The sequence below is a fragment of the Microtetraspora glauca genome, assembly GCF_040656155.1.
Taxonomy (GTDB): Bacteria; Actinomycetota; Actinomycetes; order Streptosporangiales; family Streptosporangiaceae; genus Microtetraspora; species Microtetraspora glauca.
The window spans coordinates 1-56,254 of sequence record NZ_JBFALK010000015.1; the positions used below are offsets into that span (position 1 = coordinate 1).

Annotated in this window: 54 protein-coding genes and 4 pseudogenes (1 of these 58 cut by a window edge); 30 read left to right on the plus strand and 28 right to left on the minus strand. The window is 68.9% G+C overall.

The features are described from left to right. Positions 1-225: 225 nt before the first annotated feature. The 10 genes from AB0I59_RS25665 to AB0I59_RS25710 form a co-directional block, all read right to left on the minus strand. On the minus strand, positions 226-1,179 hold the full coding sequence (locus tag AB0I59_RS25665; RefSeq protein WP_358136738.1) for a 3-carboxyethylcatechol 2,3-dioxygenase: 954 nt from the start codon (positions 1,177-1,179) through the stop codon (positions 226-228). Positions 1,180-1,250: 71 nt separating this feature from the next. Next, positions 1,251-2,120: an alpha/beta fold hydrolase gene (locus AB0I59_RS25670; RefSeq protein ID WP_358136741.1), complete on the minus strand. Its 870-nt coding sequence runs from the start codon at positions 2,118-2,120 to the stop codon at positions 1,251-1,253. A 32-nt stretch (positions 2,121-2,152) separates the two neighbouring features. Then, positions 2,153-2,956, minus strand: coding sequence for an SDR family NAD(P)-dependent oxidoreductase (locus tag AB0I59_RS25675; protein WP_358136743.1), 804 nt, complete (start codon positions 2,954-2,956; stop codon positions 2,153-2,155). Next, positions 2,953-3,747 carry an SDR family NAD(P)-dependent oxidoreductase gene (locus AB0I59_RS25680; protein ID WP_358136745.1) on the minus strand — a complete coding sequence of 265 codons (795 nt, stop codon included), beginning with the start codon at positions 3,745-3,747 and terminating at the stop codon, positions 2,953-2,955. Before AB0I59_RS25680 ends, AB0I59_RS25675 begins: the two co-directional genes overlap by 4 nt. Next, positions 3,744-4,601 carry a sugar phosphate isomerase/epimerase family protein gene (locus AB0I59_RS25685; protein ID WP_061254287.1) on the minus strand — a complete coding sequence of 286 codons (858 nt, stop codon included), beginning with the start codon at positions 4,599-4,601 and terminating at the stop codon, positions 3,744-3,746. The genes AB0I59_RS25680 and AB0I59_RS25685 overlap by 4 nt, the downstream gene beginning before the upstream one ends. After that, positions 4,598-5,584 carry a zinc-dependent alcohol dehydrogenase gene (locus AB0I59_RS25690; protein WP_061254289.1) on the minus strand — a complete coding sequence of 329 codons (987 nt, stop codon included), beginning with the start codon at positions 5,582-5,584 and terminating at the stop codon, positions 4,598-4,600. The genes AB0I59_RS25685 and AB0I59_RS25690 overlap by 4 nt, the downstream gene beginning before the upstream one ends. Before the next feature lie 52 nt (positions 5,585-5,636). Continuing rightward, entirely contained in the window at positions 5,637-6,404 is a 768-nt protein-coding gene (locus tag AB0I59_RS25695) for an SDR family NAD(P)-dependent oxidoreductase (protein WP_061254292.1), read from the minus strand. A gap of 10 nt (positions 6,405-6,414) precedes the next feature. Further along, a complete protein-coding gene (locus tag AB0I59_RS25700) occupies positions 6,415-7,422 on the minus strand; it encodes a tripartite tricarboxylate transporter substrate binding protein (RefSeq protein WP_358136749.1) in 1,008 nt (335 codons plus the stop codon). Between the two features lie 86 nt (positions 7,423-7,508). After that, positions 7,509-9,059, minus strand: a complete 1,551-nt coding sequence (locus AB0I59_RS25705; protein ID WP_063818690.1) for a tripartite tricarboxylate transporter permease — start codon at positions 9,057-9,059, stop codon at positions 7,509-7,511. Between the two features lie 10 nt (positions 9,060-9,069). Next, the gene (locus AB0I59_RS25710) at positions 9,070-9,519 is read right to left on the minus strand and encodes a tripartite tricarboxylate transporter TctB family protein (RefSeq protein WP_358136752.1); all 450 of its coding nucleotides are present in this window, start codon (positions 9,517-9,519) and stop codon (positions 9,070-9,072) included. A gap of 126 nt (positions 9,520-9,645) precedes the next feature. Between AB0I59_RS25710 and AB0I59_RS25715 the strand changes: the two genes are divergently transcribed. Both AB0I59_RS25715 and AB0I59_RS25720 read left to right on the plus strand, forming a co-directional pair. Next, positions 9,646-10,332 carry a GntR family transcriptional regulator gene (locus AB0I59_RS25715; RefSeq protein ID WP_061254298.1) on the plus strand — a complete coding sequence of 229 codons (687 nt, stop codon included), beginning with the start codon at positions 9,646-9,648 and terminating at the stop codon, positions 10,330-10,332. Then, entirely contained in the window at positions 10,329-10,496 is a 168-nt protein-coding gene (locus AB0I59_RS25720; RefSeq protein WP_358136756.1) for a hypothetical protein, read from the plus strand. Before AB0I59_RS25715 ends, AB0I59_RS25720 begins: the two co-directional genes overlap by 4 nt. Positions 10,497-10,940: 444 nt before the next feature. Here AB0I59_RS25720 and AB0I59_RS25725 read toward each other — a convergent pair whose 3' ends face one another. Together AB0I59_RS25725 and AB0I59_RS25730 are read right to left on the minus strand one after the other, a co-directional pair. After that, positions 10,941-11,153 carry a hypothetical protein gene (locus AB0I59_RS25725; RefSeq protein ID WP_358136759.1) on the minus strand — a complete coding sequence of 71 codons (213 nt, stop codon included), beginning with the start codon at positions 11,151-11,153 and terminating at the stop codon, positions 10,941-10,943. 89 nt (positions 11,154-11,242) lie between these two features. Beyond that, entirely contained in the window at positions 11,243-14,044 is a 2,802-nt protein-coding gene (locus tag AB0I59_RS25730; RefSeq protein WP_494410553.1) for a SpoIIE family protein phosphatase, read from the minus strand. A 460-nt stretch (positions 14,045-14,504) separates the two neighbouring features. Here AB0I59_RS25730 and AB0I59_RS25735 point away from each other — a divergent pair, with 460 nt between their 5' ends. Both AB0I59_RS25735 and AB0I59_RS25740 read left to right on the plus strand, forming a co-directional pair. After that, a complete protein-coding gene (locus AB0I59_RS25735) occupies positions 14,505-15,056 on the plus strand; it encodes a hypothetical protein (RefSeq protein WP_061254302.1) in 552 nt (183 codons plus the stop codon). Between the two features lie 31 nt (positions 15,057-15,087). Next, positions 15,088-15,696 (plus strand): hypothetical protein, encoded by a 609-nt coding sequence (locus AB0I59_RS25740; protein ID WP_358136766.1) that lies wholly within the window; start codon positions 15,088-15,090, stop codon positions 15,694-15,696. Positions 15,697-15,833: 137 nt separating this feature from the next. Here AB0I59_RS25740 and AB0I59_RS25745 read toward each other — a convergent pair whose 3' ends face one another. Next, positions 15,834-18,197: an ATP-binding protein gene (locus AB0I59_RS25745; RefSeq protein ID WP_358136769.1), complete on the minus strand. Its 2,364-nt coding sequence runs from the start codon at positions 18,195-18,197 to the stop codon at positions 15,834-15,836. A gap of 874 nt (positions 18,198-19,071) precedes the next feature. Between AB0I59_RS25745 and fabG the strand changes: the two genes are divergently transcribed. From fabG to AB0I59_RS25770, 5 genes are all read left to right on the plus strand, one after another. Then, positions 19,072-19,833, plus strand: a complete 762-nt coding sequence (fabG, locus tag AB0I59_RS25750) for a 3-oxoacyl-ACP reductase FabG (RefSeq protein ID WP_061254311.1) — start codon at positions 19,072-19,074, stop codon at positions 19,831-19,833. 28 nt (positions 19,834-19,861) lie between these two features. After that, positions 19,862-20,314, plus strand: a complete 453-nt coding sequence (locus tag AB0I59_RS25755) for a MaoC family dehydratase (protein WP_061254784.1) — start codon at positions 19,862-19,864, stop codon at positions 20,312-20,314. 391 nt (positions 20,315-20,705) lie between these two features. Continuing rightward, positions 20,706-21,467 (plus strand): enoyl-CoA hydratase/isomerase family protein, encoded by a 762-nt coding sequence (locus AB0I59_RS25760; protein WP_358136773.1) that lies wholly within the window; start codon positions 20,706-20,708, stop codon positions 21,465-21,467. Continuing rightward, entirely contained in the window at positions 21,467-23,119 is a 1,653-nt protein-coding gene (locus tag AB0I59_RS25765) for an AMP-binding protein (RefSeq protein ID WP_061254315.1), read from the plus strand. Before AB0I59_RS25760 ends, AB0I59_RS25765 begins: the two co-directional genes overlap by 1 nt. Continuing rightward, positions 23,112-23,765: a DUF6308 family protein gene (locus AB0I59_RS25770; protein ID WP_358136777.1), complete on the plus strand. Its 654-nt coding sequence runs from the start codon at positions 23,112-23,114 to the stop codon at positions 23,763-23,765. Before AB0I59_RS25765 ends, AB0I59_RS25770 begins: the two co-directional genes overlap by 8 nt. Before the next feature lie 70 nt (positions 23,766-23,835). Here AB0I59_RS25770 and AB0I59_RS25775 read toward each other — a convergent pair whose 3' ends face one another. Beyond that, positions 23,836-25,353, minus strand: coding sequence for a helix-turn-helix domain-containing protein (locus AB0I59_RS25775; protein WP_358136780.1), 1,518 nt, complete (start codon positions 25,351-25,353; stop codon positions 23,836-23,838). A gap of 548 nt (positions 25,354-25,901) precedes the next feature. Here AB0I59_RS25775 and AB0I59_RS25780 point away from each other — a divergent pair. The 10 genes from AB0I59_RS25780 (at position 25,902) to AB0I59_RS25825 (ending at position 38,132) form a co-directional block, all read left to right on the plus strand. After that, positions 25,902-26,930, plus strand: a complete 1,029-nt coding sequence (locus AB0I59_RS25780; protein ID WP_061254321.1) for an ABC transporter substrate-binding protein — start codon at positions 25,902-25,904, stop codon at positions 26,928-26,930. A gap of 25 nt (positions 26,931-26,955) precedes the next feature. Then, positions 26,956-28,023, plus strand: coding sequence for an ABC transporter ATP-binding protein (locus AB0I59_RS25785; protein ID WP_061254324.1), 1,068 nt, complete (start codon positions 26,956-26,958; stop codon positions 28,021-28,023). Beyond that, the gene (locus AB0I59_RS25790; protein WP_358136784.1) at positions 28,001-28,876 is read left to right on the plus strand and encodes an ABC transporter permease; all 876 of its coding nucleotides are present in this window, start codon (positions 28,001-28,003) and stop codon (positions 28,874-28,876) included. The genes AB0I59_RS25785 and AB0I59_RS25790 overlap by 23 nt, the downstream gene beginning before the upstream one ends. Before the next feature lie 5 nt (positions 28,877-28,881). Continuing rightward, positions 28,882-29,688 carry an ABC transporter permease gene (locus AB0I59_RS25795; protein ID WP_061254328.1) on the plus strand — a complete coding sequence of 269 codons (807 nt, stop codon included), beginning with the start codon at positions 28,882-28,884 and terminating at the stop codon, positions 29,686-29,688. Positions 29,689-29,705: 17 nt separating this feature from the next. Continuing rightward, entirely contained in the window at positions 29,706-30,689 is a 984-nt protein-coding gene (locus tag AB0I59_RS25800) for a phosphotriesterase family protein (protein ID WP_061254330.1), read from the plus strand. Beyond that, on the plus strand, positions 30,686-31,591 hold the full coding sequence (locus AB0I59_RS25805; protein WP_358136787.1) for a hotdog family protein: 906 nt from the start codon (positions 30,686-30,688) through the stop codon (positions 31,589-31,591). The genes AB0I59_RS25800 and AB0I59_RS25805 overlap by 4 nt, the downstream gene beginning before the upstream one ends. Before the next feature lie 97 nt (positions 31,592-31,688). Continuing rightward, complete coding sequence (locus AB0I59_RS25810; protein WP_358136790.1) at positions 31,689-33,734, plus strand: hydantoinase/oxoprolinase family protein; 2,046 nt, start codon at positions 31,689-31,691, stop codon at positions 33,732-33,734. A gap of 43 nt (positions 33,735-33,777) precedes the next feature. Continuing rightward, positions 33,778-35,592, plus strand: a complete 1,815-nt coding sequence (locus tag AB0I59_RS25815) for a hydantoinase B/oxoprolinase family protein (RefSeq protein ID WP_061254336.1) — start codon at positions 33,778-33,780, stop codon at positions 35,590-35,592. Then, positions 35,589-36,911, plus strand: a complete 1,323-nt coding sequence (locus AB0I59_RS25820; RefSeq protein ID WP_061254338.1) for an NAD(P)/FAD-dependent oxidoreductase — start codon at positions 35,589-35,591, stop codon at positions 36,909-36,911. Before AB0I59_RS25815 ends, AB0I59_RS25820 begins: the two co-directional genes overlap by 4 nt. Further along, on the plus strand, positions 36,912-38,132 hold the full coding sequence (locus tag AB0I59_RS25825; RefSeq protein ID WP_061254340.1) for an acetyl-CoA C-acetyltransferase: 1,221 nt from the start codon (positions 36,912-36,914) through the stop codon (positions 38,130-38,132). Positions 38,133-38,221: 89 nt separating this feature from the next. Here the strand turns inward: AB0I59_RS25825 and AB0I59_RS25830 are convergent, their stop codons facing one another. Further along, a complete protein-coding gene (locus AB0I59_RS25830) occupies positions 38,222-38,545 on the minus strand; it encodes an NAD(P)-dependent oxidoreductase (protein ID WP_358137223.1) in 324 nt (107 codons plus the stop codon). Between the two features lie 45 nt (positions 38,546-38,590). Here AB0I59_RS25830 and AB0I59_RS25835 point away from each other — a divergent pair. Then, positions 38,591-38,743, plus strand: a pseudogene (locus AB0I59_RS25835) (transposase); the annotation flags it as partial. A 64-nt stretch (positions 38,744-38,807) separates the two neighbouring features. On the opposite strand, the gene AB0I59_RS25840 reads toward AB0I59_RS25835, so the two are convergent. After that, positions 38,808-39,518, minus strand: a complete 711-nt coding sequence (locus tag AB0I59_RS25840; protein ID WP_358136794.1) for an ABC transporter permease — start codon at positions 39,516-39,518, stop codon at positions 38,808-38,810. 15 nt (positions 39,519-39,533) lie between these two features. Then, positions 39,534-39,896 (minus strand): tyrosine-type recombinase/integrase, encoded by a 363-nt coding sequence (locus AB0I59_RS25845; protein ID WP_358136796.1) that lies wholly within the window; start codon positions 39,894-39,896, stop codon positions 39,534-39,536. Between the two features lie 180 nt (positions 39,897-40,076). On the opposite strand from AB0I59_RS25845, the gene AB0I59_RS25850 reads away from it, so the two are divergent. Beyond that, positions 40,077-40,544, plus strand: a complete 468-nt coding sequence (locus AB0I59_RS25850) for a hypothetical protein (protein ID WP_358136798.1) — start codon at positions 40,077-40,079, stop codon at positions 40,542-40,544. A gap of 146 nt (positions 40,545-40,690) precedes the next feature. Here the strand turns inward: AB0I59_RS25850 and AB0I59_RS25855 are convergent, their stop codons facing one another. Next, positions 40,691-40,861, minus strand: a complete 171-nt coding sequence (locus tag AB0I59_RS25855) for a hypothetical protein (RefSeq protein WP_358136800.1) — start codon at positions 40,859-40,861, stop codon at positions 40,691-40,693. Between the two features lie 237 nt (positions 40,862-41,098). Further along, entirely contained in the window at positions 41,099-41,770 is a 672-nt protein-coding gene (locus tag AB0I59_RS25860) for an NBR1-Ig-like domain-containing protein (RefSeq protein ID WP_358136803.1), read from the minus strand. Between the two features lie 370 nt (positions 41,771-42,140). Between AB0I59_RS25860 and AB0I59_RS25865 the strand changes: the two genes are divergently transcribed. Both AB0I59_RS25865 and AB0I59_RS25870 read left to right on the plus strand, forming a co-directional pair. After that, positions 42,141-42,647, plus strand: a complete 507-nt coding sequence (locus AB0I59_RS25865) for a hypothetical protein (RefSeq protein WP_061254348.1) — start codon at positions 42,141-42,143, stop codon at positions 42,645-42,647. A 387-nt stretch (positions 42,648-43,034) separates the two neighbouring features. Further along, positions 43,035-43,610 (plus strand): peptidoglycan recognition protein family protein, encoded by a 576-nt coding sequence (locus AB0I59_RS25870; RefSeq protein WP_061254349.1) that lies wholly within the window; start codon positions 43,035-43,037, stop codon positions 43,608-43,610. Between the two features lie 170 nt (positions 43,611-43,780). Here the strand turns inward: AB0I59_RS25870 and AB0I59_RS25875 are convergent, their stop codons facing one another. Further along, positions 43,781-43,969 (minus strand): hypothetical protein, encoded by a 189-nt coding sequence (locus AB0I59_RS25875; protein ID WP_358136808.1) that lies wholly within the window; start codon positions 43,967-43,969, stop codon positions 43,781-43,783. A gap of 130 nt (positions 43,970-44,099) precedes the next feature. Then, positions 44,100-44,315: a hypothetical protein gene (locus AB0I59_RS25880; protein WP_358136811.1), complete on the minus strand. Its 216-nt coding sequence runs from the start codon at positions 44,313-44,315 to the stop codon at positions 44,100-44,102. Between the two features lie 109 nt (positions 44,316-44,424). Here AB0I59_RS25880 and AB0I59_RS25885 point away from each other — a divergent pair, with 109 nt between their 5' ends. Further along, positions 44,425-44,547, plus strand: a complete 123-nt coding sequence (locus AB0I59_RS25885) for a hypothetical protein (protein ID WP_358136814.1) — start codon at positions 44,425-44,427, stop codon at positions 44,545-44,547. 199 nt (positions 44,548-44,746) lie between these two features. Here AB0I59_RS25885 and AB0I59_RS25890 read toward each other — a convergent pair. Beyond that, a pseudogene (locus AB0I59_RS25890) lies at positions 44,747-45,211 on the minus strand (DDE-type integrase/transposase/recombinase); the annotation flags it as partial. A gap of 42 nt (positions 45,212-45,253) precedes the next feature. After that, positions 45,254-46,246, minus strand: coding sequence for a recombinase family protein (locus AB0I59_RS25895; protein WP_358136817.1), 993 nt, complete (start codon positions 46,244-46,246; stop codon positions 45,254-45,256). Positions 46,247-46,494: 248 nt separating this feature from the next. Here AB0I59_RS25895 and AB0I59_RS25900 point away from each other — a divergent pair, with 248 nt between their 5' ends. Genes AB0I59_RS25900 through AB0I59_RS25910 form a run of 3 tightly spaced genes read left to right on the plus strand, consistent with a single transcriptional unit; the run spans position 46,495 to position 48,775 of the window. Then, positions 46,495-46,848 carry an ArsR/SmtB family transcription factor gene (locus AB0I59_RS25900; RefSeq protein ID WP_358136820.1) on the plus strand — a complete coding sequence of 118 codons (354 nt, stop codon included), beginning with the start codon at positions 46,495-46,497 and terminating at the stop codon, positions 46,846-46,848. Further along, positions 46,845-47,306 (plus strand): SRPBCC family protein, encoded by a 462-nt coding sequence (locus AB0I59_RS25905; RefSeq protein ID WP_358136823.1) that lies wholly within the window; start codon positions 46,845-46,847, stop codon positions 47,304-47,306. The genes AB0I59_RS25900 and AB0I59_RS25905 overlap by 4 nt, the downstream gene beginning before the upstream one ends. Beyond that, complete coding sequence (locus AB0I59_RS25910; RefSeq protein ID WP_358136825.1) at positions 47,306-48,775, plus strand: MFS transporter; 1,470 nt, start codon at positions 47,306-47,308, stop codon at positions 48,773-48,775. The genes AB0I59_RS25905 and AB0I59_RS25910 overlap by 1 nt, the downstream gene beginning before the upstream one ends. 153 nt (positions 48,776-48,928) lie before the next feature. Here AB0I59_RS25910 and AB0I59_RS25915 read toward each other — a convergent pair. Beyond that, positions 48,929-49,756: pseudogene (locus AB0I59_RS25915) on the minus strand (Tn3 family transposase); the annotation flags it as partial. 30 nt (positions 49,757-49,786) lie between these two features. Beyond that, positions 49,787-51,001, minus strand: a pseudogene (locus AB0I59_RS25920) (IS3 family transposase). A gap of 103 nt (positions 51,002-51,104) precedes the next feature. Between AB0I59_RS25920 and AB0I59_RS25925 the strand changes: the two are divergent. Continuing rightward, positions 51,105-51,335: a hypothetical protein gene (locus AB0I59_RS25925; RefSeq protein WP_358136827.1), complete on the plus strand. Its 231-nt coding sequence runs from the start codon at positions 51,105-51,107 to the stop codon at positions 51,333-51,335. A gap of 308 nt (positions 51,336-51,643) precedes the next feature. After that, positions 51,644-52,837: a coiled-coil domain-containing protein gene (locus AB0I59_RS25930; RefSeq protein WP_358136828.1), complete on the plus strand. Its 1,194-nt coding sequence runs from the start codon at positions 51,644-51,646 to the stop codon at positions 52,835-52,837. 88 nt (positions 52,838-52,925) lie between these two features. On the opposite strand, the gene AB0I59_RS25935 is transcribed toward AB0I59_RS25930, so the two are convergent. Next, positions 52,926-53,594 (minus strand): TetR/AcrR family transcriptional regulator, encoded by a 669-nt coding sequence (locus tag AB0I59_RS25935; RefSeq protein WP_358136831.1) that lies wholly within the window; start codon positions 53,592-53,594, stop codon positions 52,926-52,928. An 82-nt stretch (positions 53,595-53,676) separates the two neighbouring features. On the opposite strand from AB0I59_RS25935, the gene AB0I59_RS25940 reads away from it, so the two are divergent. Next, positions 53,677-54,426, plus strand: a complete 750-nt coding sequence (locus tag AB0I59_RS25940) for a DUF4097 family beta strand repeat-containing protein (RefSeq protein WP_358136833.1) — start codon at positions 53,677-53,679, stop codon at positions 54,424-54,426. Positions 54,427-54,559: 133 nt separating this feature from the next. Here AB0I59_RS25940 and AB0I59_RS25945 read toward each other — a convergent pair whose 3' ends face one another. Further along, a complete protein-coding gene (locus tag AB0I59_RS25945) occupies positions 54,560-55,252 on the minus strand; it encodes a response regulator (RefSeq protein ID WP_358136836.1) in 693 nt (230 codons plus the stop codon). Further along, positions 55,249-56,254, minus strand: the 3' portion of a protein-coding gene (locus tag AB0I59_RS25950) for a sensor histidine kinase (protein ID WP_358136838.1). The gene runs 278 nt beyond the window's last position; the window shows 1,006 of its 1,284 coding nt (coding positions 279-1,284); the start codon falls outside the window, past its right edge — the gene reads right to left on this strand; the stop codon is at positions 55,249-55,251. The genes AB0I59_RS25945 and AB0I59_RS25950 overlap by 4 nt, the downstream gene beginning before the upstream one ends.

Consider the following 56,254-nt stretch of genomic DNA (forward strand, 5'->3'; position numbering starts at 1 on the left):
ACCGGGACGATCACCGCGCCGAGCTTGGCGATCGCCAGCCAGGCGACCGGGAAGCCGACGCCGTTGCCCAGCATCACCGCGACCCGGTCGCCGCGTCACGATCTCGCCCGCTTCTGGGTGGTCCAACGTCGTACGGGTACGGCCACAGCCCCTTCATTGGTCGGGAGCGTGGCCGTGCCCAAGAATCCGCGCCGCGGGGGAGTGACCTCCAGGTATGTTCGTGGGTCAGGCCCCGGCGTCGACGGGCAGGACCGTGGTAACGCCGAAGCCGGCGATCAGTTCCGGGATCGGGCGGTAGTAGGAGAACGTCGAGCGGTACTCGCCGACCGCCGCCTTCATCGCGTTGTGCGAGGCCACCCAGGTACGGACCTCGTGGCAGGACTTTCCGGCCTCGGCGGCCATCTCCTCTGCCGTCCAGTCGTCGAGCCGGTCGAGCTGCCCGGAGGACAGGATGGACATGAACTCGCGGTCCCACTTCGGGTTGAGGTCCCGGATGTTCGCCTCGCCCCTGGCGAACGCCTTGGCCGCGTCGATGACACGCTGCTGGCGTGCGGCACGTGCGGCGGCGGTCGGGTGGCGGCCATTGAGGAGCAGCTTGCGCTGCTCCTCGGTGGCGGTAACGATCTGCGGGACCGGTGGGTCGTGGGACAGCCCGCCGGAGCCGATAAGCAGCACGCGGGCGTCCAGATCCCTGAGGAAGTTCCCCACGGCCCTTCCGAACGCGCCGACCCTCCGCATCGGAGCGAACGGCGGCGCCACGCAGTTGACGAAGATGGGGATCACCGGCTTCGCGGTGATGCCGCCGAAGAGGATCTCCAGCGGCTGGACGGCGCCGTGGTCTACCTCCATCTTCAGCGAGATCGCGCAGTCCACGCCGTCGACGAGCACCGACGCCGCGAGCCGCTGGGCGATCTCGGTGGGCACGTCGAGCGGGCCCGCCTCGCTGTCGTAGTCCCCGACACCCGTGGCCTCGTAGCCGATGCAGAACTGCGGCATGAGTTCGTAGAAGAACCCGTTGTAGTGGTCCGGCGCGAACAGGACGATCAGATCGGGGTCGAAGTCCGCCGCGAACCGCCGTGCGGCTCCGAACGCCCCGTCGAGATCGTCGAGCACTTCACGCGACGCCTCGGAGAACTGCAGCAGCGGACTGTGCGACATGTTCACCAGCGCGAGCGTCATCGTTCCTCTCCTTCTCCTTGAGCTCTTCGAGTTTTCCAGCGGTCTCCACGCGCAGGTCACCGCGTGGCTGCTCAGCGACCGAGCAGGAAGTCCAGGTGGATCCGGTTGAAGGTCTCGGCGTCCTCGTACTGCGGCCAGTGACCGCAGTTGTCCATGATGGCGAGGGCCGAGCCGGGGATAAGAGAAGCGATGCGCTCGGCCTCTGCGACCGGGCCGGAGGGGTCCTTGGTGGTCCACAGCACCAGCGCGGGAGCCTTGATCGACGCCAGTTCCTCGTCGGTGACCATGTTGCGCCTGCGGATCTCCAGGTCCTGCAGGGCCATGTTCGCCGTGCAGGCGGCCAGCCAGTCGGGCTGCTCGAAGATGGCCTGGCGGGTACGGATGAGGTCGTCGGTGACCATCGCCGGGTCCGCCATCAGCCACTCCAGTCGGGCCTTGACCCGCTCCCAGCTCGGGTCCTTCGCGGCCGCCATGGACAGCGTGTACAGGCGCTCCATGACCTGCGGGTTGGCCATCGTGCCGCCCATGGTGTTCAGCGCGATGCGCTCCACCCGGTCGGGGTGGTGCGCGGCCATCTTCGCGGTGACCCACCCGCCGAGCGACTCGCCGGTGAGATATGCCCTCTCCACGCCCAGGGTGTCAAGCACGTGCTGGAGTTGGTCGATGTAGTGCTCGATCTCCAGCGGGTGCCGCGGCTTGGCGCTGTAGCCGTGCCCGACGAAGTCGATGGCGTAGGTGTTGAAGTGCTCGCCGTGCGCGGCCAGGTTGCGCACGTACGCCTCGGCGTGGCCGGTGATGCCGTGCAGCATGAGCAGTGTCGGCTTGGACTCGTCGCCGGCGCGCAGATACCGAGTGCGGTACGGGCCGGCCTGGAGGAAGCCCTGGCTGAACTCCACCTCCCGCAGGTCGGACCAGACGCTCGTGTATGAACGGTTGCTCATGCGGTTTCCTTCTCTCGTGGCGGTTGACGTGGTCACTGCAGGACGATCCCGCCGTCGACCATGATCAGCTGGCCGGTGATGTAGTCGGAGTCGTCGCTGGCCAGGAAGATCGCGGTGGGCGCGACGTCGCCGGGGGTGCCGACCCGGCCGAGCAGGATGGTCGGGGTGTAGTCGTCCAGAGCGGCCAGGGAGTCGGCGGCCCTGGCCGAGCCGGTCTCGTCCCGGTGCATCTGCGACCACAGGTCGGTCTGGATGATCCCCGGCCCGATCCCGTTGACCGTGATGCCGTACGGGGCGAGCGCGCGGGCGCTGGAGTGGGTGAGCGAGAGGACGGCGGCCTTGCTCGCGGCGTACGCGGCGAAGTGCGCGCTGGGGCTGCGCGAGGACGTCGAGCAGGTGTTGATCACCTTGCCCCGGCCCCTGGCGATGAAGTGCCTGGCGACCTCCTGCGTGCACAGCAGCACGCCGAGGCCGTTGACGTCCAGGACCTTCTGCCACTGCCGCTCGGTCGTGCTCAGGTACGGCTCCTTGAGCAGGATGCCGGCATTGTTGAAGAGAACGTCGATATCGCCGAACTCGGCGAGCACCGCCGACACCATTGCCCGGACCGACGCGCGATCGGTGACGTCCACCGGTACAGCGAGGCCGCGGCCACCCCGCTCCCGGATGGCGGAGACGACCTGCTCGGCCGCGCCGCCGTCGATGTCGACCACCGCGACCGAGGCCCCCTCGGCCGCGAGGGCGGTGGCGAATCCGGCGCCGATGCCGTTGCCCGCCCCGGTGACGATCACCACCTTGCCGTCCAGCCGTCCGCCCCGGACATCGTCGCCGGTCATCGGTTTGCTCCCTTTCGTGACGTCCTGCTCATGAGCCTGGCGAAGCCGGTCCGGACCCAGCGGCGGGGCAGCAGACGGCTGATCGCGTACGCGGTGCGCCAGGCCGGGCCGGGGATGACCAGGGGAGTGCCCCGCTCGAAGCCGCGTACGGCCGCCTCGGCCACCACCGGGGGCGTCAGCCACAGCCAGTCCGGCAGGTGCGCGGTGGATACCCCGGAGCGCTGGTGGAACTCGCTGCGCACGAAGCCCGGTGCGACCGTCGTGCTGGTCACGCCGGAGCCACGCAACAGGTGGTGCAGCCCCTCGCCGAAGGTGGTCGCCCACGCCTTGGACGCTGAGTAAGTGATCGCCGGGGTGCCAGGGGCGAAGCCTGCGATGGAGGAGACCGTGATGAGGCCGCCGCGTCGGCGTGCCGTCATCCCAGGCAAGGCCGCGTGGGTCAGGCGCAGCACGCTGTCCACGTTGATCCGGTTCAGCGTCATCGACGCCTGCACCGGGTTGCCGAGGTAACCGCCCGGCGGCAGCCCGATGCCGGCGTTGTTGACGAGCACGTCCACCGGGTCGCGCTCGGTGGTCAGCCGCGCCTCCACGGCGGCCAGGCCGTCCTCAGCGGTGAGGTCCGCCGGGAGCACCTCGCAGGTCACGCGGCGGGCGGCGCGGATCTCCTCCGCCGTGGTCGCCAGCCGGTCCGCGTCCCGAGCGACGAGGATCAGGTCGTATCCGCGGGTGGCCAGGCGATCGGCCAGGGCCCGGCCGATGCCCGAGGTGGCCCCGGTCACCAGTGCTCTCATGGGTGTGCCTCCTCAAGCAGCAGGGTCATCCGCCGGGCGGCCTCGGCGAGGAAGCCCTCGGCGCCGCGCTCCCGCAGGGCATGGAAGTTGGGCGCCTCAAGCGCGAGCAGCGTCTGATCCGGCAGGGCGCGTACCACGTCCGCGAGTGGCAGCGCGCCCTCGCCGGGCAGGAGCCGGCCGACCCGGGCCTCCCACTGCAGCGGTGGCACGTCGGCGGACTGGCCGCGCGCGGCGATCGCGTCCCCCCGCACTGTGGTGACCTGGGCGGTCGCGTCGCAGAGCTGAGCCACGGGTAGCAGCGCCGGATCCGTCGCGGCCACGTCGGCGGGAGTCCCGCCCGATCGCAGCAGGTGGAGCGAGTCCACCAGAACGCCCCCGCCACCCGAGCGGGAGACCACCGCGACCGCGGTCGCGAGATCGCGCACGGGCCGGTAGGCCATCGGCTCGATGACCGGCCTGATCCGGTATGTCAGTGCGAGCCGGGTGAGCTCGGCGAAGCGGTCGGCGAGCCGGTCCAGGTCGGGGTCCTGGCCGACCACATACAGCAGGTGGGCGCCCAGCTCGGCGCCGGCGTGCAGGTACGGTTCGACGGCGGCGATGTCGGCGTGCTCGTCGAGCAGGAGGACCTCGATGACAGGGACGCGGATCCCGGTGTCGTCACGGCGGGCGACGGTCTCCGCGAGCATGGGGGAGCCCGGCGCCATCGGCCAGGACCGTTCGGTGGGGTCCATCGGGTGGATCCGCAGCCCGACGTGGGCGAATCCGGCCGCGGCGGCCAGGCCGACCAGCTCCGGCGGCGAGGTGTCGAGCATGGTGAGGTGGTCGACCCCGAAGGGGCGGCCGGTGCCGGTCATGCGGCGCCTCCTTCGGCGAGAGTGATGACGGTCTTGCCCGGCACGGAGGACGCGGCGGTGAACGCTTCCTGCGCCTGCTCCAGCGGGTAGGACGCGGCGACGACGATTCCCGGCGTGATCGAGTCTCTCGCGACCGCGTCGATCGTGGCCCGGTAGTCGCGAGGGTGGTCGTAGATCATCGATCCGAGCACGGTGAGGCCGCGGCGGACCGCGATCCTGGTGTCCAGCGGGATGGGGTCGGAGCCCACGCCGACGAGGACGAGACGGCCCTGCGGCGCCAGCCGGGCCAGGGCGGCTTCGCCGCCGGCGGCGGTTCCGGAGGTCTCGAAGGCGACTGGGAACTCCGTGCCGTCCGGCGCGTGGGCGGCGCCCAGGGCCACGGCCCTGGCCCGCCGCTCGGGATGCGGTTCGAGCACGGCGACGGGGTGCCCGGCGGAGCGGAGGGCGTGCACAAGCAGCAGCCCTAGCGCGCCCGCGCCCACCACCAGGCACGACGCCGTGCCGGTCAGGGCGGCACGGCGTACCGCGGCCAGGGCGACGGCGAGGGGTTCGACGCACACCGCGTCCTGGTCGGCCAGGCCGGCGGGCAGCGTCCAGGCGTGCCGGGCCGGTACCTCGACCCGCTCGGCGAGCATGCCGGGAAGGTTCAGCGCGGGGCTGCCCCGCCGCAGGCACAGCGCGGGAGCGCCGTTCTGGCAGGGGGCACACGCCTGGCACGGGTAGTTGGGCTCGATCGCGACGCGCTCGCCGATCCGGGAGGGGGGTATGCCCGCCCCGACCTCGACGATCCTGCCGTGCGCCTCGTGGCCGATGACCCACGGCAGGTGGGGCACCGTCCGGCTGCCGTCGAACAGCCCGAGGTCGGTGCCGCAGATCCCCACGTCGCGTATCGCGACGATGACGTGGTCTGGGCGGCATACCGGATCGGGCCAGTCGTCCACGACGGCGAGGCGGCCCGGCGTGGTGAGCACCGCTGCCCGCATCACTGTTCCTTCCTTCGTTACCGCTGGGGGTGGCCGGTCATGGTCGTCGGGGTCAGACCAGCACCATGCCGCCGTCGACCATGACGACCTGGCCGGTCATGTAGTCAGAGCCCGGCCCGGCGAGGAACACGGCGGTGGGGCCGAGGTCCTCGGGGACGGAGACCCGGCCGAGCAGGATCCGCTCGCCGTAGCCGGCCTCCCGCGCCGCGCGGGCCTCCGCGTCGGCTTCCACGCCCTCCCACATCTCGGTCCGCACGATCCCGGGCGCGAAGCCCATGACCGTGATGCCGTACGGGGCCAGCGCGCGTGCGCCGGACTGGATGAGCGAGGAGACGACCGCCTTGCTCGCCGCGTAGTGGGCGAATGTGGCGTTCGCCTGCCTGGCCGCGATCGAGGTGGTGTTCACGATCTTCCCGCCGCGGCTCTGGGCGATCATGATGCGCGCCGCCTCCTGGGTGCACATCAGGGTGCCCAGGCCGTTGACGGTCATCAGCTGCCGCCAGTCGTCCTCGGTCACCTCGAGGAAGGGGTTCTCCCGCAGGATCCCCGCGTTGTTGAACAGCACGTCCAGGTGCCCGTACCGGTCGACCGCGGCGGACAGACCCGCGACGACGGACGACCGGTCCGAGACGTCCATCGTCACCGCGATCGCGTCGCCGCCGGCGGCGAGGATCCGGTCGCGTACCGCCTCGGCGCTCGCGCCGTCCAGGTCGGTGGCGATCACCGAGGCGCCCGCGCGGGCGAGCGCCTCAGTGATCGCGGAGCCGATCCCGCGGCCGGCGCCGGTGATGACGACCACCTTGCCGGTGAGCTGGGTCATGAGGTCACGCTCACTTCAGCTCGATGCCGAACTTGGCCAGGGCGGCCTTGGTGGTCTCGCCGGTGGTCTTCAGCCCGGCGTACCAGTTCAGCTCGTTGTCGCCTTCGAGACGCGGCATGTAGTTCTTCTCGGTGAAGGTGACGAACTCGGCGTCCTGGGCGGCCGCGAGGGTGGCCTCGCGCAGCTTCTTGACCACCTCGTCCGGCGTCCCGGCCGGTACGGCGACGCCCCACACCGACGACGTCATGCTGGAGACGTCCACACCGGCCTCCTGGAGCGTGGGGGCGTTGACATAGTCGAGCTTCTTGCCGTCCGGGGTGAAGACGGCGAGCGGGACAAGGTCGCCGCTGGTCACGAAGGGCATGGTGACCGACGCGTCGAGCATCCCGACGTCGGTCTGGTTGCCGACCAGCGCCTGCACGGCGGGGCCGGCGCCGTCGTACGGCACGGCCGTCGCCTTGACGCCGAGCCCGTCGAAGAGCATCGCGGTGTTGAGGTGGGTGGGGGTGCCGACGCCGGAGACCGCGTAGGTGAGGTCCTTGCCCTTGGCCAGGTCGGCGAACGACGTGAGACCGGACTTGGCGGACGCCACCAGCAGGTACGGCTGGGAGATGACGCCGGCCACCGGAGTGAAGCTGTCGAAGTTGTACGGCGCGGTGCGGATGGTGGACTGCACGAACGCGTCACCCGTGTTGTAGAGGATCGTGTAGCCGTCCTTCTTCGAGCCGGTCGCCACTTCGGAGGTGCCAGTGATGCCGGAGGCGCCGGGCCGGTTGACCACGATCGCGTTGACGCCGAGTGACTTCTTCAGGCCCTTGGCCAGGGCGCGGGCGGAGATGTCGGTGGGGCCGCCGGCCGCGTACGGGACGACCATCTCGACGGCCTTGGACGGGTAGGAGGAGGCGTCACCGCCGCCGTCCGAGCCGCGGGCGGACGAGCACGCGGTCAGCGACAGGGCAGCGACCAGCGCCGCGGCCACGCCTGCGGACTTCCTGGACCGGGTCAGTGAGAAACCCATTTCTGGCCTTACTTTCATCGGGGGTGGTTGGTGGTGAAGCGATCAGGGGTCTGCGGTCCGTACGGGGACCGCCGGTTCGGGCCGGTTCAGCCGGTCGGGGCCGGCTCGTCCACCTGCTCGGCGGCCCTGGCGTGCCGGGTCTCTTCGATGAACTTCCGCCTGGTGGCGCTGCGCAGCCGGGCGATCACCTGGAAGACCACCAGCACGCCGAGCGCGATCACGATGATCAGTGACACCGGACGCTGGACGAAGATCCCGAGGGATCCGCCGGACATGAGCAGGGACTGCCGGAACGAGGTCTCCAGCAGCGGCCCGAGGATCACGGCGAGCGCGAGCGGTCCCGGGTCGTACCCGGTCTTGCGCATGGCGTACCCGACGACACCGAAGGCGAGCATGATCCACATGTCGAAGGTGCTGTTGGAGATGGAGTAGACGCCGACCATGGTGACCACGACGATCACCGTGGACAGGATCCCGATCGGGACCCTGATCAGGTTCACGAAGACCTTGACCAGGGGCATGCTCAGCACCAGCAGCATGAGGTTGCCCACCAGCATCGAGGCGAGCACGCCCCAGAAGATCTCCGGGTGGGTGGTGACGAGCTGAGGGCCCGGGGTGATCCCCTGGATCAGCAGCGCGCCGAAGATCAGGGCGAGCACGACGTTGGACGGGATGCCGAGTGAGAGCAGCGGCAGGAACGAGGACGTGGAGCCCGCGTTGTTGGCGGTCTCGGGCCCGGCGACGCCGGCGATGGCCCCGCGCCCGAACTCCTCGGGGTGCTTGGAGACCTTCTTCTCGGTGGCGTACGAGGCGAGCGAGGCGACGACCCCGCCACCGCCGGGCAGCAGGCCGAGCAGGAAACCGATGACCGAGCCGCGGCCGATGGCCCCGGCGGAGTCCTTCATGTCCTGCCTGGTGGGCAGGACTCGGCCCAGCTTGCCCTCGATCCGGGCGTTGCGGGCCTTCTGCTCCAGGTCGTACAGCACGTCGCCGAGCCCGTACAGGCCCATGGCGACGGCGACGAAGTCGATGCCGCGCAGCAACTCGGTCGAGCCGGCGGTGAACCGGGCGACGCCGGTGATGGCGTCGATGCCGACAGCGGCGATGAGCAGGCCGAGGCAGGCGACGATGATGTTCTTCAGCATCCGGGCCTGGCCCAGGGTGGAGACCATGAGCAGGCCGCCCACCGCCAGCATGCCGTACTCGGGTGGGCCGAGGGTGAGCGCGAAGCCCGCGATCACCGGGGAGAGGAAGAGCAGGCCGACCACCGAGACCGTGCCGCCGATGAAGGAGCCGATCGCCGAGATGCCGAGCGCGGGCCCGGCGCGGCCTTTCAGCGCCATCTGGTGCCCGTCGTATACGGTGACGACGCTGGCGGCCTCGCCCGGCAGGCGGAGCAGCACCGACGTGATCGTGCCGCCGTAGTACGCCCCGTAGTAGATGCCGGCGAGCATCAGCACCGCGCCGGCGGGCGGTAGGACGTAGGTCAGCGGGAGCATGAGGGCGATCGTCGGCGCGGGGCCGAGGCCGGGCAGGATGCCCACCACCATGCCGACGACGACGCCGATGAAGACGTAGAACAGGTTTTCGGGTTGGAGGGCGACCTCGAAACCGAGAAGGAGATCACCAAAGTTCATAGTTCGCCCCTCACAGGACACTCAGTACGTCGTGCGGCATGGGGATGCCGAGCAGGACGGAGAAGGTGAGAACGGCGATCGCGGTCAGGGCGATCGACAGAACCAGGCTCGTGCGCCACCGGTACTCGGCCATGAAGCGCAGCCAGACGAGGCACATCAAAAAGGACGCCAGGGTCAGGCCGGCGATCGAGAAGATCACGATGAACGCGCCCATCAACCCGAAACCGGCGACGATGATCCACGTCCGCCGGGTCAGCGGTTCGTAGTCGCCGTCGTCGCGCTCGCCGACCAGCAGGCCCAGGGCCGCCAGGGCCATGACGACGGAGACGGCCAGCGGCCACATCCCCGCGCCGGGCTGTTGCAGATCGCCGAGAGGCAGCGAGAGCGCGTAGCCCATCACACCCAGTGCGAACAGCATGACCACCAGGCTGTTGAGCCGGTAGAGGCGAATCTTCGTCATCGGCGGCGACCTCCGCGTAACACCTGCGTAACCGGCAGGACATCCGGCGGGAGGGACGCTAGCCAGGCAAGAGTGCATTCGTCAATAGAGAATGCATTCTTGTCGGACGGTCGCTATGATCGCGGCATGGTTCGACAGAAGGGGGCAAGCACCCTTGCCGCGCACTTCCACGAAGTCGTCAGAGGCGAGATCATGCAGGGCAAGCTGCCGCCGGGAACCCACCTCAAGCCCGTGGAGCTCGCGAGCAGGCACTCGACCAGCACGACGGTGATCCGTGAGGCGCTGGTCCGCCTCACCCAGGAAAAGCTCGTGGTGGCCCGGCCCAACCAGGGCTTCTTCGTCCCGAGCCTCTCGTTGAAGGAGCTGGAGGACCTCACCCGGGTGCGCACGCACTGCGACACGCTCGCGCTGAGGCTCGCCATCGAGAGAGGCGACCTCGCCTGGGAGACCTCGGTGCTGACGGCGTTCCACGTGCTGAGCCGAACGCCGCGGCGCACGCCCGAGGACCCGGAGCACACGACGGAAGCGTGGTCGCGCGCTCACCGGGCGTTCCACCTGGCTCTGGTCGAGGCGTGCGGGATCCCCATGCTCATGACCATCGCCGAAACCGCCTTTGACTCGACGGAGCTGTACCGCCGGTGGTCCGCCCCGTCGCCCGCCGCGTCCACCCGATGCGTGGCCCAGGAGCACGAGTCGATCCTCGACGCGACGCTCCAGCGAAACACCGAAAAGGCGACCGCCCTGCTGGCGGAGCACTACGAGCGGTCACTGCAGGTGATGCTCGCCAGCGGGCTTATCGACGGTGATCAATGAAGGCGCGGATGGTCACCTCCGCCCGCGCCCCGGAGATCTGGGTCGCGCTGCCCGCACCGTCCGGCGCCCCGTACGGCACTGCCCGTGTGGAGGCGACCACCGCGCCGCGCGAGATCGACGGAGAGGAGGAGCCCGGTGGCGCGCACGCCGCGTCTGACGTCTGAGGGCGAAGTGCGCCGGCGTGAAGACCGCGTACTCCACGAAGATCCCGTCGGCGAACAGCGCCTTGCGTCCGTTCCGGTCGTCGGCGAAGCTGTACGTCACCGGGCAAGGTGCCTGCAACCAGTCGATGGACTCCAGGTAACGGGGCTTGGCGGCGTCCTCGACGACGAGGAAGAAGTCCAGCGGTCGCCGGCTCGGGGCTCGGCCTCGTTCCGGCCGACGCGTCCACGACGCCGCCGACGCGAGCTTCCGGCCCAGCCGCCGCGGAGCCGCCGGAGTCGCCGGTGCCGTCCCTGATCGCCGAGGCCGCCGACGCGGCCGCCGTTGACGACCGGGGATGCGACGGCCTCGGCCGACCAGGATCGGTGAGAACGTGGGGTAGACGTCGGAGGTCTGGCCGCCGACGCCGTAGAAGCTGGAGCCGGTCGACCAGGTGCTGTCGTTGATCAGCGGCTTGACTGGAACTGCTGCCCGGAGGGGATGCCCGTGATCGAGCACTCCCAGAGGTCGGCCGCCTTGTTGACGCAGTCCTGCCCACTGCTCCAGCTCAGGGGTGAGGTGTCGCCGCGGATGGTGATCCGGTTGCCCCAGCCCACGTTGTAGTGGACGCGCACCGTCGTCGTGACGGATGCCGGTGTGGACGAGGTAATGATCGCCAACGACGGCGTTCGGCTATGGGCCGGCCGGACCGGAGCGTTCCCTCACCGCCTTCGTGTCCCAGTCGTTCTCCGGACGGGTCCGCAAGCCGTCAAAGTGCCGAGGCTACGGAAGAAAGAGGCTGTTCCGTCCAGATGACCTTGCCGCTCGCGGTGTGGCGGGTGCCCCAGCGCTGGGCGAGTTGGGCGACGAGGAACAGGCCGCGTCCCCCTTCGTCGGTGGTGGCGGCGCGACGCAGTCGTGGAGAGGTGCCGCTGCCGTCGGAGACCTCGCAGATCAGTGTACGGTCGCGGAGCAGGCGCACCTGGATGGGGGCGCCCGCGTGCCGGATGGCGTTGGTGACCAGCTCGCTGATCATCAACTCGGTGGAGAACGTCAGTTCCTCTATGTCCCAGTCGGCCAGTTGCCGGGTGACCGCCGCGCGTATGCCGGAGACGGCCGCCGGATCGGCGGGCACGTCCCACTGAGCGACCTGCTGGGCGTTCAAGGCGCGGGTACGGGCGACGAGCAGGGCGACGTCGTCGCCCGGCTGGGCGGGAAGCAGGGCTCCGAGCAGCGCGTCGCAGGTCTCCTCCGGCGCGCGGTCGAGGTGGGTGAGAACGCGCCGCAACTGGTCGATCGCGATGTCGATGTCGCGGTCGCGGTGTTCGATGAGCCCGTCGGTGTAGAGAACCAACTGGCTGCCCTCGGGCATCGCGATGTCGACGGTCTCAAAGGGCGCGCAGCCGAGGCCGAGGGGTGGTCCTGCGGGCACCTCGGGAAGTTCGACCACGCCGTCGGGAAGGACGAGCGCCGGCGCGGGGTGGCCCGCGCGGGCCATGGTGCAGCGTTGGGAGACCGGGTCGTAGACCGCGTACAGGCAGGTGGCGCCGATGATCCCGGCTCCGACCGCTCTGTCCGGGTCCTCGTCGAGGTCGAGTCGGCCGACGAGGTCGTCGAGGTGGGCTAGGACCTCGTCCACGGGCATGTCGAGGGCGGAGAAGTTCTGGACGGCGGTGCGCAGGCGGCCCATGGTAGCGGAGGCGTGGAGGCCGTGGCCGACGACGTCGCCGACGACCAGCGCCACGCGGGCGCCAGAGAGCGGGATGATGTCGAACCAGTCCCCGCCCACGCCGGCCTGCGCGGGCAGGTAGCGGTGCGCGGCCTCGACAGCGTTCTGCTCGGGCAGGCCGTGCGGCAGCAGGCTGCGTTGCAGAGTCAGGGCCGTCGTGCGTTCGAGGGTGTAGCGGCGGGCGTTGTCGATGCACACCGCGGCGCGGCCAGCCAATTCCTCAGCGAGGGATAGATCGTCCTCTTCGAAGGGCCCCCGGTGCTCCAGCCGGTAGAAGCTCGCCACGCCGAGAACGACGCCCCGGGCGAGCAGCGGAACGGCGATGGCCGAGTGGATTCCGCCCGCGCGGACCTTCTCGGCGCGTACGGGATCCTCGGGCAGCCATGCCGACCCGTGGGCCGGTAGTGGTGAGAGCACGGACTGGCCGGTCGCCAGGCACCGTGCCTGCGGCGTCGCCGGGACGAACGTGACCAGATCGCCGACCGAGTACAGGTGGGAGCCCTCGCTGACGGCGCCGAGCGCCACCCGGCGCAACACTCCGTGGACACTGGTCGGCTCCTCCCCCGTCAGCACGGCGTCCGGCAGATCCACGGTGACGAAGTCCGCGAGCCGCGGGATCGCGACCTCGGTCAGCTCCTCCGCGGTCCGGGTCACGTCGAGGGTGGTGCCTATGCGGACGCCGGCTTCGGTGAGCAGTTCCAGACGCTGCCGGGCCAGCAGGGCGAGCCGGCCAACTCCCGGCTCGCCTACGGCGATCAGCCACTTGTCCGTGACACTGGGCGGCTCAGTGACGGCGGATCCCTCCGGAGAGGCGGTCGTGTACGGCGGCGACAGGGTGACCTGGCTCGGTGTGACGTTCTCGTCCGGCAGGGCGGGGGGAGCGGTGGTGGCCAGGCGCCGGAGCGCGCCGCCGGGCAGGACCGCCTCGACCGCGACACCGGTTTCCCCGGAGGGACTCGTCACCGGCCGGCTCAAAAGTGTGGCCGCCCGGCCGTGCGGGAGGGGCACCTCGACGATGGCCGCGTGTCCCAAGGAGATCAGCTCGGCGGCCTTCCCCTGCAGGATGAGCCGCTCGTGCCGGTTCAGCAGGTCGCCGCCCGACGCTCCCGGCGCCGGGAGCTCGCCTGCCTCCGACAGGAAGAGGGAGGCTGCACGAGCGCCGCCTGCCGCGCGGCGGGCCTGGAAGAACGTCTGGAGCAGGGCGCGCTCTCGGTCCGCGATCTGATCGAGCAGGCGCCGCTCGATGTTGCGGGCCGCCTCGCGGACGAGGGCCAGCATCGCCGGATCGGCATCCTCACGTAGGCAGGTCAGGTCCAGCAGACCTCGGCTCTGCCCGCTGAGGGGGTCGCGGATGGGACTGCCCGCGCAGGTGAATATCTGCAGGGCTTCGACGTAGTGCTCGTGGCCGTGGATGAAGGCGGGCTTCCGCTCGACCAGCGCGGTGCCGATTCCGTTGGTGCCTGCGAACTGCTCGGCGTATCCGAAGCCGGGGGCGAGCCCTCGCATGTTGAGCACTCTGGTCAGTGACGGGTTGGCGGTTCGGCGCGCGAGGATCCGCCCCTGCTCATCGCATAGGAGCACGCTCACCCGCATGCCGGAGAGAGTCGATTTCATCTGATCAAGCACGAGCCCGGCGGCGTGGATGAGATCGCTTTCTAGATCCAGATCCTGGTGGTAAGGGATGTCCACGTGGTCGGCCCGTATGCCCATGCTTTGGCAGCGCTGCCACGAGGTCAGAACCGATGTCCGCACGCCTGCGCCGGAGTGCCTACCCGTGAGGCGGCGTTCGAGGGCGTCGGTGAGAGCGTCGGTGTCATTCCATCCGGCCTTCACTTCGACCACTCCCCTCAAATGGTGGCGCCTGGATCATGACGCGGAGAATCCATTTGGACGTAACAGCATTCAAACGATTTGTTCACATAGGTGAAGTGTATTTATGCTGCGCAAAGCGGGGGGAGATACCTGCACTGGATTTCATCGGCTTTCGCCAAAACGACAGGGTGTGTACGGACCCGTAAAACCCAGACTGATCACACCATTCACGCCCGGGCGCGAGCGCCGCCACCGGTGACACGGGCCAGCGGCCATGAGTCCCTCTGCGACCATCCGCACCGCGCGCTTACGCAGCTCTGCGGGATAGGGAGACTTGGCTGCCATGACTCGATCCTCTCAAGGGAACGAGCCTCCATCGAAGCCGGAGAGCTTCACATGGGGCTTGATTCAAGGCCGGGTAGTTAAGGCGCTCGTGGCGCTATCAAGAACGTGATTTCCCCAGACAGGGGAACGGCGATCCACTAGACAGGTGATCTTCCACAACCATCCGTCGAAGAACTGGATCTCCGTTGATCCGCCCAGGACGTCGACGGGTATCGGAGCGAGACCGGCCGCCGGCCGGACATCACCGGCGCCCGCGGTCTTCGGCCCCACCAGCGAAGGCGAGACCGGCTATGCCCGGCGCCTGCTGTATCTGCTGAAGCCGGACATGCTGGTGTTATGGGATAAGGGCTTCGACAGCAACGCCTTCCTCGCCCAGGTCGCCGCCACCGGCGCGCAGATCCTCGGCCGGCTGCGCAGCAACCGGCGCACCCCCGTCCTGACCCTGTTCGCCGACGGCTCCTACCTCACGACGGTCGGCACCCTCCAGATACGCGTCGTCGAGGCCCAAGTGACCGTGACTTGCGCAGACGGCACCATCTTCACCGGCTCCTACCGGCCGGCCACCACATTGACCGACGCACGCCGCTATCCAGCCGCCGCCCTCGTCCAAGCTCCACCATCAGCGATGGGAACACGAGTCGGCCTGCTACGCGCTGCGTCACACCATCATGCAGGGGCGAGTGCTGCCCTCAGGTGATGCCGCCGGGCTGGAGCAGAAGATGTGGTCGGTGCTCACGCTCTACCAACTCCTTCGTTCGGTGATGGTCGACGCCGCCGAGTCCCGGCCCGGCACCGACCCGGACCGCTGCGGCTTCTCCATCGCCCTGCGCACCGCGCGCGATCTGGTCGTTCAAGCCGCAGGCGTCCCCGACCCGCGGCACCAACCTGGTCGGAGTCATCGGGCGCCGTATCCTGGCCCATCTGCTTCCGTCCCGCCGCCCGCGGGTGAGCACCCGCAAGGTCAAGTCACCGATCTCTCGCTACAACGAACGACGCGACGATGGCCGACCCGACCGCAGCCAGCCCGTCACCGCTCTCACCATCACCGTCCTTGCAGCGCCTACGGAACCCCCGCTTCCATGGCGTCCCGAGACGACCGGCTCACCGCACTGACCGACCGCCGTCGGGAAAAGGTCCTGGCCCTGCTTCAGGAAGACCCCGGCCGGTCCTGGCGCCCCCGGGACATCGCCCGCTACCTGGGCGACATCACCCTCGCCACCATGTATCGACAGCTCTCACGATGGGCCGAAAACGGCCTCATCCTCAAGATCGATTCTGGCCTCTACACCGCCGCGACACATTCGCTAGTTGCCTTGCCAAAGCCGCAGAAACGCTAACTACCCGGCCTTGGGGCTTGATTCGGATTGACGGACACCCGAGATCAGGGGTTCGCCCCAGGAAGGACGTCCGTCATGGAGGACGTGAGGAAGAAGCGCTGCCGAGAGGAGCGTGGGAGACACCGACACCACGGCGGTCAGGAAGCGCCGGCCCGCTGCTGCTCGGCGGAGCGTTTCTGCTCTTCCACCCACACCGCGATCTGGGTACGCGAGTTGAACCCGAGCTTGCCCAGGATGTGCTCGATGTGCCCCTCCGCGGTGCGCTGCGCGATCACCAGCGTGGTCGCGATCTCCTTGTTGCTCATGCCCTGGGCGACGAGCTGGGCGATCTCCGTCTCTCGCCGCGTCAGCGGCGACGCCTCCGCTGGAGGTTCCGCGCGCTCCTTCTTCGGCGCCGCCTCCTCCAGGGCGTAGGCGATCGCGTCCTCGGAGGAGAGCTTGGCGCCCTGTGCGAGCGCGCCGCGGAACGCGGCCTCTCCGATAGCCGCACGTGTCAGCGCTTCACATTCGTCGTGGTAGCGCATCAGGTACGCGTAGCTGCCCATGGGGATGCCCATCTCGCCCCAGATGTTCTGCAGGGCGCCCAGCAACAGGCCCGCCCTCTGATGCCGCTTCTCCGTGGCGGCGATCCAGGACAGCACCTCGCAGCTCAGCCCGACACCGAGCAGGTTGTTGTACGACGTGTTGGACCGGAGGCCTTTCTTCTCCAGGTCGGCAGCTCGGGCGGTGTCGCCCCGGCGCCAGTACTCGATCCCGAGCGCTATCTCCGCGTAAGACCTGAGCCAGTGTTCCTTGTAGGCGTCGCACAGCTCGATACACCGCCTGGCGTACGCCATCGTCGCGGAGGAGTCCCCCAGAACCGAGCAGGCGACGCAGAGCCGGACAAGCGTCAGCGCCTCGCCCAACGGATCACCGGCCGACCGGAGACGATCGAGGGCCTCCCCGTAGCAGGCGAGTGCCTTCTCCGAGTCTCCCCGGAACAGGGCGATACCTCCCAAGAAGATCGAGGCGTACCCGAGGACCCGGTCCAGCCCCAGCCGCTCGCCGATGGCGCGGCTCTCGGTCAGCATCGCGTCCGCACAGTCGATCTTGCCCTGGATGATGGCCAGCCAGGCGTTGGCGCTCAGCGCCATGGCGCGTCCCCCGGTCGGCTCGCGCTCCGCGGTGAGGCCCCTGTCCAGCCAGTGGCGTCCCTCCTTCATGAAGTAGCCGTTGAGCCAGTGGTTGCGGAGATCAGTCGCCATCCGCAGGCCGATGTCGGTATCGCCCTCGGCGAAGCAGTACTCCAGGGCGGCCCGAAGGTTGGCGTGTTCGCGCTGGAGCCGCAGGAAGCACGCCGTCTCTTCCGGGCCGAACAACCGCCGGTCCATTTCCGCCGCGAGGTTTCGGTAGTAGTCCCGGTGCCGGCGCCGCACCGCGGCCTCCTGGCCCGAGGCGGCCAGCTGCTCCCTTCCGTAGTGACGGATCGTGTCCAGCAGGCGGTAGCGCATCGGCGAGACATCGTCGTCGGCGACCAGGATCGACTTGTCGACCAGCCTGATCACCAGGTCGATGACGTCGTCCCTGGCGATGTCCTCCCCTGAGCAGACCTCCTCGGCCGCGTCGAGATCGAGGCCCCCGGAAAAGACCGAGACGCGTGCCCACAGCGACCGCTCCTGCTCGGTGCACAGGTCATAGCTCCAGTCGATCAGCGCGCGCAGCGTCCTGTGGCGGGGGAGTGCCGTCCGGGACCCGGCGGTGAGCAGCCGGAAGCGCTGGTCCAGCCGATCGAGCAGCTGGTCGAGCGACAGCGCCCGCAGCCGTACAGCGGCCAGCTCGATCGCGAGCGGTATGCCGTCCAGCCTGCGGCAGATCCGCTCGACCGTCTCCTGGTTGTCCTCGGTGACGGTGAACGTGGGGACGACGGAGACGGCGCGCTCGGCGAACAGCCGCACCGCGTCGTACTCCGCCACCGACTGCGGCGGCGGGGGCCGGTCACCCATGTCGGGAAGCGCCATTGTGGGCACGGGGAAGACCTGCTCGCCCGTGACCCTCAACGGCTGCCTGCTGGTGGCGAGGACGCGCAGATCCGACGTCTCCCGTGTGAGGGTCGCCACCAGAACGGCGCACGCCTGCAACAAGTGCTCGCAGTTGTCCAGGACGATCAGCATCTGCTTGTTCCTGAGACGTTCGGCGAGCACCTCCAAGGATGGCTTCGACGACCAGTCCCGCACGTCCAGGGCCTCGGCCACGGTCTGGCTCAGCACGCCGGGATCGTCCAGCGCCGCCAGGTCGACCACCCACACACCGTCCGGGAACGCCCGGTGCACCTCGGCCGCGACCCGCAGGGCGAGGCGTGTCTTGCCCACCCCTCCCGGCCCCGTCAAGGTGACGACGCGCGACTGGGACAGCAGCCTCTTGGCCTCGGCCAACTCGTGCCGCCGCCCCACGAAACTCGTCATCTCGGTGGGCAGCCCGCCGAGACGCGATCGCCTTGAACTCTGGGATGTCACCGCCGCCATGGAATGCCTCGCGGATCGCCGAGAACGGAGTCGGACCCGACTAAATCCAGGCTATGCCCTTCTTTGTGCGTTTGCGGACCGGATCAGGCGGGCGCGGACGGCCTCTCCTCCACTTCCATCACTTCGTCGCCTCGGAGACGAAGAGATGTACGGTGACCCGAGCCGCACCTGTACCGCTTCAAAACTCGTCGTATGGGGCTTGCACGGGAGTTCTCCGGAGCGGCTACGCGGCTCGGTGGTGCTCGTTGATCAGCGCGCCGAGCACCTTCCGACGTTCGAATCCTCTTGATGTCGAGCCGGCCATGTCTCGCGAGACCAGCCCTCATAATCGCACGCCGCCGACGGTCCTTGGCATTGTCTACGTCGATCGTGCACACACCACTCGGCGCAGGAGTTACGTCAGCGCGCCGAGACAGTTTCGGATGCACGGTGGCTACAACTCCGGCGACGTCGCCGACCGGGGTCGCGGCCCGTCGGGCTCGGCCGGCGTCGCATCCGCGCACCCTACAGGAGCGATCGGCGGCCAACCGACTCGCGTCCGAGCCGAGCGCCGAGGGCAGTCTCGTAGAGCGAACCGCTGTATGCCGATGTGCGGGTGCGGGATCGATGTCCCAGCAGCGATCAACTCTCTCGACGGCCGACAGGGGCACGATGAGCGTGGGATGTACGATCTACACCTCCGACTCGCACCTCGGTCTTCGGCTGCCGAGGTATGCCGAGCATCTTCCGACAACGCTGCCCCGATGTTGAGGGAGCTGTCGTCGGCCTGAGAATCTTGTCAGCCGGCCTACGCCTCCGTGCTGCTGGGGCCAGCTACCACCTACGCCGCTGACCGCCGCGCACCTCCCCTGAGAAACAGAATCAAGGAGACGACATGAGCAACACCAACGGCCGTATCGCGATCGTCACCGGGGCCGCCCGCGGAATCGGTGCCGCCATCGCACAGCGACTTGCCGCAGACGGCCTTGCCGTGGCTGTGCTCGACCTCGACGAGGCTTCCTCCAAGTCGGTCGTCGACGTGATCGAGTCCGCCGGCGGTCGTGCGCTGCCGGTCGGCGTTGACGTCTCTGACGCGGCCAGTGTCGATGCCGCGGTGACCCGGGTGGCCGAAGAGCTCGGCGACCCGACCGTGCTGGTCAACAACGCTGGCGTCACCCGCGACAACCTGCTCTTCAAGATGAGCGACGAGGACTGGGACTCAGTGATGAACGTCCATCTGCGCGGGTCGTTCCTCATGAGCCGTGCCGTTCAGCGCTACATGACCGCTCACAAGTGGGGTCGCATCGTCAACCTCTCCAGCACCTCCGCGCTGGGTAACCGCGGTCAGGCCAACTACTCCGCGGCCAAGGCCGGTATCCAGGGCTTCACCAAGACCCTGGCCATCGAGCTCGGGAAGTTCGGCGTCACCGTGAACGCGATCGCCCCGGGCTTCATCGAGACCGAGATGACCGCCGCGACCGCCGAGCGGGTCGGCGTCACGTTCGAGGAGTTCAAGGCCGCGGCCGCCGCGCAGATCCCGGTAGGCCGCACCGGCAAGCCGGAGGACATCGCCCACACGGTGTCGTTCTTCGTCAGCGAAGGGGCGGCCTTCGTCTCCGGCCAGGTCATATACGTCGCCGGCGGCCCCCGCGCCTGAGCGTGCGCCACGCAGGAGAGGAGTGACCGTGAAGGTCTTCCAGGGCATCGAGGAGTTCGAGAAGGCGGTCGGCGTCCACTTGGGGTACAGCGACTGGCACGCCCTCAGCCAGGATCAGATCGACCTGTTCGCTGACGCGACGGGTGACCATCAGTGGATCCACGTCGATCAGGAGAAGGCGGCGCAGGGCCCGTTCGGCACCACCATCGCGCACGGCTACTTGACGCTGTCGCTCGTGCCGAAGCTGGTCGGACAGGTCTACCGGATCGAAGGTCTGAAGATGGGGATCAACTACGGGTGCGACAAGGTTCGGTTCCCTTCTCCGGTTCCGGTCGGCTCTCGTGTCCGCGCGGGCGTCAAACTGGTGTCGCTGATCCCCGGCCCGAGCGGCGTGCGGGCCGTCGCCCGCGTCAGCGTCGAGCGCGAGGGGTCGGACAAGCCGGCCTGCGTGGTCGAGACGGTCACCCTCTTGGTGCCCTGATCGCGCAAGGGACCGAAGGCTCGGGAACGCCTGCTCTCGATCCCAGTTCGGCACCTGTCATGGCCGGGCCGCACAAGGCGGCGAGGCGCCCGGCCTGGTACGTGAACGTAGCGGCCTGGCCTGCGACGTCTCAGCCCCCTTCAATGTCATGCCCTTGGCGACCTTGTCGGGGGCTCTGCCACCGAGTGCGCCGTGGCCTGGAGTTCGCGGTGCCCCATCCGCGTACCCGAAGTCGGAGCCCGGATGGACAAAGGGAGTGTCGGGCTCGTTCGCTCTCGACATGTGTCCGATGACAGGCCTGGCGACCCGCCAGTACTTCTTGAACGGACTCAGGACGAGGAGCGGAATGAAGAGTCATCAAGATCGGGAACCGGGATCGACGATTGAGTACGTGGCCCGGAACGGGGTGGCGCGGATCGCCCTCAACCGCCCGAGTCGGCTGAACGCCGTCACCCCGCAGCTGGTACGCGACCTGCTGGAGGCGATCGAGCAGGCGGATCGTGACCAGGCGCGGGTCATCGTGATCAGCGGACGGGGTCGTTCGTTCTGCTCCGGCTACGACCTTAAGCACGAGATGGTCGGAAGTCCGCCGGCCGACGAGCGCGTCGAACGGCTGCGCCGTATCCAGGCGCTCACCACGAGGTTGCGCGGGTCGGCCGGCTGCGTCATCGCCCAGGTTCACGGATACGCGTTGGGGGCGGGCGCTGAACTCGCGTTCGCCGCCGATTTCGTCGTCGCGGCGGAGGACGCGGTGTTCGGGTTCCCCGAGGTGGAGGCCGGTCTGAGCGTGACCGGCGGCATCTCGGCCATCCTCCCTCGGCTGGTCGGACCGGCCCGGGCCCGGAGGCTGATGATCCTGGGGGAGCGGGTCGACGGGAAGCAGGCATACGAGATGGGCCTGGTCAGCCATGCGGCCGCCGACGGCGACGTTCCAGCAGTCGTGGATTCGCTGGCCGAGACGGTGCTGAGCCGGCCGAGGGCGGCCGTCGAGGGCGCGAAGCGACTCCTCGAACAGGGGACCTGGGCGGATCTGGACGGTGCGCTCGACGCAGAGGTGGGGTTCGCCCTCCGGGCGCAGGACTCCGGCGAGGCCCGTACCGCGCAGCAGAGTTTCGCCGCAGGTCGCGGCCTTCGAGTGGCGGGAGACGAGTGATGACGGGGACCAGCGGCGATGACGCTGTCAAAGTGCAGGATCTGGCCACGCTGACACGGCGGGCGGCGAGGCTCTGGCCGCACCGGCGCGCGCTGAGGTTCGATCAGCGCGACATCGACTACACGTTCGCCGAGCTCGACGAGCTGTCGGACCGCTACGCGGCTGTCCTCGGCGCCCTCGGGATCGGATACGGCGACCGGATCGCGCTGGTGTTTGACAACCGTCCGGAATATCCGCTGCTGTGGCTGGGCGCGGCCAAGATCGGCGCGGCAGTCGTGCCGGTGAACCCGAGATATTCGGTCAGGGAACTGACCCGGCTCTTGGACCATGCTGATCCCGCTCTCGTCGTGACCAGCTCCGACTATCTCGATCTCGTGCTCGCGTCGCCGGCCGGAGGCCGTCGCGTCGCCGTGACCGACGCCGAGGGCGGGCCGGGAGTGATCGGTTTGGACGGCGTGGACGCCGCCGCGGGCCCCACTCCGGACCAGGCCGTTTATCCCGAGACCTTGGCCAACATCCAGTACACCTCCGGTACCACGGGCCACCCCAAGGGGTGCATGTTGTCGCACGGCTACTGGACGACGATGGTGCGCAAGTACGCGGACGGGTTCCCCCATCTCGGCCCCGACGACGTCCTGCTCACCGCCCAGCCGTTCTACTACCTGGATCCGCAATGGAGCCTGGCGGCGTGCCTCCTGGTGGGGTCGTCGCTCGTCGTCCTGGATCGTTTCCATCCCACGTCGTTCTGGGACAAGGTGCGTACGTACGGCGTGACATACCTCTACTGCATCGGGATGATGCCGACCCTCCTGCTTCGTCAGCCGGAGAAGCCCACCGACCGGGAGCACTCGCTCCGCGCCGTCGCCTGCTCAGGCATTCCCAAGGACATTCATGCCGCGCTCGAGAAGCGGTTCGCGGTTCCCTGGTACGAGGGCTTCGGGATGACCGAGACCGGCGGCGACCTCCGGGTCCTTCCCGACGATCATGACGAGCTGGTGGGCACCGGGTGCGTCGGGCGGCCCAACCCGCATCGGGAGGCCAGGATCGTCGACGAGCGGGGCCGCGCCGTACCTCGTGGCGCCACGGGGGAGCTGATCCTGCGCGGCGCGGGCATGATGGACGGCTACTACAGGGACGAGACGGCGACCTGTGCGGTGTTCCGCGACGGGTGGTTCCACACCGGCGACCTGGCGCGCATGGACGACCTCGGCCGGGTGTATCTGACGGGCCGCCTGAAGGACATGGCACGCCGCAGCGGGGAGAACATCGCGTTGAACGAGGTCGAAGCGGTGCTGTGCTCATCCGAACGGGTCAGCCAGGCGGCCTGCGTCCCGGTCGCCGACGACGTGCGGGGTGAGGAGGTCCACGCGTTCCTCGTCATCAACGGGGAGGTCGTCGGCGGGGAAGCGGAGGCCGCGGCGACGACTCTGGACGAAGTCGTCGCGCACGCGAGCGCGAACCTGGCACCCTTCAAGGTCCCGAGGTACTGGAGTTTCGTCGATCAACTGCCGCTGACCCCGTCACAGCGGGTCGCCAAGGAGAAGCTGCGTGCCCTGCGGGTCACCGCGTTCGACCGCAGCACGGGGGAGCATGTCCGTCTCGGGTCGCCCTCGGCTCCACGCGGGCTCGTCTCCGAGCGAGCCGATGCCTGAGCCTCGCCTGAAGATCGCCGGCCACTCGATCCGGGCGTCGGACGCCTGGGTGCTCCTCCAGCTGCCACCAGATCTGGAGTTCCTCGGATTCGACTACGCCGGCGATCTCAGCAACGACCCACCGGGCGCGAGCGACGTGGTGGAGTTACCGGACTTCGGTCGCCTGCTGCTGCTGGGCGTCTCGTTGAATCCGGACGATGTCCGCTCGTGCCTGATGGCGGCCGAGCAGGCGCCGTGGTCGTCCGTCCCAGGGGACGCCCGCCTCGCCGAGACACCGTACGGCGGTGCGGGGACGCCGTACGCCCATGCGACCCTGCTGTACCGGCACTTCCGCTACCGCCATCGGCTCGGGGTCACGATCGCGTCGGCGATCCTGCATCTGAAACGCCCCCACCTGGTGCCGCTGCTCAACGACCGGATCCTCGCGTTCTACAGCGAGCGGGCCGTCGACCTCGCCGCGTCCAGCATGAGCGAGTCACCGCTCTACTGGGAGGTCTTCCGGAGGGATCTGATCGACAGCGCCCCCGGGATCGACGCGCTACGGCGGAAGCTCGGCACCGCCGACGACGCGGTGTCACGCGCGTTGTCGCGGCTCAGCGATGTACGGCTCTTCGGCATCGTGGTGAACGGCGTCGCGGCGAGCTAGCGGCTCGTCACCGAATCTCTGACGGTTAATTGATCTCTGGCGATGATCCCGCCAGGCCGGCCGCGTCGCCCTAGAGTCCGGCTTGCAGGATGGCGTGCATCTGCAACGCGATCCCGAAGCTCAGCATCCATTCCGGGCTGCGCGGATCCTTCCCGGTCAGCTGGGCGACGCGATCAAGCCGGTACGAGAGCGTGTGCCGGTGTATGCACAGCTTTTCGGCAGTGGGCCCGGGACGGCAGCCCGTGTCGAAGAAGGCGGTCAGGGTGCTGACGAGCTCCGTGTTGTTGGCGGCATCATGACTGATCAGCTCACCGAGCAGCGTGTCGGCGAACGGCCTCATCACGTTCTGCGGGTCCAGGCCCGCGAGCAGCCCCGGCAGGCCGAGCGAGGTGACGTCCCGGATCTGACCGGCCGTCTGTCCTGAGTACTGGCTGGCGGTCGCCGATTCACGGATCGCCAGGGCCAGGCTCTCCGCGTCGGTCTTGGGCCGGCTGCGGCCGATCGTGACCCCCTTCCACCCGCGGGCCTGGCATGCCTCGAGGAAAGTCTCGGGCACTGTGCTGTCGACCGGCTGAACCAGGCAGAAGATCTTTCCCTGCAGGCCGCCGACGATGGGTCTCGTGCTCGCCGCCGCGATGTCCTCGAGCAGGGTGAACGCCCGTATCTCGGGAGTGCTCCGGTCGAGCCGCACCGCGAGGACCCGATACCCCTCGGCGGGTTCGAGTCCGAGCCCGCGCAGCGCGAGCGCCAGCTCGCCGTGGTTCATCGACCCGTCCACCGCGGCGCGCAGGAATTGCTCGACCGTGGAGCGCTGGGCGTCGCGCCGGGACTTCTCCCGCGCGAATCGGAGCAGCATGGCCGAGCGGGCGCGCTCGACCAGGACGAGCTCGGCGGAGGTCAGCCGACGGTCGCCGACGTACACGATGGAACCTTCGACCTGGTCGTGCAGGCCTACGCCGACCAGGACCGCGAAGCGGCCGTCGCTCAACTCGATCTGCGTCGTGTCGATGGGGGGAGACGTCCTCAGCACGGCTTGGAGCTCGGTAGGCACGCTCAGGCTGCGCCGGCCGCGGTGACTCCACAAGGAGACGATGACGCCTGTGTAGTCGACGAACATCGCGTCGAACCCGGACACCTGGCGGGCGGTCAGTTTCAGGATCGTTTCCAGGTCGGCGCCCGCCATGACCGCGGCGACGAGCGAATCGTGCAGTTTCAGGATCCGGGTCAGACTCGTCCGACGGAGAGTCTCCACGAGCCGCAGCAGGTCCCGTACGTAGGTCACGGCGTCGACGGGGCGCGGGCAGTACGCCAGGGAGAGCCCGGACGTCGCGGCGTCCGCCGTGAGAGCCGGTCTCGCCTCGGCCGTCTCCATGCCGACCACCACGAGGGTCCCGGCGGGGCGGGGCAGCTCGCGGACCCTGGCGAGGGCGGCCGGGAGGGCGGCAGTGTCCACGACCAGGATCTCCCCGCGTCCGTGGAAGGCCGACGGCTCCGCGGCGACGGCCTCCACGGGGAGCGCCGCGTCGGCGGTCTTCTGGATGAACGTCGTCGGGTGTTCGAGCGCGCTCAGCGCCGCGGACGAGGACACGTCGAACACACTGGATGTGCTGGCGTGCGTCAAACGTATCTCTCCCTGCGTGCTGTGCTGTCGGCTGGAACCCGTCACGACCTGGGCCATCACGATCTGTGAACTCCCTGTCGCCTGCGGCGCGCCTGGGGTCCTGCCGCGCAGCCGACGTCCACCGGTCGGCACCGGTACTTTAGCGTTCTTACCCAAAGCGCCGCGAAGGTGGACAGAACGCCCGCCAGGCCCGATGGCCATCCTGACAGTGTCCGCGGTGTGAGCGGAAGCGCCGGACGCACCGATCGCTCCGTTTCGCATTGGCCACTTGGCCATGTACGCGCCGTCGAGACTGTCCATCCGTCGGCTGACGTGATCCGGGCCACGTGTGACTCTCTTACGACCGATCCATCGCGGCGACGCCGGTCGTCGCCGCGATGGATCGTGACAAGCCGCGCAGGCCGGCGCCCGGAGGGGCGGGTGGCCGGCTGCCGCACTGACTCACCAGCGGGAGATCAACCGTGATGAGAAGAATGTCCACGAGAGCATTACTGCCCCTTCTACTTGTTCCGGCGGTGGCGCTTTCGGCGTGCTCGACCGGCAACGCCTCGGACGGGGCCGACGACGGCACGACCACCGTCCGTCTCATGGCCTACGCGACCGGCGGATTCAAGGAAAAGTACGTCAAGGCGGTCATCCAGCCTTTCGAGGCCGCGCATCCGAACATCAAGGTGGAGTACGACCCGGTCGTCTCGTCCGCGGAGATGCTCGGCAGGCTGCGCACCCAGAAGAGCAACCCGACGATCGACGTTGTGATCATGGACCTGTCGGTCGCCGAGAGCGCCAACAAGGAAGGCATCTTCACGCCGCTGGACCCCGCCGCGGTCCCCAACATGAAGGACCTCAGCGAGCATGCGAAGGTGCGTGACAACTTCGGTCCGGGCGTCACCTTCGACAACCTGGCGCTCGTCTACAACACCGAGGCCGTGACCACTCCGCCGACGTCGTGGAACGACCTGTGGGACCCCGCCTACAAGGGGAAGATCTCGATCAGTGCTCCGCCGCAGCTGGACGGGATCGGGCTGACCGTCATCCTGAGCAAGATCCTGGGCGGGGACTACACGACGTCCATCGATCCGGCGATCGAGCGTCTGCGCAAGCTGGCGCCGTCCGTTCAGACGTGGAACCCCCAGCCGGACACGTACACGCTGGTCAAGTCCGGTCAGGTCAACCTGGCCCTGGCCTGGAACGCGCGCGCCCAACTGCAGCATGACCAATCCAACGGCGCATTGGATGTAGTCCTTCCGAAGGAAGGCAGCATCATGCAGGTCAACACCATCAACCTCGTCAAGGGCAGCAAGCGGGCGAGCGACGCGCAGACGTTCATCGACTACGCGCTGAGCCCCGAGGCGCAGGCCCTGTTCGCCGCGGAGATGTTCTACGCGCCGACCAACACGCTGGCCAAGGTCGACGACGAGGTCGCCCAGCGGACCGTGATGACGCCGGAAAAGCTCAAGACCATGATCGCAGTCGACTGGAACCGGCTCGCCGAGCAGCGTGCCCAGTGGACCGAGATCTGGCGCAAGGACGTCATCTCGCAATAGTTCCGGGCAGATCCAGGAGTCCAGTGTGGAAGACGCGTATCTCGCACTTAGCAAACTGACCAAGACATATCCGAACCAGTCCCGCTCGGCCGTGCACGACGTCGACATCGACGTCGCGCGTGGCGAGTTCATCTCGCTGCTCGGGCCGTCGGGTTGCGGCAAGACCACGACGCTGCGCATGATCGCAGGTCTGATCAGCCCCACATCCGGCCACATCCGCGTCGACGGGACCGACATCACCAACCGCCCTGTTCACAGGCGAGACATGGGCCTGGTGTTCCAGTCCTACGCGTTGTTCCCACACATGTCGGTAGGAGAGAACGTCGACTTCGGGCTTCAGATGCGCCGTGTCGCCAAGAGCGATCGGCGGCGTCGTGTCGCCGACGCCCTCGACATGGTTCACCTGGCACACCTCGCGAACCGCCGGGTGAGCCAGCTCTCCGGCGGGCAGGCCCAGCGCATCGCCCTGGCGCGGGCGTTGGTGATCGAGCCCACCGTGCTGCTCCTGGACGAGCCGCTGAGCAACCTCGACGCGAAGTTGCGTGAGGAGCTTCGCGTCGAGATCCGGCGGATCCAGCAGGAGACCGGGATCACCACGGTGTTCGTCACGCACGACCAGGACGAGGCGCTGGCGATGTCCGACCGGCTGGTGGTGATGTCCGAGGGCCGCGTCGAGCAGGTAGGCGAGCCGTGGGCCGTCTACGAGACCCCGAAGAACAGGTTCGTCGCGGACTTCATCGGACGGACCAACATGTTCGACGGCCGGGTGGCCGGCCGAAGCGACGGCGTACTGCGACTGGAGGCCGAGGGGCTTGGGACCCTGTCGGTACGCGCCCAGCAGACCGACCGGGCGACCGCCACCGTGATGGTCCGGCCGCACCGGGTGCGGATCGATCCCGCAGAGCAGATGGCGAACGAGCTGAAGGGGCGCGTCGTCCAGTCGAGCTACCTGGGCGACGTCGAGTCCGTCGTGATCGACGTCAACGGCGTACGCGTCTTGGCGGAACGTACGCACAGCGGCCGACCGCTGACAGTCGGCGCCACGGTCGGCCTCGGATGGGGTGACGCGGATGCCTACGTCATCCCGCAGTAGCGAGGGCGGCACGCGCAGGGGGGCGGCGGCCGCCCTGCTCGCCCCCGGGCTGCTGGCACTCGGGGTCAGCTTCCTCGTGCCCCTGGTGTGGCTGGCCCGCATGTCCCTGAACAGGACCGTCGGACCGGCCGAGCTCCAGACGGCCGTGAGCCTGCGCTCCTACATCGACGTGCTGACCGACGACTTCGTGTGGGAGGTCGCCTGGCACACGCTGTGGCTCGGTGCCCTGGTCACCGTGCTGGCGGTCGTGGTGTCGTACCCCGTCGCGCTCTTCCTCGCGCGGACGCGCTCCCGCCTGCGCGGGCTGCTGATGGCGCTGGCCATCGCACCATTGTTGACGTCGTCGGTCGTACGGACCTTCGGCTGGCTGATCCTGCTCTCCGACGACGGCATCGTGAACTCGGCGCTGAGCGGGCTGGGGATCATCGGCGAGCCGCTCACGCTCACCAACAACGTCACCGGCGTGGTCATCGCGCTCGTCGAGATCATGATGCCGTACGCCATACTCGCGATGATCGCCGGATTCGGCCGGGTCTCCAAGGACCTGGAGGACGCCGCCGGATCGCTGGGCGCCGGACGGCTGCGCTGCTTCGTCCGTATCACGTTCCCGCTGAGCCTGCCGGGTGTGCTCACCGGGGCGCTGATGGTGTTCGTACTGACCGTCTCCGCGTTCATCACGCCGAGGCTCATGGGCGGCGGCCGGGTCTTCGTGATCGCCACCGAGATCTACGACCAGGCGACGACGACGCTGGACTGGCCACGCGCGTCGGCCCTCTCGGTGCTCCTGCTCCTCCTCTTCGGCGTCTTCCTGGTCCTCTATCAGCGCCTCTTCCGCATGGTGGAAGGAAGGTGAGCGGCATGAGATCTCTCTCCGAGGCGATCTACCGAACGGTCGCCGGGATCCTGGTCGTCTGCAGCTATCTGTTCCTGCTGGCGCCGCTCCTCGTCGTCTTCGTCATCTCCTTCGGCGCCAGTCCCACCATGGAATTCCCGCCCAAGGACTGGTCCCTGCGGTGGTACGCCGACCTGGCCGGCAACGGCGAGTTCATCGAGGGCCTGCGGGTGTCGCTGCTGCTCGGCCTGGTCGTGACGGTCGTCTCGCTCGTCGCCGGCGTCACCGCCGCTCTCGCGCTCACGCGGCACCGCTTCGGCGGACGCGACGCCGTGATCGGCCTGTTCACCTCGCCACTGCTCCTGCCGAGCGTCGTCCTGGGCCTGGCCCTGCTGCTGGTGCTCGGGCCGGTGGGGCTCGTCGGCACGTATCCCGGTCTGGTCGTCGCGCATCTCAGCCTGACCATTCCGTACGTGGTGCGCACTGTGATGATGAGCCTCAACGCGGTCGACCCCTCCTGCGAGCAGGCGGCACGGACCCTCGGTGCCGGTCCCGTCACGACGTTCCGCCGGATCACCCTGCCCCTGATCACGCCCGGCCTGGTCGCCGGTGCTGCGCTGTCGTTCATCATCTCCTTCGACGAGGCCGTGGTATCGCTCTTCGTGGTCGGCACCGGCCGTACCACCCTGCCGGTGGTGGTGTTCCGCTACGTCTCCAACAACACCGATCCGCAGGTCGCCGCGCTGTCGGTGGTCCTCATCGTGTTCTCCCTCGCGGCCGTCGCTTTGATCGAGCGGGCACTCGGTCTGAAGCGCGTGCTGAGTAAGGCCTGACTTCTATGACACAGATCATGACCGTGACCGGAGCCGTTGAAGGCGCACGGCTCGGCACCACCCTCATGCACGAGCACGTCTTCATCAACCTGCTGCGCGAGTACCGCGGCACCGGGCTGATCCAGGATCTCCCGCTGATGAGGTCGGAACTCGAGCGCTACCGGGAAGCGGGCGGCGTGACCCTGGTCGACGTGACGTCCGCGGAGCTGACCTGGGGTGCGAGCCCCGACCCGGGTGGCATGTACCGCGCCCGGCCGCCGGCCTCGGCCGAGCACACGAGGGCACCGGACAACGTCGCCGCGCTGCACGAGCTGTCCGTCGCGACCGACGTGCGCATCGTCCTGGGAACCGGCCACTACCGCGATCCCTACCTGGCCTACGACGACTTCGACCGCAGGAGCGTGGACGCGATCTCCGAGCTGCTGGTCCGCGACCTGGTCGAAGGGTTCGCCGGAACGCGGATCCGGGCCGGACTCATCGGCGAGGTCGGCTCGGACCAGTGGTTCATCTCGGCCAGGGAGGAGCGCAACCTGCGCGCCTCGGCCCGCGCGTCCCGCCGTACCAACGCGGCGATCAGCACGCACGCGGCGCGATGGCCGGTGGGCCGTCGGCAGCTCGACCTGCTGCTGGAGGAGGGGGTGTCGCCGGGCCGGGTCATCATCGGCCATTGCGACACGGTGAACATCCCCGAATATCACCTCGACCTCGCGCGAAGCGGATGCTACGTCCAGTTCGACACGATCCGCCCCGGGGCGGAATTCGCGTTGAACACCCGCGTCTCGCACATCGTCTCGCTCATCCGCGCGGGTTTCATCGACAGCATCCTGCTGAGTCATGACGTGTGCGGCAGGGACCATTTGCACGCGTACGGCGGCGGCGGGTTCGACTATATTTCCCGGCATTTCGCGAAGAGGTTGGCGCAGGCCGGAGTGGACGCCGGAGAACTGGACCACATTCTCATCGAGAATCCGCGGCGGGCGCTGTCGGGGGAAGCCGGGTGACGGCGCCCGGCGACCCCGGGCAGGATCAGCTGATCGTGCGATATTCCGATCTGGACATCGCCGGGCATGTCAACAACGTCGCCTGGCTCAGGTTCGTCCACATCGGGGTGTCCCGCGCGGTCGCCTCATGGCGGGCGCCGGGAGGATCGGACCGGGACGGATCCGGCGAGGTCGCGTGGCGGCGGGCGGACATCCGCTACCGGCGCGCGGTCCAGGCGGTGGGAACCCCGATCGCGGTCCGCGCCACCCCCGTCGAACGGCCGGAGGGCCTGATCGTCACCTGCGAGGTGGGCGCGGCCGGACCTGACGGTTGCATGACGGAGTGTGTGACGGCGGACGTCTTCCTCGGCCCGCCCGCGACGACCGCGCTCGAACCCGATGCGTCGAGCGCGCATTGCAAGCCCGGGTCGGAGCCGTCCGCGCTCACCGGCCGATGGCCGTGGTCGCTGGCCGTTCCGGTACGCGTCGGCGACCGGGCGGGCGGCGGATCCCTTTCGCCCGTCGCGGCGGCGGACCTGCTACAGGAGGCGCGGCACGACGCGTTGTCCAACTGGCGGAACACCATCCGAGGTCGCCTCATCGTGGCCCGGACCACGTTCTGCCTGGGACGGGCGGCGGTCGGGGCGGAGATACGCCTCGACTCCCGGTGTTCCCGCGTGGGCCGGGCCGCCGTCGAGCTGACCTCGCGCGGTGTCGATCCGGTCGACGGCGCGGTCGTGATCCGGTCCACCACGAGGATCGCCCGGCTGATGACCGATGCCGACCGAGCGGCCACCCCGTGGTCGGACGCCGAGCGTGCGCTGCTTCTGGACATGTGGACGAGTACGCGACCGGGCCGGCCCGGAACCGTGGCTCCAATTGGCCACGCCCCGTCGAGCGGTTGTGGACAGTTGGATATATGACCTAACAACTCCGGCTCATACAGTTGCGAAAGTCGACGAAAGAATCTGAACCCGACAACCCTGAGCGCGATGTCTTACGGAGAATTAGGGAAACCGGATGTACCGACTTGGAATTGACACTGGCGGCACGCATACAGACCTCGTATTGCTGGATGAAGAGACCGGAAATATGTGGGTCGAAAAGGTTCCGTCGACCCCCCGGCGAATAGTCGACGCGGCGCTGTCCGGAGCCGCGCGAATCCTCGACAAGGCGGGCGCCGCGCCCGGGGACGTGCACACGATCGTCTACGGGACGACCGTCGCGGTGAACATGATTCTCCAGGGAGAGCGCATCTCAGCGGGCCTGATCACGACCGCCGGATTCGGCGACGTCCTGGAGGTCGGGAACTCTTATCGGAGCGGCAACATCTACGACGTCCAGTGGGAGCCCAGCCGGCCGGTCATCGAACGCCGCCACTGCTTCGAGGTGCGCCAGCGCCACGACTCCCGCGGACACGAGCTGGAGCCGCTCGACGAGGAGCAGGTACGCCGCATCGCCGCGGCCGTCAGGGAACTGGGCCTGGAAAGCGTCGCCATCTGTCTGCTGCACAGCTACACCCAGCCGGCCCACGAGGTGCGCGTGGCCCAGATCCTGGCCGAGGAGGCGCCGGACATCCCGCTGTCTCTCTCCTCGGTCGTGAGCCCGCGCATCTCCGAGTACGACCGAGCGAGCACGACCGCGCTCGACGCCTACGTCAAGCCGAAGCTGAGCGCGCACTTCGTCGACTTCGCCGAGCAGACGGAGACCGCCGGCTTCGGCGCCACGTTGCTGACCATGCAGGGGAGCGGCGGCACGTTCAGCCTCCGGCAGGCCGCGGAGAAACCGATCCGGGTCGCCAGCTCGGGGCCGGTGGCCGGCGCCATCGCGGGCTCCTACTTCGCGGCCGAGGTCGGATGCGCCAACGTCATCACGTACGACATGGGCGGCACCAGCACCGACCTGGCGGTGGCGATCGGCGGGGACCCCATCGTCGTGCCCCGCGACGAACTGCTCGGCCACCCGATCCAGATGTCGAGCATCGAGATCACCCCCATCGGGTCCGGCGGGGGATCGATCGTCTGGATCGACGAGGGCGGCGCGCTGCGGGTCGGACCGGACAGCGCGGGAGCCAGCCCGGGGCCGGTCTGCTACGGCGCCGGTGGAACGCGGCCGACTCTGACCGACGCGGCCGTGGTCACCGGGCGGCTCAACCCGGACTACTTCCTCGGCGGGCGTCAGCGGCTCGACCGGCAGGCCGCGCACGACGCGCTCGCGCTGTCCAGGAACGACACCGACGACTGGGACCCCGAGCGCTGGGCCGCCGGGGCGATCGCCATCGCCGCGGCCGACAGCGTCCGCGCGATCCGGCGAGTGTCCATCGCCCGCGGGCTTGACCCGCGTGATTTCGCGATCGTCGGTTTCGGCGGAGCGGGCGGCCTGATCGTCAGCGACGCCGCGCGCGAACTCGGCATCCCCACCGTGGTCATCCCGCCGAACCCCGGCAACGTCTCGGCGATGGGCCTGCTGCTCGCCGACCAGAGCTGCGACGCGGTCGCCTCGCGCCTCTGTCCGCTGGACGAGGTCGAGGTTGGCGCGCTGAACGAATGGTTCGACCAGCTCGAGGCCGATGCGGCCAAGGAACTCCTGTCCGAAGGCATCGCGATCGACCGGATCACCATCGCGCGGACCGCGGAGATGCGATACCGGGGCCAGAGCTTCGAACTCGTCGTGCCCTTCGAGAAGGGGTACGGCGGCCAGGCGCTCGACCACCTGGCCGCGTCCTTCCACCGGCTCCACGAGCAGCGCTACGGCCACGCCTCCCCGGGCGACCCGGTGCAGCTGGTGAGCCTGCGGGTGTCCGCGGTCGCCGCGACGGCCAAGCCCGCCTTCCCGCGCCTGCCGGACGCCGCCACCTCCCGCGCCGACGAGGCGCTCAAGGAACGGCGCCAGGTCGTGTTCGGCGAGCGGGTGGACACCCCCGTCTACGACCGTGCGCTGCTGCGGCCGGGCCATGTCATCGAGGGGCCCGCGATCATCGAGGAGCCGGGCAGCACCACCGTGATGTGGCCCGACCAGAAGCTCTCCGTGAGCCCGATCGGCACGCTCGTGCTCACCACGCGCTGAGCGCCTCCCTCCGAACGAGACCCTAGACAGGAAAGAGAAGTTCGTGAACTCAGCGGATACGCGAGACGTCGCCGAAGGCCACGGCCTGGATGTGGTGACCGTGGAGGTCATCCGGAGCGCGCTGGAGTCTCTCGCGGAGCAGATGACCGAGACGATGACGCGGACGAGCTACTCCCTACTGCTGAAGGAAGGGAAGGACTGCTCGTCGTCGATCTTCGACGCGGGTGGCCGGCTGGTCGCCGAAGGGGCCAACGTGCCGGTGCACCTCAACGCGCTCGGCCCCTGCCTCAAGGGCATGCTGAAGCACCATTTCCCGCCGGAGACGCTCGTCCCCGGCGACGTCATCCTCACCAACGATCCGTACGTGGACGGCAGCGTCGGGGCCCACCACACGGCCGACTTCATCGTCTACGAGCCGGTCTTCTGGGGCGGCGAGCTGGTCGGCTTCTCCACGATCTTCGCGCACCTGGCGGGGGCCGGCGGTCTGGATCCGAACGACTGGCACACGAGCATCTTCGAGGAGGGCCTGCGGATCCCGCCGGTCAAGCTGTACTCCGGCGGCGTCCTGGACGAGGACCTGCTCAAGCTGATCCTGACGAACACCAGCGTGCCCTACGCGCAGCGCGGTGATCTGCTGGCCCAGGTGTCCGGGGCGCACGTGGGCGCCGACGGCTTCCGCCGCCTGCTGGACCGGTACGGCCGCGACGTCGTGCTGAGGGCGGTCGACGCGCAGATCCAGTACGCCGAACGGCGCACCGCGGAGTACATCCGGCGGATCCCGGACGGCGTCTACCGGGCGGAGAAGCTACTGCTCGAAGACGGCAGCATGGGCGGTCCGGTCCGGCTGCGGCTCGCCATGAAGGTCACCGGTGACCGGATCACCTTCGACTTCACCGGCTCCGACGAGCAGATCGCCGGGCCGATCAACTGCCCGAAGTCGGCGACCATCTCGGCCTGCCTGTTCGGGTTGCTGGCGATGATGCCACCGGACATCCCGAAGAACCAGGGACCGGCCAACCTGGTGACGATCGACGCGCCCGAGGGCTCCATCGTGAACCCGACCCCGCCCGCGGCCGTCTACCAGCGGATGGCGGTGACGCACCAGATCGTGGACATGATCTTCGAGGCCATGGCCGAGGTGCTGCCGGACGCGGTGGTGGCCAACTCGTGCGGTCTCATCTACGGTCGCGGGTCCGCGGTGAACACCACCACCCACCCGGACGGCGGCGACATCTCGGCCCGCCAGGAGTGGCGGATGGGCACCGGTCCCAGCACCGGCGGCCTCGGCGCCCGGGCGAGCCGGGACGGCCTGAGCGCGATGCCGGGATGGATCACCAACGTGGCCAGCCCCTCCATCGAGAGCTCCGAGTGGGAAGCGCCCGTGCTGTACCGGTCGAAGGCCCTGTACACCGACTCCGGCGGGGCCGGCCGATGGCGCGGCGGCCTCGGCCTGAGACTGAGCTGGCAGGTCAAGGGCGAGGCCGCGCGGTTCTCGCACACGTCGCAGTACTCCGCCATCCCGCCGAAGGGCCTGTTCGGCGGGCACAGCGGCGCACCGAGCCGATGGGTCGTCAACGAAGGCGGGGAGTCCGAGCAGGTGCTGCGGTACCAGACCGGCCCGACGATGAGCCTCGACCGCGACGACATCGTCACCCTGTACACGCCCGGCGGTGGCGGGTACGGCGACCCGCTGGACCGGGATCCGGCCCGGGTGCGGGTCGACGTGCTCGACCGCAAGGTGAGCGTCGAGGCCGCGCGGGACCGCTACGGCGTCGTGTTCACCGACGCCGGCGAGGTCGACGAACCGGCGACCGCCGAGCGGCGGGCCGCCCTCCGCGCGGCGCGGAGCCGGGCATGACGGCCGTGCGCGCGGACACGGGGGGAACGGCTTCGGGGCCGGCGGTCGTCGTCGGCGGCGGCGTGGTCGGGCTCTGCGTCGCGTGGGAACTCGCCCGGCGGGGTCACCAGGTCGTCGTCCTCGAACGGGACCGCGTCGGCAGCGGAGCGTCCCGCGGGAACGCGGGGGAGATCTGCTCGTCGATCGTCGGTCCGCTGTCGCAGCCCGGCATCGTCGGCACCACGCTGAAGAACATGTACCGCAAGGACAGCGCCCTCTACGTTCACCCGGCCGCGGCGCTGACCATGGGGACGTTCCTCCTAAAGATGGCGCGGAACGCCACCGCCGAGCGCTTCCGCGCCGGGGTGCGCGCGCTGGCCATGCTGGGAGCCGACACGGACGACCGGTTCGCCGCACTGTCGGACGGCGGGGTCGGCGTCGAGGTCACCAAGGGGGAATACCTGTACCTCTTCCCCTCGCGAGAGCGGGCCGAGCGGAAGCGGGCGTTCCTGCGCGAGCACTATCCGGTCGACCGCGACCTCGGCGAGATCCTGGACGGGCCGGAACTCCGGGCACTGGAGCCGTGCCTGGGCGAGCGCGCGAGATCCGGGTTCGTGCTCTCCGGCCAGGCGCGGGTCGACCCCGGCGCGTTCGTGGACGCGCTCGCCGACGCTCTGCGCGCCGGCGGGGTCGTGATCCATGAGGGCGCCCGGGTGACGCGCGTCGTGTCGTCGGGGCGCGAGGTACGCGTCGAGTCGACGGTCGACACCTTCGCCGCGGGGCACGTGGTCATCGCGGCCGGCGCCGGTTCGGCCGAGCTGACCGGAGACCTGGGGTTCGATCTCCCCATCCGTCCGGGCAAGGGATACAGCTTCGGCATCGCGCCCGCGGCCCCGCTGACCCGAGTGCTGAAGCTGGAGGAGGCCCACGTCGGCGCCGTCCCCTTGGGCGCGGGCGTGCGCATCGCGGGGACGATGGAGTTCGACGCCCGGGACGACAGGTTCAACCGCGGCCGGATCCGGGAGGTCGTCAACGCGGCGGCGCCGTACTTCACCGGCGTCGAGTGGTCGCGGCGCACGGCCGAATGGATGGGGCCGCGCCCGATGACCCCGGACGGGCTCCCGTTCATCGGGGCCGCGCCCGGCCGGTCACGGATCTTCCTGGCGACCGGTCACAACATGCTCGGTGTGATGATGGCCCCCTCGACCGCCCACCTGCTGGCGCGGCTCGTCGACGGCCGGGACGTCCCGGAACTGCGGCCGTTCGACCCCGCCCGCGCCGCGCGGCGCCGTGCGGCGCGTCCGGTCAGCCCGGCGGCGTCGCGACGGAGGGGGGCGTAGATGCCGGAGGCGGTCATTGTCGCGGCGGTGCGATCACCCATCGGCCGCGCGGTGAAGGGCTCGCTGGCGTCGATGCGGCCGGACGACCTGGTCGCCCAGGTCATCCGGCACGGCCTCGAACTGGTGCCGGAGGTCGCTCCGTCGGACGTCGAGGACCTGCTGCTGGGCTGCGCGCAGCCCGCGGGGGAGTCGGGCTTCAACATGGCCCGCATCGTGGCGATCCAGTTGGGGTTGGACGGGCTCCCGGGGACCACCGTCAACAGGTACTGCGGCTCATCGATGCAGACTACCCGGATGGCCTTCCACGCGATCAAGGCCGGTGAGGGCGAGGCGTACATATCGGCCGGTGTCGAGACGGTCTCCCGGTTCGCCCGGGGAACGGCCGACGGGTGGCCCGACACGCGAAACGAGATCTTTACCGCGCCGGGTGGGCGCACCGCACGACGTGTCGACGAACGGGTCCAGGGATGGGACGACCCGCGGGACCTCGGGCTGTTGCCCGACGCGCACATGTCGATGGGCCAGACCGCCGAGAACGTGGCCTGGTTGAAAGCGATCGAGCGGGAGGACATGGACCGTTTCGCCGTACGCTCCCAGCGGCGCGCGGAGCAGGCGGCCGACACCGGATTCTGGGCGCGGGAGATCTGCCCGGTACGCCTGCCGGACGGACGGCTGGTCGCCGTCGACGACGGGCCGCGGCGCGGTGTCACGTACGAGGCGGTCTCGCGGCTGTCACCGGTGTTCCGGCCGGACGGCCGGGTCACCGCCGGAAACAGCTGCCCGTTGAACGACGGCGCGGCGATGCTCGTCGTGATGAGCGACGCGAGGGCCCGCGAGCTGGGACTCACGCCGCGGGCGCGGATCGTGGCGACCGCCGTCAGCGCGTTGTCGCCGGAGATCATGGGCCTCGGTCCGGTCGAGGCGACACGCACTGTGCTGCGCCGAGCCGGGATGACGATGGCCGACATCGACCAGGTCGAGATCAACGAGGCGTTCGCGGCGCAGGTGCTGGCCTGCCAGAGATACCTGGAGATCCCCGACGACCGGCTGAACGTGAACGGGGGCGCCATCGCCATGGGGCACCCGTTCGGCATGAGCGGCGCACGATTGACGGCGACCCTGCTGAACTCGCTGGAGTGTCACGACGGCCAGGTCGGGCTGCAAACGATGTGCACGGCCGGTGGACAGGGCATGGCCATGATTGTGGAGCGCCTCTCGTGAGGCCAGCAGCAGCACCTGGCTGCCGCTCACCGCTGCCGGCTCCGGCTGCGATGACCCGGACTTCGCCCGCGTCGGGAACAACGGCCGCCTCATGCATGATCAGGACCGATTCGAGGGGGAGCCGGCCACCCTGCGGACGGGAACTGGCCGTCACGTCGTTGACCGGGAAACACGCCGGTTGTCCGGTCAGGACCCGCACGGCTGGCCTCTTCGGGGGCGATGCGCCGCACCGTTGTGATGACCTCCTCGGAGTAGTAGGCGGCGTGGGGTGTGACGATCACGTTGGGAAGCCTGAGGAGGGGGTTGCGCGGGCGCCGATCGCGTAGTTTCGCAGGCTCCTCCTCGAGGTCGTCCCGCCCGACGCCGGCGATCCAGCCTTCGGTGAGTGCCTGGTAGATCGCCGTATCCTCCACGATGGGACCCCGCGCGGCGTTGATGAGGATGGCGGTTGGCTGGGTGATCGACTCGCGCTGCAAGGCATCCTGTTCGTGCTCAACACCGCGATCCCGCGGGAGTTCCTGCCACAGGAGCTCGGGTTCAGCTCGGGGATGACCTGCTGGCGGCGGCTGTGCGACTGGCATCAGGCCGGGGTGTGGGACAGGCTGCATCAGCTGCCGTCGGCCAGCTGGATTGGTTTGCCGAACACACCGGACGTAAGGGGCTCTGCGGCACGGCTCAGCTCTTTGCGAGCCGGACGGGGAGCCGTAGGTGGAGCGAGGCCCAGCCGTCACGCTGGACCTTGTCCGCGAGTGCTGCGCCAGCGATGATCACGCCACTGATGATCTGCTGCCACTCGGTGCCGAAGTCGGCCATCTGCAGACCGTTGGACAGCACGCCGAAGAAGAGCACGCCGATGGCGGTGCCCAGCACTGTACCGCTGCCGCCCCGGAGACTCGTGCCTCCGATGAGCACGGCGGCCGCGGCCTGGAGCATGATCGAGTCGCCGACGGTCGGACCGGCCGATCCTGTACGCGAGGCGGCGACGATCCCGCCGAACGCGGCAGCGCCGCCCGCGATGGCGTAGACCGCGATGATCGTCCGTGAAACGTTGATGCCGGAGAGCCGGGCCGCGGCCGGGTTTCCACCTACCGCGTAGACGTCGCGCCCGAAGAGGGTGAACTTCAGGACGTATGCCGCGATCGAGAAGACCAGGGCGCAGCCGACCACCGGGACCGGGATACCGGCGATCCTGCCGAACGAGAACGTGTCGACCAGAAAGCTGGAATTGATCTCGACGGTTGTACCGCCTGACACGAGCTTGATGAGGCCTGAGTGGAGCGTCATCGTGCCCAGAGTCACGATCATGAACGACAACTTGAGGCGGCCGATGAGCACGCCGTTGGTGACGCCGGCGATGAGCACACCGAAGACCACGGTCGCGACCATGGCGAGCACGATGGGCTAGTGCAGTTCGTTGAAGCACACCGGTCCCTTGCTGCGGTCAGCGAGGAGTTTGGGCAGAAGCCGGGCGGTGCGGGTCTGCCAGACGATGATGTCGACGGCGCTGCCCTTGCGAGTGACGCGGGCGCGTCGGTTGCGCCGGTCCAGGTGTTCGATGTCCAGGTTGAGTATCTCGCTGGCGCGGGCGGCGGTCTCGTACAGCATCGTCCGCAGCGTTTTCTCCCGGAGTGGTGCCTCCAGGTTGAGCAAGGCCTCGATGTCGGCGACCGCCAGCGCGCGAGTGCGATCCGGGGCGCGGCCGCGCCGGCGGAGCCGCCGGGTCGGATCGGCCGTCAGCCATCCTTGGTCCCTCCAGAAGGTCACCGCGGAACGTAGTGCGTCGAGGTGCCGGTTGAAGGTCGCGGGGACCCGACTGCTCCACTGGCGGATGAACCAGGTGGTGAGCCGGTCGACGCCTGCTTCGTCATCGAGCTCGGCGAACCTCCAGGACCAGCGTGGTGTCGAGGCGCGAGAGCCGTACGTCGATCCGCCGCGGTCCAGGCGGTGAAGACGCTCGTCACCGACGACAACAGCCGCGACTACGCGTGCGCCGTCGCCCACCTCGAAACCGCGCAGACCATCGCCGCTGACCACCCCAACAACCCGGCGTCGTTCTCCGCCCTCGCCGCGCACATCGACCACGCCCGCGAGCACCTCGACCACATCATCCACACCGACTGGGAGTTCAACGCCGCCAAGCGCCTGTCCGAACTCCGCACCCTCGCCACCGACTGGCTGAGCGCCGTCTCCGACGCCGACATCCGCGCCCTCGCCATCGGCCACGGCTTCCCCGCCGTCTACCTCGTCGGCACCGCCGTCGTCAGCGCCAACTCACTCCGCTGGTGGCTCAACCCCGGCTACGCGCCGAACACGGCAGGCAAGGACAACGCCATCAACGCCGCCCGCGAGCGCCTCACCAAGCGGCACCCCGACCTCGCCTACGTCTACGACGGAACCCCCTTCGTCGCCTGACCCGGACGTAAACCCGCCCGCCCCGGCACCCTGCCGGGGCGGCCCCACCGGAAGGAACGCCGCTCCTGCGGCACGTACCGCCGGGGGAGGTCATACCGAGCAGACCGGCTCAGCGCTCTACCTCGCCGCGGTCAGACGGGACCGGATCAGCCGCCATCCTTAGGTCCGGCGCCGACGAGGACGGCCAGGGCTACGCCGCGGCGATGGTCGCCCTCGCGGCGGCCCAGGCCGTGCAGCACGGGACAACCGCGGCTGGCCATGCAGCGGGTCCGCCCGGCCCTGGCCGAGGCCCGCGCGAAGACAAGCAAGGCGCGCACGACGACCGGCATGGCACGCCCCCCGACGGCGACCGGCCGCGATGGCGGTTGAGCCCGAAGAGGTCTCCCAGGCAGCTCTCCCAGCTGGCCCGCCGAGCGGCCGACCGGCAGAGCCAGGAGTAGAACCTTGTATCGCTGCCCCGAGCCCCGTGCCTCCCAGCCGATCGACGTCGTCACGATCAACTGCTAAACAAAACAAGCTCTCAACTTCGATGAGCCACCATCGGTTGGGCATGGTCACTTTACGATCACGTCGAGTTCTACGCCCTTGCCGCCCGGAAAGAAGTAGTTGCCTGCCTTGTCGATCATCTTCCACGTGAGATGACACCGGCCCGGATGCGATCCAGTCACCACCTCGGCGCTGACCACGACCTTCTGTTGCGGCGCGGTGTACGGGATGTCGTATCGCTTGTCCACCGGATGGCAAGATTCGTCATTGGTCGCGCTGATTACTGGTGCAAGGAAGCGGTGTGACCACGGCACCTTCCCTGAATTCCTCAATTCCCACTGCTTGTTCAGGGTGCGTTCCCGCGGTACTTCGGAGCCGTCGGGATAGGTCACGTCGAGAAGGATGTCTGAGGAATCGCCTCGAAGCGGATAGCCGCCCGTTCCGCTCAAGCCCATGCTGCTGCTTGCGGAGGGAGAGGTAGTCGCGGCTGAGCTACTAGGGTCGTCGCTCTGCGAGAGGATCGCTACGAGGACAGAGGCGATGGCGGCGATGACCGCGGCTGCAATACTCGCAATGCCTGCGTCGATGCGCGGCCTTCGGGTTCGGCGTCGGGGATTCACCCTTATATCGTCGCCATTCGCTCGCTGCAAATCTATCGCTATGATCCCGTCCAGCGATTCAGCGACACCCGAACTCCCATTACAGTCTGCCCTAAATCCAAACAGCTCGAAGTCGGCCATCTGAGAGGATCGGTGTCCATAACACGCATTGCGTAATGTAGTTGACGATTCCTGCGAGGGTCGCTGACCATAGTTGTGCGGACTCTGCCCTCTAGTGCAGCCTGTGGGGATTATGTGGCGTTGATACCAAATTTCCCCTATCTCTCGCCTCTCTGCATGTCCGAACGCAGAAATGACCAGCGGGAAGTACTGCCTCACCCGAATGCCGCAGGCCGGCGCGGCGGTTCCCCACGTCCCCCTCGCCACATCCAGTGGCGCGGGGGCGCGGCCAGGATACCCAGCGTCAAAGATGCTGTACTCCAGGCCCAAAGAGATCTCACACGGCTGCTAGATGCTGACCCGCAGTCGAGGACCCCTCTAGGGAGAGCACATGCCCACGCTGCTCGAACATCCGCCAAAGAAGACGATCCCTACTAATCGCCCACGCATCTCCGTACTGGCGACCAGCATGCTCCTCGCGGGGATGGGCGCCATCGTGTCGGCGGTCCCCGGCGAGGCCGCCCACGCTGTCGCACGCACCGCAGCGGCCGGGCCGGCCGCCGTAACAACGGTCGGCTACGCTGCGATGCACGCCGCAGGCTACGAGGCACGCACGTACATCAGGAGCGGCGGCTGCGAAGGCTGGGTCTACACCACAAAGCGCAGCGGCCACTGGCATGCCCAGGGTGTTCTCCGGTCGCGCTACAACCACTGCATCATGTACCTGGCACGGCGACACGGCAGCGGTGGGTACGTTCAGGTCTCGCAGGAGCGCCGGGCCATCAACGAGACGGTGCGCACTGGCTACCACTGGGATGACCGGGGCTATCGCGCGCGGGTATGCATCCAGAACTACGACCACAAAGACGAGCAATACCGGTGCGGTAAAGGCGTCTGAGAGCAAGCCCTGACGCAGCCTGACAAGTCAGTCCATGGCACCGTGTCGCCTGTGCTCGATCGGCCATGCTGTCAAGAATGCGGCACTTGTGCGCCCGGTACAGCCTGGCCAGCAAGACCGTCCGGGAGGTCGTCGCCGCTGCCGATGCCCCAATGCGTCCTCAGGCCAAGCCCCGAACAGTGGACTGGGACCGGGTCGAATCCCTGCTCGCCCAAGGACTCGCCACCGGGGAAATCGCCCAACAGGTCGGCACCAGTGCGGATCCGCAGGACCTTGCGACAGCAGGCCGAGACGACGGGACTGCACAATCACGCCGAGACCGGACGATAACCATCCCTGCCCGAAATCTTCCCTTCGGCACGGCAACCAGCCGGACGGAGCAGCACCATGCACTTCGTCACCCGCAAGGAATGGGGCGCCCGCGCACCCCGCGGACCCCACACCCCTCTCCCCACCGCACGCGGCGTCAAGGTCCACTACGAAGGCTCCACCGTCCCCACCGCCCTCCTCGCCGACCACGCCAAGTGCATCACCACCGTCCGCCAGATCCAGGCGTTCCACATGGACACCAACGGCTGGAACGACATCGCCTACAACCTCCTCGTCTGCCCGCACCGCTACGTGTTCGAAGGCCGCGGCGCCCCCATCCTGTCCGCCGCCAACGGCCCCGGCCTCAACAACGTGGGCAAGGTGCGGGTCGAGGTCTTCGGCGAGCTGGTCGGCACCGACGAGTGGAACGGAAAGAACCCCGGCAACCGGATAGAAATCGCCGCCGCGGACGGTAGTTGGGGCGTCGCCTTCGAAGGCGCCGGCCTTGACGCCTGGCATGAGGCCACATCCGAGTTGGAAGGCGTCGGTGAAATGCGGGAGATCTACGACCCGCAGATGAAGTGGAAGTCCCGGTGGACGGTCGGCGGGATCACGTTCAAAGCCGGGCGGGCCCGGCGGCGCCCACCCCGCTGATTGACCGCAGCCGAAGCGGGGTGGGCTGGGAGGCACGATCCCCGTCCCTGAAGGCGTGCCCGTCGCCGAAGTGAAGGCCGGCCCGCGCAAGCACCGCAAGCTCATCCGCGGCGACTAGTGGGAACTCGTCTTCGACGACGAGCAGGACGCCTGACCTACGCTTCGCTGCTTCAGCAGTTCGAGCAGTAGCCGAGCCGGAGCTTCCCCTTTGTCGTCGCCGTCTTGCACGCCTTGCACTTCGCGGGCTGCTCGGCGATTGGGCGGCTGGACTTCACCAGCTTCCGCTCCCACGCGTACTGCTTGCGGTTGCCGGGCTTACGGCCTGTCCGGCGGCCGCCGTGGGTCACGTCGCGAGCCATGATCTCGACGCTACCGGTGCGGCTGTCGGTGTTGCTGGATAACTGCGAGAAGGCCACCGCGCCCGCGAGGCAGGCCGATATAACAAGGACGCGGGGGTGGGAGAGTCTCGCCGCCCCCACCCCCGCCTGATCAGCCCAACCAGAAAGCGGCGAGCGACCGCTCCTCGGCGTAGCTGGTGGAGCCATCGTGTGGCAGGAACTCTGTGGGTGCGATGTATCCCTGGCCGGGCTCAAGCCGGATGCGCAGGCAGCGCAGCGGGTGGCCGTCGGCGACGTACCGGCGCACGTCGTCGGTGTGCGGGTAATGCTCATCCTGGGCCTGGTTAAGGGTCTGGCAGATCTCCATGATGTCCCGGTCGGCGACCAGGAGATAGCGGTGGCCGGGCCCGTAGTTGAGGCAGAGCCGCCGCCGGCTGTGCTCCCGGATGGCGTACGGCAGCCGGTCCCAGTTGTCTATGTGCAGTCCGATCCTGCTGCCGATTCGCGCCTACGACCGCGCCCGGTACGCCTTGGACCGGCACCCGGCCACCCGTCTGGTCTCCTTCGTCGCCGCCGTCCACGACGACCTCGACCGCTGAGAACCAGGTGCCCATCGCCGCCCGGGCGGGCACTGACACAGGTCTGCGTTTCCGCTGGTAGGACGCCTGAACTCAACACCTGACTGAGGGGCAATGCGAGCAATTCTGCCCGAGTGACGAAATCCCATGAGGTAACAGGGCGAACGGGGCTTCACCCCGAAGCGTGGACACCGGTGGTCATACGGCGAGCGGCATCTTATCGACGCACCCCGAGCCCCTTGCACAGGGCTGCGAACTCGGCGGAGGTGTATTGCTTGGGTTCAAGGGATCGGAGTGAAAGATCGCCCCGGTCAGGCTGCCGCGCGTCGCCTGGGCGGCCCGGAGTGCGTCTGCGACCAGCTCGGTGCGCATGTGATCGGCGATCGACCAGCCCGCCAAGCGGCGTGAGTGCAGGTCCAGCACGGTCGCCAGATAGAGGAAACCACCGTCGGTCCAGCGGCAGGTAGGTGATGTCGCCGACGTAGCGCCGGCCGGGCGCGGGCGCGGTGAAGTCACGCTGGAGCAGGTCGGGCACCTTCTGGTGCGACGGCTCACTGACAGTGGTGCGCACCTTCCTGCGCAACCGCAGCCCGGCGATGCCGAAGACACGCATCACCCGTGTCACCCGCTTGCGGTTGACCTGCCGCCCCCGGGCACGCAGTTCGGCAGTGACCGGCCTTGGGGACCATCGGTACAGCCGTTGGCGCTAAGCCCTTGATCATGGTCGCTAGCTGCGGGTCTCCGCGTTCGGGTGGGGCTGGGCCTGGAGGCGTTCGCGGAGGTCGATCTCTTCGGGGGTGAGCGGGTCCTCGGGGCGGCGGATGCGTACGGGCTTGGGCCTGAGCGGCAGGCCGTCGTCCACCGTGGCGGCCTCGGCTTCGGCCAGGGCCCGGTAGAGCGAGGCGACCGATGGGGACTTGCCCGCGTTCTTCCCGACCTTGATGGTGAGTTTCTTTGCGATCTCGGGGACGGGGACGCCCTTGTCCTTGAGTGCGACGGCGAAGGTGAGCATGTCGTCGTCGATGACCTTCGGGCGTCCTCCGTGGTTGCCCTTGGATGCGGCGATGACCTGGCCTTCGAGGGTCTTCTCCCGGATGTAGTTGCGCTCGATCTGCCCGGCGACGGCGAGGACAGCGAAGAACATCGCGCCCGTGCCGTTGGGGTCGTAGATGCCGGTGAGCGGGCCGGTGAGGAGTTCGAGCTGGATGCCGCCGGCCTGGAGTTCGGCGGACAGCGTCATCAGCTCGGCGGCGTTGCGGGCGAGGCGCTTGAGTTCGTGGACGGTGAAGATGACGGGGGTCTCGGGCGCGGCCTCCTTGAACTGGTGGGCCAGCGCGAGCGCCTTCTCCAGCTCGGGCCGGACCTTGACCCGGGTGCTGATTTGCTCGGAGAAGACTTTGTGGCACTCCGCCCGGCGGAGGGCTTCGAGCTGGCTCGCCAGTTCCTGCCGGGCGGTCGACGTGCGGGCGTATCCGATTCGCACCGGCCGCTCGGTGCGGGGCGCGGGCCCCTGCTTCCATGCGCGGCCGGGACCGCGGTCGGCGGGCACCGGGATCTCCAGTTCCTCGCGGAGCGCGGGGACGAGAACGAAGCGCGGGGTGTGGTACTTCGCGGCGGTCTTGCCGCCCCGGGTACGGCAGGCGCTGCCGGCGGGCGCGTCACAGTTCGGGCAGTCGTGACGTTCTACCGCCAATGCGGCCTGATCGGGTGTCAAATCCATGACGGCAGTCTCTCAGAAGTGTCTCGCACAACGTGCGGGTTTCGAGAGGACTTTTGCGAATGGCCACCTGGTGAAACGTGACCGCTTCCGGGCCTCTCGCAGAACTCTCACAGATGACCATTTGTGAGAAGTGAGGCCCGGGCGCGTACTCCCGGACGAGACGTATGTGAGGGAACGGCGCACCCCCGACGGAAGAAAAGTTAACCAAATGCTTGACTATTCGCTGCCGGCATCGAATAGTTAGGCGCATGCTTAACCAAGCTGGTTCGTTGAACCGGGTGTTCCAAGCGCTGGCGGACACAACTCGCCGGGAGATCGTTGCGCGGTTGATCCGCGGGCCTGCCTCGGTCAGTGAGCTGGCGCGGCCGCTCGCCATGTCGCTGCCGGCGGTGATGCAGCACCTACAAGTACTGGAGGCGTGCGGACTGGTCCGGTCCGAGAAAGCCGGAAGGGTACGCACCTGCCATATCGAGCCGGGTGTGCTGCGAATGGCCGAGGACTGGATCACTGCGCAGCGCACTGCCTGGGAACACCGCCTCGATCGCCTCGGCGACTACCTGACCGAACACTGCGACAGCCCAGATCAAGGGAGCACACAATGACCGATCACGTGGTCACGCATGCCACGTTCACCCTCGAACGCCTCTACGCGGCCTCACCGGCCACAGTGTTCGCCGCGTGGGCCGACCCCGAAGCAAAGGCCCGCTGGTTCGCCGGCCCCGACGCCGAGCACGAGCTTGATTTCCGCGTCGGTGGGCGGGAGGTCAACCGCGGCCGCTCCGACAGTGGCGCGGTGCTGACGTTCTCGTCCTGGTACCGCGACATCGTCCAGGACGAGCGGATCGTCTACACCTCCACTCTGTCCGAGGGGCAAGACCTTGCGACAGTGTCGCTGACGACGGTGCAGTTCTACCCTGAGGGTGGTAGCACCCGGCTGCTACTCACCGAGCAGGGCACCTTCCTCGATGGCCGCGAAGAACCACGCTGGCGGGAGCAGGGCACCGGCAAGTGGCTTGACGCGCTCGCCGCCGAACTGCTGCGAAGCATCAAGCAACAGTGATGACCACGAGCAACCCTTCGCAGAATCGACGTTGGCGGGTGCTGGCGCTGCTGGGCACGGCGTTCTTCATGACCATTCTGGACGGCACCAGCCTGCTCACCGCTCTGCCCGCGATCGAACACCACCTTCGCCTGCACGGCCCTGCCATCCAATGGACCGTGACGGCCTACGCGCTGGCCTTCAGCGGACTGCTGTTGTTATGCGGCCGCGCTGCGGATCTGCTGGGCCGTCGGCGGGTGTTCATCGCCGGGATGGTGCTGCGGGTCCTGGCCTCGCTGGCGTGCGGGCTCGCTCCATCCATCCAGACCCTGGTGGCCGCCCGTGCACTCCAGGGCGTCTCGGCCGCGATCATCGCTCCGGCCGCGTTGTCGATGGTCATGAACACCTTCCCCGAAGGGACCGAGCGGAACAAGGCGCTCGGTATCTGGGGCGGACTCGGCGGGTTCGGCGCCACAGCCGGTCTACTACTGGGCGGCATCATCACCGACATCCTCGGATGGCAGTGGGTGTTCTGGATCAACGTCCCGGTCGGGACTCTCGTGCTGGTGCTCGCCCCCGCCCTGCTGCGCGAAAGCCGGGACCGAGCACGCTTCCGTTCCTTCGATATCCCTGGTGCGCTGACCATCGCCCCAGCACTCGTCCTGCTCGTATACGTGATCACCCGGGTGCCGACATCCGGGTGGGCGAACGGACAGACCATCGGGCTACTGGCCGCCGTGGCCGTACTGGTCTGGATGTTCATCCTGATCGAGAAGCGATCGGTGGCCCCGCTCGTTCCCTTCCGGGCGCTGCGCTCGCGCATGCTGATCGGCGGCAACATCCTCCTGCTCATCGCCGGCATGACCGTCGACGGCATGCTCGTCACCCTCACCTCTTTCGTGCAGCAGGTGCTCGGCTGGTCGGCGGCGCAGTTCGGGCTGGCGACCGCGATGATGACCGTCACCGCGGTCGCAGGCGCCCTGCTGAGCCAACGAGTCGTGACCAGGATCGGCCTGGGGCGGGTAGCTGCCGCCGGGACCGTTCTGCTCGGTTGTGGCTGCCTGCTGCTCACCCGCATACCGGCCAGTGGCGCGATGAGTCTTCTGCCGGCCGCCCTGTTCTTGTTCGGGGCGGGAATGGGCGCCGCCACGGTATGCGCACAGATCGCCGCGCTGACCGGCGTCACCGAAAAGGACTCAGGCATGGCCGCCGGCCTCGCCGACACCTCCTTCGCCGTCGGCACCGCCGTCGGCACTGCCATCTGCACCAGCGTCGCCGCCGCCCGCACGTCCGCGATCGGTGGTCCGGCACCGCTACCGCTCGCACTCACTACCGGGCAGCGCGCCGCATTCGGGGCAGCTGGCGCCTTCGCCGCTCTCGCCTTGATCACCGCGTTGACGCTCCTCAGCAAGCGATCCGGCCTATCTCGCAATGTGTCGGCAGACGCAAGCGAGAACGTACCTACCAGGGCACCGTCAACCTCACCTTGATCTACGGGACACACCCTGGCTCCCTCCTGGCGTGATTCCTGTTCCGCATTCCATGGAGGGCCGGACCCGAATCCGGCGACAAGGCCCCAGCCTCACCAGCGAACCCCTGCGCCGAGGTCCTCGGTGTCGCTGCGGGTGCGGACGGCACCCGGCTCACTCCTCCTCTCCGTCGTCATCGTCGAGGTCGACGGCGTCCGGGTCGCGCAGGGCCCGCAGGCCATCGACGGGCTGGGAGGCGGTGAAGCTGTAGCGGCCCAGGCAGTTCAGATTCTTGTGCTTGAGCGGGGACAGCCGGGGGATGTCCTCGTCCCTGATGTCGTGGCCCTCGGCGCGCAGCTGGGCGACGGCGGCGTCGATGTAGCGTGTCGTCCACAGGACTACCGCGTTCAAAACCAGTCCCAGTGACCCTAGTTGATCTTCCATTCCGTCCTGGATGGTGCCCTTCTTGCCGTGGCAGATGTCGCGGGCGAGCTTGTGGCGGGACTCCTGGACGGTGAGCTGCTTGTGCATCTGGCGGCGATAGGTGTCGTCGACCGGGTCGACGACGGCGAGCAGGTGCAAGGTCTTGGCGATGCGCCCGTACTCGGCGAACGCCTGCCCCAGCGGGGTCGGGTGGCCCTCGCGGCCGAACATCCGCAGCAGGTCATAGGCGCGGACCTGGCTGGTGACCAGAGAGCCGGCCACCCGCAGCATGTCCGGCCACGCGGTGAGCACCTTCTTCACGTTCACCTTGCGCGCGATGGCCTCCAGCGGCCCGTACCCGCCCACCGTCTCGGCGCCGGGCATCTGGGCCTTCCAGAATCGCTGGTCCTGAAGGTCCTTGAAACGCGGGGAGAAGCGGTAGCCGAGCATCTTGAAGATGCCGAACACCATGTCCGAGTAGGATGCGTTGTCAGTGGCAACCATCTCCGGCTTCACCCCGCCGTCCAGGTTCAGCAAAGCGTCCAGGATGAACAGCGAGTCGCGCGGGGTCCCGGGCACTGAACTGCGCCGGGTTTCGTGGAGGCCGGGTTAGTTGGCTCCGGCGAGGATAACCGGGTTGATCCGTGCGCGGTAGAGCGTCTCGAATTCGGTAGGCGGGAGATCCTGGCAAGCGCTGTGCAGCCGCCGGTTGTTGTACCAGTCCACCCATTCCATGGTGGCGATCTCCACATCATCCAGGCCCTTCCAGGGCCCTCGCCGGTGGATCAGTTCGGTCTTGTACAGGCCGATGGTGCTCTCGGCCAGGGCGTTGTCGTAACTGTCTCCGCGTGAGCCGACCGAGGAGACGGCGCCGGTCTCGGTCAGGCGCTCGGTGTAGCGAATCGACAGATATTGAGATCCCCGGTCGGAGTGATGCACCAGCCCGTCGACGTTGCCGCCGCGCCGCCAGATGGCCATCTCCAGCGCGTCCAGCGGCAGGTCGGTGCGCAGATGATCGGCCAGCCGCCAAGCCGACGATCATCCGCGAGTACACGTCGATGACGAAGGCGGCGTAGACGAACCCCGACCAGGTCGGGATGTAGGTGAGATCGGCGACCCACAGCTGGTTGGGCGCCGTGGCGGTGAAGTCACGCTCGACCAGGTCGGCAGGCCGCAGGGCTTGCGGTTCGACGATCGTGGTCCGCTTCTTGTGGTCACCGCGGACCGCGCCGGTCAGTCCGAGTTGCCTCATCAGCCGGGCGATCGTGCAGCGGGCTGCGCTGACGCCCTGCCGGGTGAGTTCCTTCCACATCTTGCGCACGCCGTACACCTCGAAGTTGTCGTTCCAGACGCGGGTGATCTCGGCTTTGAGCTGTTCGTCGCGGACCGTCCGCGCCGAGGGCCGGCGTGTCTTGGCCGCGTAGTAGGTAGAGGTCGCCACCTGGAGTACGTCGCAGATCGGCTCGATGCCGAACCGGTCGCGGTGTTGCTCGACGAAGGCGACTATCTGGGCGGTCGGGGGTCGAGTTCCTTCGCGAAAAAAGTGGCTGCGGCCTTGAGGATGTCGTTGGCCCGGCGCAGTTCGCGGACCTCTCGCTCCAGTTCAGCGATCCGCTGGGCGTCCGTGCTGGAGGTGCCGGGCCGTTGCCTGTCGTCGATCTCGGCTTGGCGGACCCAGCCGCGCAATGCCTCGCGGTGCACACCGAGTTGGTCGGCGACCCGCGCGATCGCGCCGGGGGCTTGTCCGGTCTGCTGCCGGATTTCAAAGACCATCCGCACCGCGCGCTCGCGGAGTTCCTGGGGGTACTTCCTGGGGGCAGGCATCGTGTCGTGATTCTCCCTTCCGCCAGCCGATGCTGGCTTCAGGGCCTCCACGAAACCCGGAGCGATTCATCTTCCTTAAGCGTCACACCAGGTTACTTCGCGCTTGGGCGTAGCTTCGGGAGTCCTGGGCCATGCCGAGCGGCAGCGCGAGGCCCTCACCGCGGCTTACGACGCTTGGGTGCTCGCCATCACCACCACGGCGGACGATGCCCGAGCCCGTGCGACCCGAGCCGAGTCGGAGGTTGACGCGGAGCGGGCTGAGCGGCTGCAGGCGGAGCTCGACCGAATGCGCGCCGCCGAGGAGATCCCGGCGCGTGGCCGCCGGAAGGAGTGACCGCGAACGACGCCGCTCACCTGTGACCGGTGGGCGGCGTTGGCGAAGGCGGCGGAGCGGGCCAGGGGCCGCGGCCTGCCGCTGCAGTTGGTGGTGGTGCGACTGGCGGTCGAAGAGCTGTTCCCCGCGCCGTAGAGCCCCGCCCCAGGCCCCGCCTCCAGGGGAGGCTCCCACCTGTTTCGCGAGTGCGCAAGGTCACTTGCGGGAATTAACAATCTCCCAAGTGATCCACATGAACCGGCGCGCAAGATTTCGCCGTTTTTGATTATTGGTTTCCAGAAATCCAGAAATTGCTAGAGTGATCGCTCGTGACGACCTCTCCGGCGGCGACGCCGTGCAAGCACTGCGGCATGCCCATCGAGCAGCGGACCGGCCGGGGGAGACCCCGGGAATACTGCGCGGAGGGCGACTGCCAGTCGGCGGCCAAGCGCGAGCGCGAACTGCGCCGCGCGACCCCGGGACTCGAAGGCGCGCTGGCCCGGGCCGAGGATCTCTACGAGCGCATGGAGAAGGGCCTGGCCGCCGCGATCACACCGCTCGCACAGGTGCTGGCCGACGAGCTCAGCCCCGCCGGGGTTGAGGCGAGGCTGAGCGCGGTCCAGGCCGAGGCGCACACCCGCGTCGCCATCGCCCGCACCGAGCGGGAGCAGGCGTTCGAGCAGGTACGGCTGGCCCACGAGGCGACCGAGGAGGCCAGGAGGCAGACGGAGGAGGCGCGCCGCCGGACCGAGGAGGCCCACGCCGAGCGTGACACCGCGTTCGCCGACGCGGAGACCGCCAGGGAACAGGCGCTGGCGGCGCTGCGCGAGGCCGCGACGACGGAACGGGTGGCCAGGCAGGCGGCCGAGGAGGCCCGCAAGCGGGCCGACCTGGCCGAAACCGCCAGGGACCAGGCGCTGCACGAACTCGCCGAGCACACCGCGCGGGCCTCCGCGGAGGTACGGCAGGCGCAGGCGGACGCCGCACAGGCGAACCAGGAGCGTGAGCGGGCCCAGGCCGAGGCGGTCGGCGCCCGCGCCGAGGCGGAGATGGCACGGCGCGCGCACAGGGAGGCCGAACAGGCCAGTGCGGCGGCCATCGCACGGGCCCACGCGGCCGAGGCCGAGCGTGACCGCGCCGTCACCCGCGCCGACGGCGAACGCGACCGGGCGGAGGCTGCGGAGTCGGCCCGCGCGCTCGCGGCCGCGGAGACCGCGCGCGCCCAGGCAGAGGCCGCGCGGGCCGGGGCGGAGGCGCGTGCCGCGGCCGAGGAGCTGGCCAAGGCCGCAGACCAGGCCGGTACGGCCGCCGCTGAGCGGGAGCAGCTGCAGGCGGAACTCGCCCTGGAGCGGGCACGGATGCAGGATCTCCGGGCGCAACTCGACGCGGCCAGGGCGGAGGCGGCGCAGCTACGCGAGCGCGCGGTCGCGGCCGAGTTCCGGGCGAGGCACCACGAGGAGGGGGCCACCGGGAACGCGAACGCGGGCGATCAGGGCCAGGCCGAGGCCCCCGGGGCGCGCTGATCCGGAACGGCATCGGGACCCATCCCGCAGGTCCGTCCTCGGCGGAGGCAGGCCGGCGGTAGGGCGGGTGCCATAGACGAACGTGTCATCAGTCCCGGACCGGATGGGTCTCCGATGGTTGCGGAGCCGGGTCGCGGTCCGGCGGCAGAAGGCAGAAGAGCACGGTGGACAGGGCTCGCTCGATCGTCTCGGTGTTCACCTTCTCGGGGTCGGCGAGGTGTTCGTTGGTCAGGCCGTTGGTCAGACAGTGCAGGATCAGCGCGGCCAGGTCGGGGTCGACGGCCGGGCGGGCGCCGGTGCGTTCGGCGGCCTCGGCGATCGATCTGGCCGCCCCTTCCCGCTGCGTTCGGCGCATCGGGGTGAGCACCGACCGGATCCGGTCGTCGCGGGCGGCGCGGGCCGCGAACTCCAGGCCGAAGTACCCCCGGCGGGTGTCCCCGACGATCCGCCGGGTGACCAGAGAGGAGACCCGCGCGATCAGCGTGGGCAGCGCGCTGGTGTCGCGGATCTCCGTCATCACGGCGGCCAGTTCCGTCTCGGCGCCATCGCTGAGGACGGCCGCGAACAGCTCCTGTTTGCTGCCGAAGTTCGAGTAGACGGCGCCTTTGGTGAAGCCGGCGGCGTGGGCGATGTCCTCTAGCCGGGCGTCGACATAGCCGCGCTCGGCGAACACCCGCGCCGCCTCGGCCAGCAGTCGGCGGCGCACCTCTTCGCGCGGAACGCGGCGGGCGGGGCTCGGCGTCTGATCATCACTCACAGGAAATAGCATACTCAAAGTACTCAATACTTTGGGTATCGTGCGAGGTGTCATGCACTCTTATCTCTCTAGGAGACCTCTCTTGACGACCTCTCGATCCCTCGTGTTGACAGCGTCGGCGCTGGTCCTCCTCGCCGGGTGCGGCGTTTCGGCGGACGAGGCACAGCCGGAGAAACGGAGTTTCGCGTTCGCCCAGGACCGGCTGAGCATCGCCAAGGGCAGCGGCGACCTGGACATCAAGCCGGGCGAAGTCGCCGACGTCCAGGTGAGGCGGTGGTTCTCCCGATGGTCTGTGCTCGGCGGTGATCCGAAGACGACGTGGGACCTCAAAGACGGCACGCTCACGCTGGCCACTGACTGCGTGACGCTCATCGGCGGCTGCGACGTGCGGTACGAAGTCGTGGTGCCCGCGGGAACGGCGCTCACCGTCGAAGGAGACAACGGGAGGGTCTCGGCGTCGGGGTTCGGCGCCGGGCTGCGGATCCGTACCGACAACGGAGCGATTTCCGTCGCCGACGCTTCAGGACCGCTCAGCCTGGAGAGCGAGAACGGCGAGGTGCGTGCCACGGGCACCAGGTCGGGCCAGGTGGACGCGGTCTCCGGGAACGGCGCGATCCACCTCGCGTTCGCCGCCGTTCCCGACCAGGTCGCCGTGCGGACCGACAACGGCGCCCTCACGGTCGAGGTGCCCGACGCGGCTTACCAGGTCAAGGTGAAGGGCGGCAAGGACGTACGCGCCGACGTACGCGAGGACGCGACCAGCCGGCACGTGATCACCGCCACGAGTGACAACGGGCGGATCACCGTACGTCCCGCCGGGCCGGCGAGCTGATCGCCGTGCGCAAGAACTACATCGACTGGCTCAGGAACCTCGGCATCCTCTTCCTGTTCCCCCAGGGTGTTCGACGATCCGCCTTCCCGTGCGCGCGCAGATGATGACTCCACATGAGCCGGATGCGCGCGGGCTACCTCGGGCCGCGTGAGCGCGGCACGACCAGTCCCGTCTCGTACGCGGTGACGACCGCTTGGGTCCGGTCGCGCAGCCCGAGCTTGCTCAGCACGCGGCTCACGTGTGTCTTCACGGTCTCCTCCGTGACCGTCAACCGGCTCGCTATCTCCGGATTGGACAGGCCCTCGGCGATGAGCCGCAGGACCTGCGTCTCGCGAGGGGTGAGCGCGCTGAGCGCGACCGTCGGCGTGGCCTCGGGCCCCGGACGCAGGTGGGCGAACTCACTGATCAGGCGGCGGGTGACGGCCGGGGCCAGGAGCGCTTCGCCCGCGGCGATCACGCGTACCGCGTCGAAGAGCCGCTCCGCGGTGACGTCCTTGAGCAGGAACCCGCTGGCTCCGGCGCGAAGCGCGTCGTAGACGTACTCGTCCAGGTCGAACGTGGTCAGGATGAGGATGCGCGGCTCGGCCGTCGCGGATCCGGCGAGCCGCCGGGTGGCTTCGATGCCGTCCATGCCCGGCATGCGGACGTCCATGAGGACGACGTCGGGTGACAGCTCGCGGCAGAGCCGTACCGCCTCGGCACCGTCGGAGGCGGCGCCGACGACGGTGAAGTCCGGCTGCGTGTCGAGCAGTTCGGCGAATCCGGTGCGAACCACCGGGTGATCGTCGGCGACGACGATCCGGACGGCAGGGGACTGCGGACTCATGCGGCCGTCTCCTCCTTTCCGGGTAGGCGGGCTTCGACGAGGAAGCCGCCGCCGGCGGCGGGGCCGGTGCGCAACCTCCCGCCGACGGCCGCGGCGCGCTCTCGCATGCCGGACAGCCCGTGACCGTCGGCAGGGGCGGCCGCGGACGGGCCGGGTCCGTTGTCGCGGATGAGCAGCCGCAGGGCGTCGCCGGCGTAGTGCAGTTCCACGTCGACGGCGGCGCCCGGCGCGTGGCGCCGGGCGTTGGTGAGGGCTTCCTGGACGATGCGGTAGGCCGCGAGTTCGACGCCGGGGTCGAGCATGACCGGAGGGCCGTTGAGGATGAGGCGGATGCCGGTCCCGGACGCGTCCCGTGACTCGTCGAGCAACTCGTTGAGCTCCTGCAGGCGCAGGCCGGGCTGAGGTCGCAGGTCCGCCGCGTCTGCCTGCGCGTCCTCGCGCAGCACACCGAGCAGCCGCCGCATCTCGGTCAGCGCCGCCCGGGCGGTGTCGCCGATGGCGGACAGCCGCTCCGCGCCGGCGGCCGGCATCCCGGGGGTGGTCAGCCGGGCCGTCTCCGCCTGCACGGAGACCATGGAAATGTGGTGGGCGACGACATCGTGCAGTTCGCGGGCGATGCGAGCACGTTCGCCGCGCGCCGTGTGTTCCAGCAGGCTGTCAGCGATGACCTGCCGGGCGGCCGTGTTCTCCAGCGCCTCGCTGTGTGCGCGCCGCGCGATTCCGGCCATCGCCGCCGCCGGGGCCAGGGACGCCAGCAGCAGGGTGAGGACCCGCGCCTCGCCGCCCGCCGTACCGGCGAGTGCCAGGACCGGGTACGGCACGGCGAGAAGGACCGCGAGCAGGTACGAGCCGCTGCGGCCGAGCCGGTACCCGGCGACCAGCTGTGCGCCCAGGCCCGCCACGGTCAGCGTCTGGAAGGCCGTGATCGACAGCACGATCGTCGTGGAGACGACGACGGCGGCGGCGGCCGGCTGCGCCCACAGCAGCGCCAGGGGAAGCGTG

Coding starts and splice junctions, on each gene's coding strand:
- AB0I59_RS25665 (WP_358136738.1), bottom strand. CDS start 1,179: ATGACGCTCGCGCTGGTGAACATGTCGCACAGTCCGCTGCTGCAGTTC.
- AB0I59_RS25670 (WP_358136741.1), bottom strand. CDS start 2,120: ATGAGCAACCGTTCATACACGAGCGTCTGGTCCGACCTGCGGGAGGTG.
- AB0I59_RS25675 (WP_358136743.1), bottom strand. CDS start 2,956: ATGACCGGCGACGATGTCCGGGGCGGACGGCTGGACGGCAAGGTGGTG.
- AB0I59_RS25680 (WP_358136745.1), bottom strand. CDS start 3,747: ATGAGAGCACTGGTGACCGGGGCCACCTCGGGCATCGGCCGGGCCCTG.
- AB0I59_RS25685 (WP_061254287.1), bottom strand. CDS start 4,601: ATGACCGGCACCGGCCGCCCCTTCGGGGTCGACCACCTCACCATGCTC.
- AB0I59_RS25690 (WP_061254289.1), bottom strand. CDS start 5,584: ATGCGGGCAGCGGTGCTCACCACGCCGGGCCGCCTCGCCGTCGTGGAC.
- AB0I59_RS25695 (WP_061254292.1), bottom strand. CDS start 6,404: ATGACCCAGCTCACCGGCAAGGTGGTCGTCATCACCGGCGCCGGCCGC.
- AB0I59_RS25700 (WP_358136749.1), bottom strand. CDS start 7,422: ATGGGTTTCTCACTGACCCGGTCCAGGAAGTCCGCAGGCGTGGCCGCG.
- AB0I59_RS25705 (WP_063818690.1), bottom strand. CDS start 9,059: ATGAACTTTGGTGATCTCCTTCTCGGTTTCGAGGTCGCCCTCCAACCC.
- AB0I59_RS25710 (WP_358136752.1), bottom strand. CDS start 9,519: ATGACGAAGATTCGCCTCTACCGGCTCAACAGCCTGGTGGTCATGCTG.
- AB0I59_RS25715 (WP_061254298.1), top strand. CDS start 9,646: ATGGTTCGACAGAAGGGGGCAAGCACCCTTGCCGCGCACTTCCACGAA.
- AB0I59_RS25720 (WP_358136756.1), top strand. CDS start 10,329: ATGAAGGCGCGGATGGTCACCTCCGCCCGCGCCCCGGAGATCTGGGTC.
- AB0I59_RS25745 (WP_358136769.1), bottom strand. CDS start 18,197: ATGGCGGCGGTGACATCCCAGAGTTCAAGGCGATCGCGTCTCGGCGGG.
- fabG (WP_061254311.1), top strand. CDS start 19,072: ATGAGCAACACCAACGGCCGTATCGCGATCGTCACCGGGGCCGCCCGC.
- AB0I59_RS25765 (WP_061254315.1), top strand. CDS start 21,467: ATGACGGGGACCAGCGGCGATGACGCTGTCAAAGTGCAGGATCTGGCC.
- AB0I59_RS25770 (WP_358136777.1), top strand. CDS start 23,112: ATGCCTGAGCCTCGCCTGAAGATCGCCGGCCACTCGATCCGGGCGTCG.
- AB0I59_RS25790 (WP_358136784.1), top strand. CDS start 28,001: ATGCCTACGTCATCCCGCAGTAGCGAGGGCGGCACGCGCAGGGGGGCG.
- AB0I59_RS25795 (WP_061254328.1), top strand. CDS start 28,882: ATGAGATCTCTCTCCGAGGCGATCTACCGAACGGTCGCCGGGATCCTG.
- AB0I59_RS25800 (WP_061254330.1), top strand. CDS start 29,706: ATGACCGTGACCGGAGCCGTTGAAGGCGCACGGCTCGGCACCACCCTC.
- AB0I59_RS25810 (WP_358136790.1), top strand. CDS start 31,689: ATGTACCGACTTGGAATTGACACTGGCGGCACGCATACAGACCTCGTA.
- AB0I59_RS25820 (WP_061254338.1), top strand. CDS start 35,589: ATGACGGCCGTGCGCGCGGACACGGGGGGAACGGCTTCGGGGCCGGCG.
- AB0I59_RS25825 (WP_061254340.1), top strand. CDS start 36,912: ATGCCGGAGGCGGTCATTGTCGCGGCGGTGCGATCACCCATCGGCCGC.
- AB0I59_RS25840 (WP_358136794.1), bottom strand. CDS start 39,518: ATGGTCGCGACCGTGGTCTTCGGTGTGCTCATCGCCGGCGTCACCAAC.
- AB0I59_RS25860 (WP_358136803.1), bottom strand. CDS start 41,770: ATGGCCGACTTCGAGCTGTTTGGATTTAGGGCAGACTGTAATGGGAGT.
- AB0I59_RS25865 (WP_061254348.1), top strand. CDS start 42,141: ATGCCCACGCTGCTCGAACATCCGCCAAAGAAGACGATCCCTACTAAT.
- AB0I59_RS25870 (WP_061254349.1), top strand. CDS start 43,035: ATGCACTTCGTCACCCGCAAGGAATGGGGCGCCCGCGCACCCCGCGGA.
- AB0I59_RS25875 (WP_358136808.1), bottom strand. CDS start 43,969: ATGGCTCGCGACGTGACCCACGGCGGCCGCCGGACAGGCCGTAAGCCC.
- AB0I59_RS25880 (WP_358136811.1), bottom strand. CDS start 44,315: ATGGAGATCTGCCAGACCCTTAACCAGGCCCAGGATGAGCATTACCCG.
- AB0I59_RS25885 (WP_358136814.1), top strand. CDS start 44,425: ATGTGCAGTCCGATCCTGCTGCCGATTCGCGCCTACGACCGCGCCCGG.
- AB0I59_RS25895 (WP_358136817.1), bottom strand. CDS start 46,246: ATGGATTTGACACCCGATCAGGCCGCATTGGCGGTAGAACGTCACGAC.
- AB0I59_RS25900 (WP_358136820.1), top strand. CDS start 46,495: ATGCTTAACCAAGCTGGTTCGTTGAACCGGGTGTTCCAAGCGCTGGCG.
- AB0I59_RS25905 (WP_358136823.1), top strand. CDS start 46,845: ATGACCGATCACGTGGTCACGCATGCCACGTTCACCCTCGAACGCCTC.
- AB0I59_RS25910 (WP_358136825.1), top strand. CDS start 47,306: ATGACCACGAGCAACCCTTCGCAGAATCGACGTTGGCGGGTGCTGGCG.
- AB0I59_RS25945 (WP_358136836.1), bottom strand. CDS start 55,252: ATGAGTCCGCAGTCCCCTGCCGTCCGGATCGTCGTCGCCGACGATCAC.